Source organism: Novosphingobium sediminis (assembly GCF_007991615.1).
GTDB classification, from domain to species: Bacteria; Pseudomonadota; Alphaproteobacteria; order Sphingomonadales; family Sphingomonadaceae; genus Novosphingobium; species Novosphingobium sediminis.
The window spans coordinates 55955-97405 of sequence record NZ_BJYR01000022.1 but is presented as its reverse complement, the minus strand read 5'-3'; the positions used below and the strand labels follow the sequence as shown (position 1 = coordinate 97405).

The following is a 41451-nucleotide window of genomic DNA, read 5'->3' as shown; positions in this document are numbered from 1 at the left end:
AGTGTGGCAAAAGGCCGATCGCGAACGCTTCAACCTCAAACAATGCTCCTGCTAGCGCATCGTCGAAGCGGCAATGACCGGGCGCTAAGCGCCTGCCGCGAGAAACAGGGCGAGTGCAGAGGCTTCGGCGGCAGCGCCTACCTGGCCGGAGCCGCCGCTCCAGAGGCCATCGATGGGCTGGCTGCCATCTCCTCCACCAAGCGACCACACAGCATCGCTGTTATGGCTGAGCCAGAGTCGAAGCTCGGTGCGTTCCGGACTGTCGGGCATCGATTCGACCAGATGGCCGAGGTGGGTGACGAAAACTCCCTTGAACATCGGCCCATCAGCGCCGAGCTCGTCGGACGGTTCGGTTAGCAGCCCTTCCGGGGTGACCAGTTTGCGTATCGCAGCGAGTGCGGTGTTCAGTGCGGCGGTGCGGTATTGCGGGGCGCCGGTGATCGCCGTCAGGTCGCTGAGGCCGCCCATCAGAACGCCTTGGTTGTAGGTGTAGCGCGGCTTGCCGTTGTTGCGGCACTGGGCGTCCAGCCCGTCGTTGACCAGCCCATCGGGCCCGAACATGCCCGAAGCTGCGAACCAGTTCCAGGTGCGCAACGCCCAGTCGCGATAGGGCTCCTGGCCCGTGGCGAGATAAAGCCGGGTCGCCGCGGTGAGCAGCAATTCATTGGTAATCGCGTTCTTGTAGGTGTGCTTGGAATCCCACCAGATGCCGCCGGAACAATGGTCGTCCCAGTGATCGGTGACGAGGCGGCTGAAGTTCGTCGCTGCCCAGTTCAGCAGTTCGGGATCGTGATCCGTCTGCCATGCATCCACGCTTGCGATGACGGCCCAGAGGTCGTCGTCGTTGAGGTAGCGGCCTTCGCGGTTGCGCACGGCGGAGGCGATCTTGGCGGACCAGCGGAAGTCTGCCGTGCGGCGCTGGTAGTCGATCAGGACGTCCACGATGGGGAAACGCTGCCAGTTCTCGCTGGCGTTCCAGCCGCCGTCCTTGCCCCAGATGCGATCGAGCGTCTCGGCGACGATGGCAGCGCGGGTCTGCCACACCGGCGTTTGGGCGTGCGCTGTGGTCGCACTGAGTACGAGCAGCAGGGCGGCCAGCAGGCGCATCGGTCAGGCGGCTTCCCGGCGGCGGAGGAGCAAGGCGCCGCTCACCAGCAGCACCATCAGTCCGGTGAAGATTGCCGCGAGTTCGCGATTGTTCCACGCCATCGTGATGAGCGCGAGGCTAGCCATGACGAGCGCGAAGGCCGGCGCTAAGGGGTAGAGCGGCGCGTGGAACGGGCGGACGAGATCTGGCTCGGTAGCGCGCAGGCGAAACAGGGCGGCCATGGAGACGACGTACATGAGGAGCGCGCCGAAGGCCGATAGCGTCACCACGCTGGCCGTAAGCGACTGGCCTGCGATGCTCACGAACGCGTCGCTGTAGATCGCGGCGATGCCGACCACGCCGCCCGCCAGCGTCGCCACGTGCGGCGTCCTGAAGCGGGGGTGGAGCCGCGCGAACACGGCGGGGAGATACCCTGCGCGGCCCAGCGCGAAGATCTGGCGGGCATAGCCCATGATGATCCCGTGGAACGAGGCAACGAGGCCGAACAGGCCGAGCCACACCAGCATGTGCAGCCAGCCGCTCGACGCGCCCACCGCGCGCTTCATCGCCTGCGGCAGCGGATCGTTGAGGCTGGAAAGCTCGGCCCAGCTGCCCGAACCGCCGGCAAAGAACATAACCCCGAAGGCAAGCACCGTCAGTGTGAGAATGCCCGAGATATAGGCGCGCGGGATTGTGCGGCGGGGCTCCTTGGCTTCCTCGGCGGCCATGGCGACACCCTCGATGGCGAGGAAGAACCAGATCGCGAAGGGGAGCGCGGCGAAAATTCCGCCAATCGCGGCGGGGGTGAAATGGTCTTGGCCGGCCCAGCCCCCGGCGAGGAAGTTCGACCAGCGAAAGGCGGGGAGGACGACGGCCATGAACACGAGGAGCTCACCCACTGCGAGGAGCGTGACCACGACCTCGAAGCTCGCCGCAATGTGCACGCCGACGATGTTTAGCGCCATGAACACCGCGTAGGCCCCGAGAGCCGCGTGTTTAGGCTCAAGCGCCGGAAACTGAACATGGAGATAGGCGCCGATGGCGAGCGAGATCGCGGGGGGCGCAAACAGGAACTCCACCAGTGTGGCAAAGCCCGCGACCGCACCGCCCAGTGGGCCGAACGCGCGCAAGCCATAGGCGAAGGGGCCGCCTGCATGCGGGATCGCCGTGGTCAGCTCGGTGAACGAGAAGATGAAGGCGATATACATCGCCGCGACTGCCACGGTGGTGACGAGGAAGCCCAGCGTGCCCGCGCTGGCCCAGCCATAGCTCCAGCCGAAGTATTCGCCCGAGATGACGAGCCCCACGGCGATGGCCCAGAGGTGGAACGGACCGAGGCTTTGCTGCAGTTTTGGCTCATTCATGCGGGGCCGTGGTCCTCGAAGGGCAGGGCAGGGGTCTGGTCATCCTTCAGCGCCACGCCGGAAAGCTCCAGGCGCAGCGCCTCGCGCAGCAGCCAGCCGAGCGTGCGCGCGGCGTCATTGGGCGAGAGACCGCCCGCGCCGTGGATGTTCGAAATGCAGTTGCGTTCGGCATCGCTGCGGCCGGGGCGCGGGGCGAAGGTCATGTAGATGCCGAGGCTGTCATGCACGCTGAGGCCGGGGCGTTCGCCGATGATCATCACGGCAACGCGCGCGCCCAGCGCCTCGCCGATCGGATCGCCCAGCGCGACGCGGGCCTGCCGCGCGATCACGACCGGGCCGATGGCAAGATCTCCAAGCCGCGCCGCGCAAGCTTTGAGCAGCGTGGCCGCGCCGGCCTGCACGCCGGTGGCGGAAAGGCCGTCGGCGATCACGAAGGCGACATCGCAACGTTTGCCTTTTGCCGCAGCCAGCAGCGCAGCGGACTGTTCCGACAGGCGGCGGCCAAGATCGGGGCGGCGCAGATAGGTTGCCCGGTCCGGCGCATCGCTGGCAACATGCAGCACCGGCAGCGGCGCCAGTTCTGCCTCCAGCGCTGCGGTATCGAGCGCGGCGTGGACGGCATCGCGGGCGCGGGCATGGGCCAGCTGGAAATCGAGCACTTCACCCAGCGGCAGGGCATGCCCGACACGGCCAAGCGCGATCCGCGCCGGGGTCGTCCGCCGCAGCCGTGCCCACAGTTCAGCGTTTATGGGTTCGCCCGGCGCCACTTCGGTCAAGAAATGGTCTCCGCAAGCTGGCGCACGAAGGGTGAGGCGCCGTCCGCCAGCGCGCGCAGCGTGCCGTCTGGTGCGGCAATGCCGGCTTGCTCGAGCCACGCTTCGAACTCGGGCGCAGGGCGCAGGCCCATTATGCTGCGCAAGTACAGCGCGTCGTGGTTGGAGAGGCTCTGGTAGGACAGCATCACATCATCGCTGCCCGGCACGCAGATGAGGAAGCTGCAGCCCGCGACCGTGAGCAGCGTCATCAGGCTGTCCATGTCGTCCTGATCGGCTTCGGCGTGGTTGGTATAGCAGACGTCGCAGCCCATCGGCAGGCCGAGCAGCTTGCCGCAGAAGTGGTCTTCCAGCCCTGCGCGGATGATCTGCTTGCCATCGTAGAGGTATTCGGGGCCGATGAAGCCGACGACCGTGTTGGCGAGGAGCGGATCGAAGGCGCGTGCCACGGCATAGGCGCGCGCTTCCATCGTCTGCTGGTCGACGCCGTGGTGCGCATTGGCGGAGAGCGCTGAGCCTTGCCCGGTCTCGAAGTACATCGCGTTCTGCCCCACCGTTCCGCGCCCCAGCGCCTGCGCGGCGGCGTGGGCTTCGCGCAGCACAGCGAGATCGATGCCGAAGCCGGCGTTGGCCGCTTCGCTCCCCGCCACCGACTGGAACACGAGGTCGACCGGCGCGCCGCGCTCCATGATCGTCAGCGCGTTGGTGACATGGGTGAGGACGCAGGTCTGGGTGGGGATGGCATAGCGCTCACGCAATTCATCGAGCATGCGGATCAGCGTGGTGGCGGCGGGCACACTGTCGGTCGCCGGGTTCACCCCGATCACCGCGTCGCCGACACCGTGGAGCAGGCCGTCGAGCACCGCGGCGGCAATGCCGCGCGGATCGTCTGCCGGGTGATTGGGCTGGAGACGGGTGGAAAGGCGGCCGGTGAGGCCGATCGTGCTGCGAAAAGCCGTCACCACCCGGATCTTCTTCGCCACCGCGATCAGATCCTGGACTCGCATGAGCTTGGAGACGGCGGCGGCCATTTCCGGCGTCACGCCGCGTGCGATGGCGGCGAGCGCGGCTTCATCTGCTGCCTCGCTCAGCAGCCAATCGCGGAAACCGCCGACGGTAAGGTGGGCGATCGGGGCGAAGGCGGCGGCATCGTGGCTGTCGATGATGAGCCGGGTGACCTCGTCGCTTTCGTAGGGGACGATGGCCTCGTTCAGGAAGGCCTTGAGCGGCAGATCGGCGAGCACCCAGCGCGCTGCGACCCGCCGCGTGGCGCTGGCGGCGGCAAGTCCGGCAAGTTCATCGCCCGACCGCAGCGCACTGGCGGCGGCGAGCACGGCTTTCAGATCCTCAAAGCTGTGTCGTTCGCCGCCAAGATCGCAGGAAAACGGCAAGATCGGGAACCTCTCACAGCTGGAACCAATGCCGCGATGGTAGGCCCCGATCTTGCTGCAATGCAATGTCCGTTTGGGGACGTTACTCCGGAATCCTCCAGCGGATCACGTTGGCATAGCGTCCGACCACCAGATCGCCGTTCTCGTCACGCGCGGGACTGAACTGCGCCCGCTCGCTGACTTTGGCACAGGTCGCGGCATCGAGCGCGGCCGAACCGCTGGAGCGCGTGATCCGGCAGTCACGCACGCGCCCGTCCGGCCCGATCGTCACCTCGAAACCAGCCGCGCCCTGCTCGCCGCGCCGCAGCGCTGCTGTCGGGTAGTCGGCATCGGAGACCCATCGTCCCGGCATACCGAGCGGCGCTGCCGCGCGCGGGGTGAAGCGGGGGCTGGGCGATGCCGTGGGGGGCGGGGGCAGGAGACCGCCGTCAAGCCCGGAGCCGATGGGCGGAAGCGGGCCGGTCTCGATCTTGAAGCCGGGATCTCCAATCGGCGGCAGGGGCACCTGCGGGTCGGGCACCGGCAGCGTGTCGCGCGTGTGGGATTTCGGCGGGACCGGCTGTTCGGGATCAGGGCGCGGCGGCGGGGGCGGCATGTAGTCCCAGGTCGGCAACCAGGTTTTCGGCGGGGTCTTGATGATACCGCCGGCAAAGCCGGTGAGCAGCGCCACGGCCAGCACGCCGTGCACGGCGCCGACAGCGCCTAGCGCGACGATCCTTCGCCGATTGGTCTCGGGGGTAACATAGGCCATGCATGCTCTCCTCGGCTGTGCCGGACAGACCGGGTTGCGAAGACGAGCAGCGGGAACGAAACGAACAATCCCGATGCAAGCAACACGGGCCGTACGACGTTTAATGGTATAACGTTACCATGCCTCGAGGCTGCGTGCGAGAAGAATCTCAACCGTATTGGTGGAGTATTGCGTTTCGGAGTGCAACCGATCGGGAATCAGCCGCCGCTGTTCACGTAGTCCCACACTTTCGAGATCACCACCGAGCCTTCGCCCACGGACGAAGCAACGCGCTTGACCGAGCCCGAACGCACATCGCCGACCGCAAAGATGCCGGGATGCGAGGTGGCGTAGGGCGACGAAGCGCCGACGGTGGGGCCGGTCAGGACGAAGCCCTTGTCGTCGAGCGCGACGAGGCCCGAGAGCCATTCGGTGTTGGGCGCAGCGCCGACCATGATGAACAGGGCGCGGGTGGGAATATCCTGCGTCTCGCCTGTCTTTGCATTGCGCAGCGTCACCCCTTCGAGATGCGCGCCGCCGTGGAGCGCCACGACTTCGGAATTGTAGGCGATGGCAATGCTGGGGTCCGCTTCCAGTCGTTCGGAAAGATAGCTCGACATCGAAAGCGCCAGCGAAGGCCCGCGCACCACGACATGGGCGCAGCGGGCGGAGCGGCTGAGGTACATCGCCGCCTGGCCGGCGGAATTTCCGCCGCCGATGATGACCGCTTGCGTGCCCTTGCAATAGCGCGCCTCGATCTCGGTCGCGGCGTAATAGATGCCGGCGCCCTCGAATTCGGCGAGGCGGGGGATCGGCAGGCGGCGATACTGCACGCCCGTCGCCACGATCACGGTCTTGCCGCGAACGCGCTGGCCGTTGTCGAAAGTGGCGCAGAACATGCCGTCTTCCAGCTGCTCGAGCGCAGTAACTCGCCGCGGCAGGGCGAAGCGCGTGCCGAACTTCATCGCCTGCACTTCGCCGCGCCAGACAAGGTCGCCGCCCGAAATGCCGGTGGGGAAGCCCATGTAGTTCTCGATCCGGCTGGATGTGCCCGCCTGCCCGCCGATGGCGAGGTCTTCGATCACCAGCGCGCAAAGCCCTTCGGCCCCGGCATAGACGCCCGCCGCCACGCCAGCCGGTCCGCCGCCGACGATCAGCACGTCGAAGGCTTCATCGTATTGCAGTTCGCGGTTGATGCCGAGAAGGTGGGCGATCTTGTCCGGCGTCGGTTCGGTCACCACCATGTCGCGCCCAAAGATCACCGCCGGGACCGAAGCCTCGATCGAGCAGGCCTGCGCGGCGGCGAGCGCTTCGGCGCTTCCCAGCTTCAGCGAGCCATAGGGAATGCGGTTGCGGCTGGCGAACTGGGCGACACGGCGGACGGCGGCGTCCTGCTCTTCGCCGATCAGCTGGAGCGAACTGTCGCGCTCGTCGAGCTGGCGGCGGCGCCGCGCGGCGAAAACGGTGATGACGATGTCCGACAGTTCGGGGATCTGCGCCATGAGTTCGAGCATGGCCTCACGCGGGACTTCGATCACCCGCGTATCCTGCGCCGCGCGCATCGCCATCGAGACGGTGCCGCCACTGAGGAATGCGATCTCCCCCATGAACTGCGTGGGGCCGAGCGAGGAGGGCAGGTGGCGCTCTTCGGTCAGCGGATTGACGACCTCGATCTCCCCTTCCTCGACATATGTGAACTTGTCGGCGGGGTCTCCGGGCCGGGCCATGAACGTGCCGGCTGGATAGGTCTTTACGGTGCCGGCGGCGCGCAGCGCATCCACGTGGCTGTCATGAAGCGGCGTGCGCTGCATCGCGCGAGGATCGGCACCAATCGATTCCATGTGAGGTCGGTTCCTGCTCTGCGCCGGGTGGCGATGCCGCGCGGAGTCGCGCGGCCCGAGCATAACGTAACGCCCCGCCGCAGCGCTACAGCCGGTTGGCTGCAGGCTGCGACGGGGCGCAACTCCGTTCGGCGATCAGCGCTTGGACTTCACCTGCTTGTCGTAGAAGCTGATGATGTGGTCCGCGATGTAGGGCAGGTTGTCTTCGGTTGCGAAGTGACCGGCCTTCAGGCGGTGGAGTTCAGCCTTGGGCAAGTCCCGCAGGAAGGCTTCACCACCGGCGGGGGTGAAGAACACGTCCTGCTGGCCCCAGAAGATCAGCGTCTTCGGCTGGTTGTCGCGCAGGAACTTCTGCCACACCGGGTAGAGCTCTGGGTTGTGGCGGTAATCGTAGAACAGATCGAGCTGGATGCGCAGGTTGGTCGGCCCGGCAACGTTGGCAGCGTCGTACTCATAGCTGTCCGGCGAGACCAGTTCCGGGTGCCCTGCACCGTTGAGGTAGACGACGTTCTTGATCGCATCGAGCGTGTTGAACGCAACCAGTGGCGCTTCGGTCTTGGCACTGCGATCGAGCCACAGCGCCTTTCGGAAGCCGTCCCAAGCGGCCGAAAAGCCTTCTTCGTAGGCATTGCTGTTCTGCACGACGAGCCAGTCGAGCGCCTTCGGATTGCGGCCGACGATGCGGAAGCCGACCGGGCCGCCATAGTCCTGCACGAACAGGCCGTAGTGATCAAAGCCCTTGGCGGCGAGGAGCTTTTCCATCGTCACGCTGATGGCATCGAACGAGTACTGATAGGTGGCCGGATCCGGGCGTTCGCTATCGCCGAAGCCCTGATAATCGGGAGCGATGACGTGGAAGCGCTTCGACAGCGCGGGAAGCATGTTGCGGTACTGGTGCGAGGACGAGGGCCAGCCATGCAGCAACACGAGCTTGGGCAAGCTCGGATCACCCGCTTCGCGGTATGCAATGTTGAGGCCGTCGATCTTCATCGTGCCGAAGCGGACCTGATCCGGGCTGACCGAGGTGGTGATGATCTGCGCCGCGGCGGGCATCGGGGCGGTCTGCGCCAATGCAGGGAACGAAGCGATCACATTCACTGCGAGGACCGATGCCGAGACGGCGGCGGTTACGAGGCGTGACTTGAACGACATGGCTGGATTCCTTCGAGAAACTAACGGGCGCCCGCCCGGAGTGGGTACAAATAGGCGGGCGCCCGCCCGGGGATCAGGCGGCAAATGCGGCGTTGCGCGCGTTGACCACCGGGAAGTCGATCTCGGTCGCGAAGGCCGAGTTGACGTAGTTGGTCCAGGTGTTGAGGGCGACGTGCTGGACGATCTCGAGCAGCTGCGCGTCGGTGTAACCGGCAGTGCGCACAGCTTCGACATCATCGGCGCCGACATGGCCGCGGGCCTTCACGAGCTGGACGGCGAAGCGCACTGCGGCATCGGCCTTGGGATCGTTGGAGGCGCCGTTGCGGTTGGCGGTGATTTCGGCGTCATCAAGGTTTGCGACGTTCTTGCCGAGGTAGGTGTGCGCCGAGAGGCAGTAGTCGCAGCCGTTGACCTCTGCGACGGCGAGCGCGATCCGCTCACGGGTCTGGGCGGGCAGCTTGCCCTTGCCGAGTGCGCCGTTCATGGCGAGGTAGCCTTCGAGCGCGGCCGGGCTGTTTGCAACGAGGCGGTGCAGGTTCGGCACGGTGCCGATGGCCTTGTTCACGGCTTCGAGCAGCGGGCGCGAAGCTTCGGGGGCATCGGCGATCGTGGCGGCGGTGGGGATGCGTGACATGGGACTGACCTTTCCTTGGAGGCTGGCCGGGGGGCGGCCGCTGAGGAGGAAGTAGGCCCTTTCGCCGGATGGCAGTATCCGCTAGCTTGGCAATCCAGCCTTCCACAAAACGGAAACATCAAATGGACCGGTTCGAGGCCATGCGCACCTTGCTCGCGGCGGTGGACGGGGGCAGCCTGTCCGCCGCGTCGCGCGCTCTGAACACGCCGCTGCCCACGATCAGCCGCCGGGTTTCGGATCTTGAGGCCCACCTCGGGGCGCAGCTGCTGGTGCGCACCAGCCGCAAGCTGATCCTGACCGAGTCAGGCGAGGCTTTCGTCGCGGCGACGCGCCGGGTGCTCGACGATCTCGCGGATGCAGAACGGGCGGCAAGCGGCGAATACCGGGTGCCGCGCGGCGAACTCATGGTCACCGCGCCGATCATGTTCGGCAAGCTCCACGTCGCGCCGGTCGTGCATGCGTTCCTGAACGCCTATCCCGATGTCACGGTGCGGCTGGTCCTATCGGATTCGACGATCGATCTCGTCGAGGCACATGTCGATGTCGCGGTGCGTATCGGCCAGCTGCCCGATAGCGATCTGGTCGCCCGCAAGGTGGGGGATATCCGCTGGACCGTTTGCGCCAGCCCCGAATACCTTGCCCGGCGCGGTCCGATCACAGAGCCCGAGGAACTCGAGCGGCATGATTGCGTCGCCTTCGAGGGCCTTCATTCGACCCGGACCTGGCGGATCGGCAATGCCGCATTGGCGCGCAGTGTCGAGATCACGCCGCGCTTCTCGGTCAACACCGCCGATGCGATCATCGATGCCGCCGCCGCCGGGGTTGGTGTCGCACGGATCATGTCCTACCAGGCCGCGGCGGCGGTTGAGGACGGCAGGCTTGTTCCGCTTTTCACTGAACTGGGGTGCGAGCCGGTGCCCGTCCACCTCGTGCACCGCCGCCAACGCAGCCAGCCGCTCAAGCTCAAGGCTTTCCTCGATTTTGTCGCGCCGCGGCTACGCCAGACTCTCGAAAGTGTCGCCGGCTGCTTTTCCTGAAGACGAGAAGACCCGGCCACCTCGAGAACGAGGCGGCCGGGCCTCAACCGACGGCGGCGACCACGCCCTCGGCCAGCCACCGACCCAGCAGCGTTCCTGCCGTGGTGACCGCAGCTTCTTCACCAAGCGTATCGGCAAGCCGGGCGCAAATGGCGGCAAAGCCTTCGCCGGTAGCGGACCATGCCAGCATATCGCACTCATGCGCCTCGGCGCGGCGGAACACGGGTTCGAGCCCCTGCCGCCAGACCAGCAAGGCCGTGCCGGGCTCGGCCAGCTCGGCACCCGGCGGTGTTTCCTCGGTGGCGAGAGCCTGCCAGATCGCATCGGCATTGGTCCTGATCGGCAGCACCTGCAGCGAAGGCACGGCGTGAATCCTCGCAGTCTCCCAGTCGGCGACGGCGAGGGCTTCAGGCTGAAGGGCTTCGGCATCCGGGCCGACGAAAACCTCGCCGACAGTCCAGTCAATCAACGCGATTTCGCCGACTTCGGGATCATCGGGCCACATCGCCGCGACGAAATCGGTGAAATGTTCGCCATAGGCATCGAGCGTCCAGCTCGAAGGCGGGCGTGCATCGATGTAGCGCGCGGCAGCCGTCTCGAACGCCTCGTCGCCGAGCCAGAGGACAAGCCGCTGAAACGTTTCGGCGAGGCTGGAGACGAGCGCGGTGCGGTAGTTGTTCTGGTAGACCGCCGTGCCGGGGCCGCCGCCCAGCGCCGCCGCTGCGCGGTCATCGCCGGTTACCAGCCAATCGCGGAAGTCGCGTTGCAGGGCGAGCAGGCTCATGCCGCGATCCTCGCACCAGCCGCATCGGCGCTGATGCTGCGGGCGACATCGAGTTCGGCGCAGAGTTCGCCAAGCTCGGGGATGTTGTCATCGCGCTCGATCATCGTCGGCACGGCACCCGCCAGCGCGGTCGCGGCGCGGTAGACTGCCCAGACTTCATCGGGCACCGGCTGGTCGTGCGTATCGATCAGCAGGTGTTCGCCCCGGACATGGCCGGCAAGGTGGATCTGGCCGACAGCGTCCATCGGAATGCCGGCGAGATAGTCTGCGGCATCGAAGCCGTGGTTCAGCGCACTGACGTAGATATTGTTGACATCGAGCAGCAGGCCGCAGCCGGTGCGCCGGGTCATCTCGGCAAGGAATTCCCACTCGGTCATCGCGCCGGGAAAGGCGATGTAGCTCGAAGGGTTTTCGAACAACATGCGCCGGCCCAGCGTTTCCTGCGCGTGGTCGATGTTGCGGCAGACCACGTCCAGCGCTTCCTCAGTATAGGGCAGCGGCAGCAGGTCATGCGAATTGAAGCCGTCGATGCGGGTCCAGCACAAGTGGTCGGAGACCACCGCGGGCTCCATCCTGTCGACCAGACGGCGAAGTTCGGTGAGATAATCGTCCCTGAGACCATCGGCCGAGCCGATCGACATCGAAACGCCGTGCAGCGCGAGGCTGTAATTGCCGCGCGCCTTCATCAGCGTATCCAGCGGCTTGCCACCGGGGATCATGAAGTTTTCCGAGATCACCTCGATGAAATCGACGGGCGCGGTGCCATCGATATAGGACCGGTAGTGCGGCCTGCGCATGCCAAGGCCAAATCCGGCCAGTTTCTCAGACATCGCGCGCCTCGGTCATCAGGGGTCTCGGGAAAGGGGTTTGCCCGCAAAAGAAGTCCGGGGCCCCCGTGGCGCCGGGGAGGGGGGGCGGCGCCACTGGGCAGCTGGGCAAGCTACTGGAGTAGGGAGCCCCGGCCAGGTCAATGCAGCATCAGCCGTGAGGGTGCGCGGCTGGGCTGGAGGAGCCTTACTTCGGCTCGGTCAGGCTGCCGCCCTGCGCAGCGCAGGCGTCCTTGGTCAGCGCCTTGAAGCCCTGGCCCTTGCATTCGTTCTGGCCCTTGCAGCTGTGGCTGCCGGCGGCGCAATCCGAGGTGCCCTTGCAGCTGTTCACGCCGTAGCAGTGCACGACTTCGGCGGACTTCGCCTTGGCGATCGCCGGGGCGGGGGCAACGGCCATGGCGGCGGCAATGAGCGCAGCGTTGGCGGCGATGGCGAGGCCGGACTTGAGGCCAGAATTGAGGGTGGTCATGGGTCGTCTCCGTAGGGTTTCGCCGAATGGCATTGTCGGATTCGCCGCATCCACCGAGCGGGTTACAGGCTGCACACATTTTTTTGTGCAGCCGATAGATTCGCGTCAGGCGCGGTTGCGCATCAGCCACTCGCGAAACACCGCGAGGGCCTCGGGCATGTTCTTGCGGCCAAAGCCGATCCGGAAATGGTCCTGCGGCACGGGGCCAAGCTCTGAGCGATAGATGCTCGAGGGCAGCAGCAGCACGCCCGTCTCCTCCACCAGCCGCTCGGTGAAGCGCTCGACGCCATCCTCGCCCTTGTAGCGGATGAACGCCACGCAGCTGCCATCGGGTCGGCGCCAATCGAACAGGCCGGGGAAATCGGCAAAGAAGCTGTCAAGCAGATCGAGGTTCCAGTGCGCCAGTTCGCGGTTCTGCCCCACGATGGCTTCCCGTGCCTTCAGCGCGATTTCGGCGAGCAGCTCTGAAGGTGCGGAATTGCAGATCGAGAGGTAGTGCTTGTAGCGTTCGCACTCCTGCAGGAAGGCACGGTCCTGACAGGCGAGCCAGCCGATGCGCAGGCCCGGCAGACCATAGGACTTCGACATGACGTTGAGCGACACGCCGCGCTCGTAGACATCGGCCACTTGCGGCACGCGTGCGTCAGGGCGGTGCTCGATGAGGCGGTAGACCTCGTCGCTGAACAGCCAGATCCCCCGCTCGCGGCAAAGCTCGATCAGGCTGGCGAAGGTTTCCTGCGAGGGGATCGCGCCGGTGGGGTTGTTGGGGAAGTTGATCGAGATAAGCTTCGTATTGGGCCGCAGCGCCGCGCGCACGGCATCGAGATCGAGCGCCCACCCGGCGTTCTCGTCGAGCGCGACCCCCGTCACCGCGCAGATCGAGAGCGGGATCGTCTCGGCCGCCTGGTAGTTGGGAGTGATGACGATGCAGTGATCATCCGGCTGCAGCAGCACGCGCATCGCCACGTAGATGCCTTCCTCGGCGCCCGCAAAGCACAGCAGCTGGTCGGTGCCGACGCGCTCGTAGGTCTGCGCGATCTGCTGGAGGAGGGGTTCGGCGCCGAAGGTCTTGGTATAGCCGAGATGAAGATTGTCGAACCGTTCCCGGTCTTCCGCGGAAGCGTGGGAAAGCAGCTGCGAAACCGTCATGCTCTGCGCGTCGGATGCGGTGAGATGATACTTTGCGGCGAATTCCCACTTCGAGAAATACACCTCCAGCGCAAAATTCCGCACGGGCCAATTGTCCTTTCAAGGCGCTGATTTGTCTTGGCTCTCCTAGGATTTATGCTGCGCGGCGTCCAGCGCCGCGGAAATATTGCTGCGGGCGATGTAACCCTGCTGCGGTGCCTTGCGAACTGGTCAACGTGGCCGGCGCGAGCATTTCCGGACACACAGGACACGGCGGCGGCGCACTTCTTCTCCGCCCGCGTTTCTGGTTTCAGACCGGACCATTGCGGTCCGCTTCATTCAAAGGATCACATCATGAAGATTGCTGCTTCCGCTTTCGCCGCTTCGATCGCTCTCGGCCTTGCTGCCGGTGCCGCCCACGCTGCCGATACCAAGCCCGCCATGGAAAAGTGCTACGGCGTCGCCAAGGCCGGCAAGAACGAATGCGCTGCAGGCCCGGGCACCAGCTGCGCCGGCACCTCGAAGGTCGATTATCAGGGTAACGCCTGGATGCTGGTCAAGGCCGGGACCTGCACCTCGATCAAGACGCCCAAGGGCAACGGTTCCTTGACCGCCAAGGCGCACTGATCGGTCTGCGTGATGGCGCTGCCTGATGGCGGCGCCGAAGCGCGAGCCGGACCATTCGAGGTATCCCCGCATGACCGCTCTCGTATCCATATACAACCGGCTGGCAGAGCTGGCCGGGCGCCTGCTGCCTGAGACCTTGCTGCTGCTGGTGGCGCGGCTCGGCATTGCGGCGGTGTTCTTCCAGTCCGGCCGGACCAAGGTGGAAGGCTGGCTGACGATCACCGACAGCACCTACTACCTGTTCGAAACCGACTACAAACTGCCGCTCGTGCCACCGCATCTGGCCGCCCACATGGCGACCTATTCGGAGCACCTCTTCCCGATCCTGCTGGTTCTGGGCCTCGGCACGCGGTTTGCCGCGCTGGGCCTGCTCGGCATGACCACGGTGATCGAGGTCTTCGTCTATCCCGATGCCTGGCCGACGCATCTGAGTTGGGCGGCTATTCTCCTGCCGCTCATCGCCAAAGGCGGTGGAGCGTTCTCGCTCGATCGCCTGCTGCGCCGGGGCTGAACCCGCGCCGCCCGCTCCGCGCAGCGACCGGCCTGTGTTCCCTTAGGCTTGTTCCATAGGGCACACGGGCCGGTCTTGCGGGGCGAAACCAAAGATGCAACGGACCGGGAGCCGCCAGCCAGAAGTCGGGCGCGGCGATGCCCGGTCAGGTTTCCTTTCGGGCGTGACGGTGCAGTGAAGGAAGTGTCATGTCCCGCGATCCGGACGAATCGTCCATCGAACAGACAATCGAGGCACTGGTCGGGGATCTCCGGCCGGTCGTGCCGGTGCGTCTGTGGCGCGGGATGATCCTCGGCCTCGGGCTGACGGCACTGTCCGTGGGCGGGGTGTGGCTGACCTTCGGATTGCGTCCCGATGTTCTCACCATGCATCCCGCGCCCATCGTGATTGCGCGCGGAGCGGCCTTGCTGGCAGGTGGCCTTGCCCTGCTTGTCGCCGCGCTGCGGGCCGCGCTGCCAGGCCGCGCCGATCAAGGGGCGACCACGCTCGGCACGATGATCCTCGGTATCTTGCCGATTGGCCTGATGGGCCTGCTGCTCGATGGCATCGTGGCAAGGCAGCGGCCAAACTTTGCTGAAATCCAGCCGTTTCTCGGCATGCGCTGCCTCGGCGTTTCGCTGGCGGCTTCGCTGTTGATCGGTGGGGGCCTCGCGGCGTGGATGCGGCGGGCCGCGCCAACCGACCTTGCGCGTGCCGGCTGGCTTACCGGATGGGCGGTTGCGGCGCTCGGTACCTTTGCCTACAGCCTGTTTTGTCCGTCGCAGACCATGGCCTTCATGACCGCCGTCTATCCCACGGCGATGTTGCTGGCGGCGATCGTCATCCGCTTTGCGATACCGCCCTTGCTGCGCTGGTAAGTCTCAGCCCGCGCGCAGAGCGGCGAGCACCTCGGCCGGTTCCGCACGTTCGCGGAAATCGGCGTCCGCATAAGCGAACCGCACGCAGCCAGAGGAATCGAGCGCGAAGGTTGCCGGAACCGGGAGAAATCCGCTCGGCGAGCCATAAAGCTCATGCATGTCGACGCCGGCCTTCCCGTAGAAATCGAGCAGCGGGTCACCGGCAAAGAACGCAAGGCCGAGCGAGAGCGCCACGCCATGATCGACATCGCACAGCACCTCGGCAACTTCCGGGTGCGAAGATGCCGCAAGCAACGCGCCCAGCGCTCGCGCGCCGCCGCCGGTCTCTCCGGTGATCTCGACAAAGCGAACCCCGGCCTTCGCCAGCTCCGGCAGCATCTCGGCCCAGATAGAAACCTCGTGCACGCAATAGGGGCACCAGCGGCCACGGCTGAAGTTCACGATCACCGGGCCCAGATCGAGCAGGTCGCCGAGGCGGCGATAGCGGCCGTCTGCAGTCGGCAGGGAGAAATCGGGAAACATCTCTCCCACCTTCGGTGCTGCCGAACCGACACCAGCCTCGCGCAGCGCGATCACGATCTCGTCAAAGAACGGCCCAAGATCGGGGGAGCGCTGCCGGGTCTTCGCCAGCCTTTGCGCAAGCGGCGTCGGAGGAGAGGGGTTTCCGTCCATCATAGTGTCATACGAGTGGCCGCTGAGCAGGGGAAACGCCCTGCGGTGCATCGAGTCCATGCGCGGTTGCTATGATGCCCCATCAGGCGCCTCGCCCGTCGCGAGCGCCCAGTCCTGCGCGCGCGCAGCACGCAGGAATGCTTCTGCGGCTACCGAGCGGCGGCGCCCGGCGACCGAGGCCAGCACGAACCGCGTCTCCACCGAACCGAACGGCAGCAGCGTGGCCGAAAGCGGCGGCGCGGCAAGGCTGCGCGGGGTCCACCCGCAGCCCAGCCCGGCCTGCACCATCTGCCGCAATTGCGCCGCGCCTTGCGCCTGATGCCGCACCTCGATGGCCGCGCCGTTCTGCGTCGCGATCCGGGCGAGTGCAGCGCAACCATCGCCGGCAAGGTCGATCCAGGCCTCTTCTTCCAGCGCGGCGGGCGATCCGGGCGGTGCGGCGGCAAAGCGATGATCGCCGCGGGTGACGACGCACCAGGCATCGGCGAACAAGGGCCAGCAATCGAGCCGTTCGGGCGCTTCTTCCGGCATTTCGACGATAATCAGGTCGAGCGATCCCGCCATCGCCAGTTCGATAAGCTCACGCGAGGAGCCGTTCGCCAGCGCCAGTTCCAGCCCAGCAAGGCTCTTGCCGAGTTCCGCGAGCACGCGTTCGAGCGTGGCATGTTCGACCGTGCGCGCCACGCCCAGTGCCAGCGGCGCGATTTCCGCGCGGCCCATCCCGCGCGCCATCTGCTTGGCGGTCTGCGCAGCCTCGAAGCTGCGTTCCAGATGCGGCAGCATCGCCTTGCCAAGCTCGGTCAGGTGGGTGCGAGCCCGTTCACGCCGGAACAGCGGGGCGCCGAATTCGTCCTCGAGTTTCTGGATCGCCTTGGTCAGCGAGGGCTGCGACACGTTGCACTCGATTGCAGCCCGCGTAAAATTCAGCAGGCGTGCCGCGGCCAGGAAGTACCGGACCTGATGCATTTCCATGGCTGAGCTGCCCTGTGCCTGCAATCGCCGCACCAGTCCGGAGCTATCAGCGCTGAAAGGCAGCGCCAGAGCCGGGAGATGACCGATTGACCCCGCAACAATGGGCGTCAACCGGATTTGCCGCAAGCAGTGCGTAGAACATATGATTTATCCATGAACTGCATCAAACGGGACCGAAATTGATCCGAATGGTGCTTTACCTGCATTGACCGATCGGGCAGGACAGCGGCGTGACCGATATCACCGGCTGGATGCGCACGTTCATCACCGTGGCGGATGCGGCAAGTTTCAGCCGCGCCGCAGCGCGTCTCGAATTGCCGCAATCGACCGTCTCGCGCCAGGTCAGCGCGCTGGAGCGCCACCTCGGCGCCGCCCTGCTCAAGCGCACCACGCGCTCGATTGCGCTCACGAGCGAAGGCCAAGCCTACTACGAAGCAGCGCTGCGCGCGCTCGCGGCAATCGACGAGGCCGCAGCGTCAGTGGGCCTCCACGGCGCGCTTGGCGGGCAGGTGCGATTGACCGCACCGCTCACGCTTGCGCAGTCGCGCGTGATCCCGATGCTGGCGGATTTCCAGCGCCTGCAGCCGCGCATCGAAATCGATCTCAGGCTGTCCGATCACGCGCTCAATCTCGTGTCGGACAATCTCGATTTCGCGATCCGCGTCGGCGCGATCGGAGACAGCCGCGCGATTGCGCGCCGTATCGGCGTTGCCCGCCGCGTGATGGTGGCATCGCCCGCCTATCTCGACGAGTATGGCGTGCCCCATCAGCCGTCGGATCTTCAGGCCCACAATTGCCTCAGCTATGCGCTGCTGGCGACCGGCAACAAATGGGTGCTCGGCAACGATACGCAGGTCGAAGTCAGCGGGACGTTCCGTGCCGATAGCCCCGATGCCCTGCGCGTTGCCGCGCTGGCGGGCATCGGTATCGCGGTCAATGCGCGCTGGCTGTTCGAGGATGATCTTGCCGCTGGCCGCCTCGTCGAAGTGCTGCCCGATCATCCCCCGGCGGATATGCCGATCCACCTCGTCATGCCGGCCGGGCGCTATATCGCCGCGCGCGTGCGGGCGCTGGCCGATCACCTCATTGCCGCCTTCGCTGCAGACCCATTGCTCCGTACGCCCTGAAGCCGTGTAACGAACCGTCTGGCTCCCGCGAACCGCCGTCCAAGCAGTGTGGGAGCTATGCGATGGTTGGTGAAGCAGGCGGCGACGCCGCAATCGGGGGCAGGCGTCCCCATGTCGTGATCGTCGGCGGCGGTTTTGGCGGGCTGGCTGCGGCGAAAGCCCTTGCCGGTGCGCCGGTCGACGTGACGCTGATCGACAAGCGCAATCACCACCTGTTCCAGCCGCTGCTCTATCAGGTGGCGACCGCCGGCCTGTCACCGGCCGACATTGCCGGTTCGATCCGGGCCATCCTCGCGCAGCAGAAGAACGTGCGCGTACTGCTCGATCGGGTCTACGGCGTCGATCAGGCAAGCCGCCACGTCATCCTCGGCGATGGCGAGCCGTTGGCCTACGACTGGCTGATCCTCGCGACTGGCGCCACGCACAGCTATTTCGGGCGGGAGGACTGGGCGCCGTTTGCGCCCGGGGTCAAGACCATCGACGATGCGACCGCCATCCGCCGCCGCGTGCTGCTGGCGCTCGAGCGCGCGGAAACCGAAACCGACGAGGCGCGGCGCAAGGCGCTGCTCACTTTCGTGGTGATCGGCGGCGGCCCCACCGGGGTCGAGATGGCCGGTGCCATCGCCGAACTGGCGCGCCAATCGGTGAGCATGGATTTCCGCCACATCACCCCGCACTGTTCGCGCATCCTGCTTTTGCAGCGCGGTGACCGGCTGCTGCAATCCTTCCCGCCCGCCCTCTCGGAAAAGGCGCGCAAGGGGATCATGGAACTGGGTGTCGAGGTGCGCTTCGAAGCGGACGTCACGGCCATCGATGCCGAGGGCGTTGTCGTCGACGGCGAACGGATCTGCGCCGGTACCACGATCTGGGCAGCGGGCGTCATGGCGAGCCGGGCCGCCCAGTGGCTGGGCTGCAAGGCCGATCGGGCTGGCCGCGTGCCGGTCGGCGCGGACTTGCATCCGGACGGCGATCCCCACGTGTTCGTGATCGGCGATACGGCGGCCTGCACCGATGCGGCGGGGCGCGCGCTACCCGGCGTGGCGCCGGTCGCCAAGCAGCAGGGGCAACATGCGGCACCGCACGAAGTTACACTCAACCAATCCGCTCGAGCGGCTCAACAAGGAGGTCAAGCGCCGCGCCGACGTCGTCGGAATCTTCCCGAACGAAGACAGCATCATCCGCCTCGTCGGGGCTGTGCTGATGGAGCAGAACGACGAGTGGCAGCTCCAGCACCGATACATGCAGATCGAAGGCATGGCCGAACTCAACCAACCCATGATCGAGGAGGAAAATCAGCCCCTACACATCACCGCCAAAGCCGCCTGACGATGGCCCACGGCCACAGCCGAAATTACACCACCTTGACGGACGCGACCCTAGAACTGGCCCCTGCATTGCACCGAAAGCGCATCGAGATGTCAGAGTTTAACCATATATAACAATACTTTGACCGCACTCATTCCCGCCATGCATTGATAATATAACCGGCTGGTGCGTGGCCCGATTGCCGCCGCTCGGGCACTGTTGGTGCATTTAGAGGCAAAGGAGGAAAGCATGGCAAGCCAACTGGAGACCGTCCGGCACGCCGCAACCGGTTCGCGCAGGGGCACCGGCTACGATTGGGAAGCCGCCATGGACGCCAGCCTTGCCGGTGATGCCGCCGCCTATCGCCGCCTGCTGGAAGAGGCGGGCCGCTGGCTCCGCCGCTACTTCGCCCGCCGCCTTTCCCCCGAAATGGTCGATGATGCCGTGCAGGAAGCGCTCACCGCGCTGCACCTGAAGCGCGCCACGTTCGAACCGGGCCGTCCGTTCCTGCCCTGGCTTGCCGCGATTGCGCGCTTCAAGGGCGTCGACTGCCTGCGCAGCGCTGGGCGCAATCGCACCGAAGAGCTCGACGAGGGGTTGCACGGCGTTGCGAGCCACGAAAGCGCCTCGCTGAGCGGCATCGTGATGGCGCGGCTGTTCGATCGGCTGCGCCGTCCGCAGGCTGACGCCATCCGGCTGGTCAAGCTGCAGGGCTTCTCCGTTCGCGAAGCCGCCGCGATGACCGGGCAGTCGGAAGCGCTCATCAAGGTCAACATCCATCGCGGCCTATCCGCGCTGAAGACCTTCTTTGGCGAAGGCGATCTGGCGGTCGATTGATCGCAAAAAAGAAGGGACGGATTGCTCCGCCCCTTCCTCGGCCGAGGGCTCTGTGGCTCCGGTCGTCAACTTGTTCGGTACGCGATTACAGCAGCTTCCAGGTGATCGGCACGGTCACCGAAGTCGCACCGCCCGGCGGGGGCGGCACCGAGCCGGTCCGGCTCGGCAGGGCCAGCGCCTCGCGGTCGAGCGAAGTGGAGCCCGAAGGCGTAACCAGTTCGGCGCGCTCCACCGCACCCGAAGCAGCGACATAGATCTTCACCTTGGCGGTGCCTTCCTCGCCGCGGGCCTGCGCGGCCTTGGGGTAGGTCTGCTTGGAGGCGATGGTGCGGGTGACCTGACGGATCCAATCAACCGACTGGGCGTGGGCGGGGCCGGCAACGCATGCGGCAGCGAAGAGCCCGAGGGCCAGGGTCTTGGCAGTCTTCATCATGGTGGGTCCTTTTGTTTGGCGTCATGAATGGCTGGCCCGCCGTCTGAATGGACGGACCGTGGTGTCGTTTTGGGGTTGCTCCATCTGGCGGCAGGGCCGTTAGAATCGCGCCAAGACGCGGTACGAGCGGTACCGGAGGAGCGATTCACGCCATTTCGGACCTCGCGGGACGGAGAGCCTTGCCTCGCCGCGCGCCTTGAAGGTTAATGGTAGCCCATGATGAACCGCCGATTCGTCCTCGCCGCGCTTCCGCTCGCTTCGCTGCTCGTTGCCGCCGCGCCGAAAAAGCGGGCGCCCGCCGTCCGGGCGACTCCAACGCTGCCCCCGCCCCCACCGCCGCTCGCTGCTGTGGAGCGTGTGCTGCTGACGACCGAACTCGGCACGATCGAACTCGCGCTCGATGGTGCCCATGCGCCGATCAGCACCGCCAATTTCCTGCACTATGTCGATACGAAGCGGTTCGACGGGATCAGCTTCTACCGCGCGATGCATCTGGCCTGGGGAGACCAGCCCAACGGCCTGCTGCAAGGCGGCCTGCGCGATCCGCGCCGCCTGTTCCCGCCCATCGCGCACGAACCGACGAGCCAGACCGGGCTGAGCCACGTGGCGGGCGCAATCTCCATGGCCCGCAATGCGCCGGGCACGGCCACGGCGGATTTCTCGATCATGCTTTCGGATCTCACCAGTCTCGACGCGAACCCCGCCTCGGCCGATCCGGATGGGCAGGCCGGTTATGCCGTGTTCGGCAAGGTGGCGGCGGGCATGGATGTGGTGCGCAAGATCTGGGAAGCGCCGATCTCGCAGACATTGGGCGAAGGCTCGATGCGCGGGCAGATGCTGGAAGCGCCAGTAAAGATCCTCACCGCGCGCCGGCTCCCGCCGCTTTCTCCAGCCTGATCAGTCCGGGCAACCCACAGGCTCGCTCGCCCCGCGCTTGAACAGGATCATCCGCAGGTTGAACGAGTCCCCGCCTGCCGTCTGGTTCGGCCCGGCGATAAGTTCCACCGCATCACCGGCGGCGAGGCTGGCGCTGAGCGGCGGCAGTTGCAGCTGCCCGGTGAGCACCCCGCGCCAGAGCACCTTGCCCGCCGCAGTCACGGTCAGGTCCACCCCGTCGCCCGCTGCCGCCTTGGCAAAGCAGCCGCCGATGTCGATTGCCTGCGCCCCCGGCGCGACATAACGCCAGACCGCGCGGATCGGGGCCGCCGCGGTGCCGCCCGGCGCGGCGGAGGTGGTGTTGATCCGCAGCGGGCGATACCAGCGGTCGCCGAAATAGCTGGTGAACTGGTCGTCGAACAGCGGCAGCCGGTAGCTCGTATCGGCCTTGAGCCGCGCGGCATAGCGCCACTGCGGCGTGCCCCAGCCCATCAGCGTATCGGCGATCCACGTCGATGCGCCAAAGCGGATCGCGGTGGTGCCGGTGATGACCAGCGGGCTCTCGCTGATGCCGAATGTCGGCGCGGGTGCACCCCTTGCATCGCGCACTTCGCCGCCCTGCACCGTGAGCGCGCGGGGTGCGCCCCACACAACGGTGGTGTCCGCCCCGAAGCGATAGGCGAACAGCAGCGGATCCCCGAGATCGAGCCGTTGCGGCCGCCCGCGCGCGAGCAATTGCTGCATCAGGCGGTATGCCCCCGCCTGCGCCTTGGCCGAAGTGCCGGCATAGAGCCCCATGTTGGGGAACCAACGCTGGTCGATCAGCGCATACCAACTGGCCTGCGCCGCGCCGCTCGCGGCAAGCATGGTCGCCTGCTTGACGAGTTCGCCCGCCGCGAGCGGCTGGTTGCGGCTGTCTACGCTGAACTCACTGACCCAGATCGGTACGCGCTTGCCCGCGGCATCCATTGCGGCATTCAGCTGCGCCATTTCCACGTCGAGCCCTTCGGCGCGGAGGCGATAGGGGTGCACCGCGATCCCGTCGACGGTGGGGAGCATTCCGGCGGCGAACAGAGTCTTGAGGAAGCCGGTGCCGATCATGTTGGTCGATCCGCCAAGGATCGCGGCACGCCCGCCGATCCGCGCGCGAACGGCCTTCAGCGTTGCGACATAGGCGGCGGCGCGGTCCGTCCCGGCTGCATATGCCAGCGTGCCGGAACCGTTGATCTCGTTGCCCACTTCGATCGCGGCGAGGCAGGGGCCGAAGCGATCCGCCAGCGCCGCGAGGTAGGCGGCAAAGGCAGCATTGCCCGCCGGGCTCGAAACCCACCCGCCGCCGTCATAGAGCGGATTGGTCGGCACGGCGGTCAGCAGCAGGCGCTGCCCGCCTGCACAGGCCGCCGCCAGCGCCTGCGCGGCGGGGGTGTTCAGGCTGTAGCTGCCGCGCACCTTCTCGGTATCGGCCCAGGGCAGCGAATCGCGCAGCATCGGCGCACCGACCTGCTGCGCCTGCGCCAGCGTTGAAGCGGTCCAGCCCTGGCTGAAATGGGTCTGCACGCCCAGCACCATCGGCGGCAGCTTGGCCTGCTCGGCTGCCCCAGCGGCCTGCGCGGTTCCGATGGGCGAGGTGACTTCCGCCGTGTGCTGTAAGTGCGCAGGCCCGCAGGCGGCCAGCATGGCAACCAGCACCGCAATGCGCAGCGCCGGGCGCACCTCGCTTGCAGCATCGCGAATGGGATCGATCAAGGCACGGCGGACCATGGCACGCTCTCCAGCAAGGGGACGCGGCAAGGATGTGCCGAACGCGCCTTAATGCGTTCCCAGCGGATTCACTTAAGCGGCCATTTTTGTGTGTTGCGCCAGTCTCGCCGAACGCCTCAGGGTTTGCCCTTAGGGAAGGACAGCGCGGACGGCCATTTCGATCACGTCGCCGATCCGGGTGAGATCGGCATCGTCGATGCAATAGGGTGGCATCACGTAGATCGTGTTGCCCAGCGGGCGCAGCAGCACATCCGCCTCGCGGAACAGGGTGAGCAGGCGCGGGGCGAGCGAGGACATGTAGCCGCCGTCCGGCACCTCCAGATCCAGCGCGGCGATTGTCCCGCAGCGGCGTGTGGCGCCAACACCGGGCAGCTTGGCGAGCCGATCGAGCAGCGCCTGCTGCCGCGTGCCTAGGTCCGCCAGCCGGTCCAGCACCGGCTCCTCCTGCCAGATCGCGATGTTCGCCGCCGCTGCTGCGCAGGCGATGGGATTCGCGGTGTAGCTCGAGGAGTGGAAGAACATCTTCGCGCGGTCGGTCGACCAGTGCGCCATGAAGATTTCCTCGCGCGCCATCGTCACCGCGAGCGGCATCGAACCGCCGGTAAGGCCCTTCGCAATGCACAGGATATCGGGCACCACCCCGGCCTGTTCGCAGGCGAGCAGGGTGCCGGTGCGGCCCCAGCCGGTCATCACTTCATCAGTGATCAGCAGCACTTCATGGCGGCGGCAGATCTCGGCCATCGCGCTGAGGAGCGCGGGCGGGTACATCAGCATGCCCCCCGCGCCGAGCACCAGCGGTTCGACGATGAACGCCGCCGGTGCCTCGCGGCAGGCCGCTTCCAGCGCCTCCAGCGTGTTTGCGCCGTCGCCCACCGGGAAGGGAATTGTCCCCACATCGAACAGCAGCGGCTCGTAAGGCGCATTGAACACGCCGCGCTCGCCCACCGACATCGCGCCGATGGTATCGCCATGATAGCTGTGCTCCAGCACCAGAATGCGCCCGCGCGGCTGTCCGGTGTGCGCCCAGTACCCCAGCGCCATCTTCAGCGCGACTTCGACCGAGGTCGAGCCGCTGTCCGAGAAGAACACCCGCGTCAGTTCCTCGGGCATCATCGCGGTCAGCCCGGCAGCGACGCGTTCGGCGGGCGCATGGGTCCACCCCGCGAATATCAGCTGGTCGAGCGCACCGGCCTGCGCGCGGATCGCTTCGACGATGCGCGGGTGGCAATGGCCGTGCGTCGTCACCCACCACGACGAAATCGCATCGATCACCCGCCGCCCGTCAGCGGTGTAGAGCGCGGCACCCTGCGCATGGGTCACCAGCGGCACCGGATCGCCCAGCCCGTGCTGGGTAAACGGGTGCCAGACGGCGGAACCGCTCATGTGAAGTCTTCGAGGTTGAAACCCTGCGCGAAGGCGGTGGCCAGCGCCTGCGAGGTGAGCGAGGGCAGCTGCGGCAGACGGCCGAGACGGCGGACCTGGCCCATCTCGCAGATGGTCGCCTCGTTGTCCTCGTTCGCCTCGCCGACGAAGGCGACGCCGTGGATCGGCACGCGCCGTGCGCGCAGCGCCTCGATGGTCAGCAGGCTGTGGTTGATCGTGCCGAGCGCGGTGCGCGCGACGATGATCGTCAGCAGGCCCCATTGGGCGAAGACATCGGCATAGGTCACTTCGCGCGTCAGCGGTACGAGCGCGCCGCCTGCGCCTTCGACCACCAGCGGGCGCACCTCTGGCAGGGTCAGCAAGTCAGGATCGATCGTCACGAGGTCGAGTTCCGCCGCGCGGTGCGGGGAAAGCGGCTCGGTCAGGCGATAGGCTTCGGGGACGATCCGCTCAGCAGGCAGCGCGGCGAGCGCCGCAACGCTGTCCTTGTCCGCGCCGTCCGCAAGGCCGGACTGCACCGGTTTCCAGTAATGGGCGCCCAGCGCGCCCGTCAGCGCCGCTGAAAACACCGTCTTGCCAATGCCGGTATCGGTTCCGGTCACAACAAACGCACTCATGCCAGCGCCTTTGCCAAGGCCCCGGCCAGTGCGTCAATATCCTCCAGCATGACGTTTCGTGTCAGTGAAATCCGCAGGCGGCTGGTGCCGGGGGCAACGGTGGGCGGGCGGATGCCGCGCACGTCGAAGCCCGCCTCCTGCAGATGCGCGGCAACGGCCATCGTGCGCGCTTCATCGCCAAGGATCAGCGGCATGATCTGCGTGCCGGTCACTTCCGCACCGAGCGGCGCCAGCAGCGCCTCGGCATGGGCGGCCAGAGCCATCAGCCCGGTGCGGCGCTCGGGCTCGTCGGCCAGCATGCGCAAGGCCTCGCGCACGGCAGCAGCCATGAGGGGCGAGGGAGCGGTCGAGAAGATGAAGGGGCGCCCCCGGTTGACGAGGAAGTCGCGGACAACGGCGGGGCCGCAGATCAGCGCACCTTCGCAGCCCAGTGCCTTGCCGCAGGTGCGCAGCACGACCGTATCCGCGCGCCCGTCGAGCGCGGCGGCGAGGCCGCGGCCATCGGGTCCGAACACGCCGGTGGCATGCGCCTCGTCGATCAGCATCACGGCCTCGTGCTGCTCGGCCAGCGCGGCGAGGTCCGCCAGCGGCGCGCGATCGCCGTCCATCGAATAGAGGCTTTCGAAGGCAAGCCATACGCGCCCCTTGCCGCCCGCCTTGCGCCATCCGGCAATCGCGTCAGCGAAGCTGGCCACATCGTTGTGGGCTGCACCGGCCTTGTCTGCTCGGGTCAACGCCAGCCCTTCGTGCATCGAGGCGTGGATCAGCGCATCGTGGACCACAAGGTCGCCGCGCTGGGGCAGGGTCGCCAGCAGCGCCACGTTGGCGGCATAGCCCGAGGAGAGGAATAGCGCGCTTTCCGAGCCGAAGAACCGCGCGGCATCGGCTTCCAGCGCTTCGTGTTCGGGATCGTTGCCGCGCAGCAGCCGCGATCCACCCGAACCCATCGGCACGCCGCGGGCGATGGCCTGCTCCACCGCGCGGGCGAGCCGGGGTGCTCGCGCCATGCCGAGATAGTCGTTCGATGAGAAGTCCCGGCCCTGCCGCAGGATCAGCTGCCGCCGCCGGTCGCGCGCGGATAGACCCTCCAGATCAGCGCGGTGCGCTTGCCACATGGTCATCGGCTGGCCAGCGTCAGCAGCCGCTGCCGCCTCGCTTGTCCGCGCGCATCGGTTCTTCCGCTTCCATCGGCTTCAGGCCGAGCCGGGCGAACAGCGCCGCATCGGCATCGTCGCCTGCATTGGCGGCGGTGAGCAGCCGGTCGCCGGTGAAGATCGAGTTCGCGCCCGCCATGAAGCACAGCGCCTGCGTGGCCTCCGACATCGATTCGCGCCCTGCCGAGAGCCGCACCATCGAACGCGGCATGGTGATCCGCGCCGCCGCCACGGTCCGCACGAACTCGATGTCGTCGATCTTGGCGAGCGGGGTATCGGCCAGCATGTTGCCCAGCACGGTGCCCTTGATCGGCACCAGCGCGTTTACCGGCACGCTCTCCGGATGGCGCTCCAGCGTCGCCAGCGCATGGATGAAGCCCACGCGGTCGCTGCGCGTTTCGCCCATGCCGACGATCCCGCCCGAGCAGACGTTGATCCCTGCCTCGCGGACCCGCGAGAGCGTGTCGATGCGCTCTTCAAAAGTGCGCGTGGTGATGATCTCGCCGTAGCGTTCGGGCGATGTGTCGATGTTGTGGTTGTAGTAATCGAGCCCAGCCTCGGCGAGCTGCGCTGCCTGCTGCTCGCTCAGCATGCCCAGCGTCATGCAGGTTTCCATGCCCATTTCGCGCACGCCCTTCACCATCGCGATGATCGCGGGCATGTCGCGGTCCTTGGGATTGCGCCAGGCAGCGCCCATGCAGAAGCGCTTGGAACCGGCATCGCGGGCCTGCGCGGCCGATTGCAGCACGGACTGCACTTCCATCAGCTTGGTCGCCTCGACCCCGCTGTCCGCCTTCACCGATTGCGAGCAGTAGCCGCAATCTTCCGGGCAGCCGCCGGTCTTGATCGAAAGCAGCGTGCAGAGCTGCACTTCATCCGGCCGGTGATGGCGGCGGTGAACTTCGGCGGCGCGGAACAGCAGTTCGGTAAACGGCAGGTCGAACAGCGCGGCGATCTCTGCCCGCGACCAATCGTTGCGCACCCCTTCGAGGGCCTGCGCGATAGGGGCGGCGGTGCCGGCAGCCTCGCGGGCAGGGATGGTCGCGGCATCGGTCATGAAACACTCCGTCGGGTAGGTCGGGGAAAGGAATCAGGCACTTGCCACTAGCCGAGTTGTGCCGCCCTGCCTTCCCCGAAAATGCAGCCGGATATTTCACAACTGGAAACTGGGCAGTGCTCAGGTGGGCCGGCTGAAGCGCTCTTTGGAATTTTTTCACACCCCCAATGCTAACAGGAGCGCGGTTTGGCGGGGCGCGACCGGCGCCCGGCATCGGTCGGCAAACGCGGACGAAGCAGCGTTCGTGCGGCCAAGCGCATAAGGCAGGTTGTTCAGGTATGAAGGCGTTCGGCAAAATCGGTGTGATCGGGCTTGGCTATGTCGGCCTGCCGCTCGCTGTCTCGTTCGCCCGCAAGCATGATGTGATCGGCTTCGACGTGAGCGAGCACCGCGTCGGCACCTTGCGCGCGGGGCACGACTATACCAACGAGATTTCGCCCGAGGAACTCAAGGCCTCCACTCTCGCCATCACGTCGTCGATCGAAGACCTGCGGGATTGCAACATCCTGATCGTCACCCTGCCGACCCCGGTGGACGAAAGCCGCCGCCCCGATTTCTCCAATATCACCGCTTCCTGCGCGGCAATCGGCCGGATCATTTCGCCGGGCACGATCATCGTGTTCGAAAGCACCGTCTATCCCGGCGCGACCGAGGAAGTCTGCGCACCGGTGATCGAGGCGGCCTCGGGTCTCAAGAGCGGGGAGGGCTTCAAGCTCGGCTACAGCCCCGAGCGCATCAATCCGGGCGACAAGGCCCATCCGATCGAAGCCATCGTCAAAGTGGTCGCCGGGCAGGATGCCGAAACGCTCGATACGCTGGCGGAGCTCTACGGCTCGATCATCCACGCCGGCATCCACCGCGCCTCCTCGATCAAGGTCGCGGAAGCCGCGAAGGTCATCGAGAACACCCAGCGCGACATCAACATCGCTTTGATGAACGAGATTTCGAAGATCTGCGATCTCGTCGGCATCCGCACCAAGGAAGTGCTGGCGGCGGCGGGTACCAAGTGGAACTTCCTCAAGTTCTACCCCGGCCTCGTCGGCGGGCACTGCATCGGCGTCGATCCCTACTACCTCACCGCCAAGGCGGAGCAGATGGGCTATCACCCCGAAGTGATCCTTTCCGGGCGCCGCATCAACGATAGCATGGGCAGCTACATCGCCCAGCGCGCGGTGAAGATGCTGGCGGCATCCGGCCATCCGCTGAAGGATGCGCGCATCGGCATCCTCGGGCTCACCTTTAAGGAAAACGTGCCTGACATCCGCAATTCCAAGGTGGAGGATATCTACCGCGAGCTCTGCGAATTCGGCATCCAGCCGCTGGTCCACGATCCGCTCGCCCATCCGGATGCCACGCGCCACGAATTCGGGATCGAGCTTTCGCCGCTAGAGGCCTTCGCGGGGCTCGACCTGCTGATCTACGCGGTCTCGCACGATCACTATGCACAGATGGGCGTCGATGCGATTCAGGATATGGTCATGCCCGGCGGCGTCCTGATCGACGTGAAGTCGGCGCTGGCGCCCCAGGCCCTGCGCGAAGACATCCGCTACTGGAGCCTCTAAGCGGCTTCGAGAACACGCGCGGCACCCAGCGCCGGAGAATGACATGGCAATCCTCGTAACCGGCAACGCCGGCTTCATCGGCTTCCACACCGCCAAGACCCTGCTCGAACGCGGGGACGACGTCGTGGGGCTCGATGTCGTCAACGATTACTACGATCCGGCGATCAAGGAGGCGCGCCTCGCCATCCTGGAAGAGACCGCGCGCCGCACCAACGCGTCCTACACGTTCGTGCGCGGCAATCTGGCTGATCGCGCAGTGGTCGAGCAGACCTTCGCCGCGAACGATATCCGCCGCGTCATCAACCTCGCCGCGCAGGCCGGGGTGCGTTACTCGATCGAGAACCCGCACGCCTATGTCGAGAGCAACATCATCGGCTTCACCAATATCCTCGAAGCCTGCCGCCACGGCGGGGTCGAGCATCTGGTCTACGCCTCGACCAGCAGCGTCTACGGCGCCAATCAGGCGATGCCGTTCAGCGAGCATGTCGGCGTCGATCACCCGCTGCAATTCTACGCCGCCACCAAGAAGGCGAACGAGCTGATGGCGCACAGCTACAGCCATCTCTACCGCTTGCCGACCACGGGCCTGCGCTTCTTCACCGTCTACGGACCGTGGGGCCGGCCTGATATGGCGCTGTTCCTGTTTGCCAAGAACATCATCGCGGGCGAGCCGATCAATGTGTTCAACTATGGCAACCACACGCGCGATTTCACGTTCGTGAGCGATATCGTCGAAGGCGTGATCCGCGCCTGCGACCATCCGGCGCAGCCGAACCCGGCGTGGGATGCCCGCAAGCCCGATCCGGCGACGAGCAACGCGCCCTACCGGATCTACAACATCGGCAACAACAGCCCGGTGAAGCTGACCGAATATATCGAGGCGCTGGAAGAAGCGCTCGGCAAGAAGGCCATCCGCAATCTCCTCCCGCTGCAGCCGGGCGACGTGCCGGACACTTTCGCCGATGTCTCGGACCTCGAGCGGGAGCTGGGCTACAAGCCTGCGACCACGGTGAAGGAAGGCGTGGCTGCCTTCGTGAAGTGGTATCTCGGCTATATGGGGGCCTCCGCCGCCTGACGCGGGCGGCAAAGTGTGATAGGCGCTCTCTCTCAGAGGAGATCGCCAGCCGATGCAACTGCGCCATTTGCGCTACTTCGTCACGCTCGCGCGGGAGCAGCATTTTGCCAAGGCGGCGGCGGCCTGCGGAATCTCGCAGCCTACGCTTTCCGCTGGGCTCAACGCGCTGGAAGCCGAGTTCGGTCGGCGGCTGGTGGAACGCGACCGCCGCTTCATCGGCCTGACCCAGCATGGCGAGGCGATGCTCCCATGGGCCGAACAGATCCTCGGCGCGGTGAGCGGCATGGCCAGCGCGGTGGCGGCCACCGCCGCGCCGCTCAAGGGTGAGTTCGGCCTCGCCGCGATCCCCGCCGCGCTGCCGCTGGTCGGCCTCCTTGGAGAGGCGCTGCTCGCGCAGAACCCCGGCATCACGCTGTCCGTCCGCTCGGCCACATCGCGCGCGATCGAGCATGGGCTCCACGCCTTCGAGGTCGATGCTGGCCTCACCTATCTCGATCACGAACCGCCAGCGAACGTGCTGTCGGTGCCGCTCTATGCCGAGCGCTACGTTTTCCTTGCGGCGCGCGGGGGCGGGTTTGACGGGCATGAAGCGGTGACGTGGGAAGAGGCCTGCGCGCAGGACTTGTGCCTGCTCCACCAGGGCATGCAGTATCGCCGGATCCTTGATGACCGCCTCGCCGCGCGGGGCCTCGCCGCCACGCCGTGCGCCACGGCTGACAGCCATTTTGCACTCTTCGCGTTGGTCCATTCGGGCGCCTTCGCGACAATTGTGCCCGATGGCTACGCCCGGCTCATGGCAGGCGTGGAATGGGCGCGCTTCCTCCCGTTCGACGAGCCTGAGGATGCGCGCAAGGTAGGGCTGGTGGTGGTCAACCGCGATCCCCTCGGCCCGATGGCCCGCGCGGCACTGGCAGCGGCGCGCGTGCTTGAAGCAGCGGGTTTGCAGCCATGGCCTTGATAGACTTTATCTATCAATCATACCATAATTCGATTTGACCTTCCTGCGGCAATTCCCAAGGCATTTCATCATGACAGACCAAGACGAGCTCGATGGCATCCTTGCCGCCCACGCCGGGCGCGAAGGTGCGCTGCTGCCGATCCTGCACGATGTGCAAGCCGCGTTCGGCCATGTTTCGGAAAGCGCCATCCGCCACATCGCGCAGGCGCTGAACCTCACGCGGGCGGAAGTGCACGGCGTCGTCAGTTTCTATCACGATTTCCACGAAGAGCCGGAAACCCGCCCGGTCCTCAAGCTCTGCCGCGCCGAATCGTGCCAGGCGCGCGGCGTCGAAGCGCTCGCCGCCGCGCTGCCGGACAACCCGCGCGTGAAGGTGGAGACGGTCTACTGCCTCGGCCTGTGCAGCGTCGGCCCCGCCGCGATGATCGGCCATGAAGTCCACGCCCGGCTCGACGCCGCCCGGCTTGGCGCGCTGGTGGAGAGCCTCGCATGACTGTGGTCCGCATCTCGGATGACGCCGCCGCGCTGGCCTGCGGCGCCAATGCCGTCGCCGCCGCGTTTGCCAAGGCCGGTTGCACCATCGAGCGCGTGTCCAGCTGGGGCATGCACTGGCTGGAGCCGCTGGCCGAGATCGACGGGCCCAATGGCAGGATGGGCTTTGGCCCGCTGACCCCGGATGATGTGGCCAGTGTCCTCGCAGGCACCAGCGGCAAGGCCATCGGCACGATTGCCGAGCACCCCTTCATCGCCCGCCAGCAGCGCTTCACCTTCGCCCGCGCCGGCAAGACGCGGCCCTTGAGCCTTGAAGACTACGCCGCAACCGGCGGCTGGGCTGGCCTGAAGCGCGCCCGCGAACTCGGCCCCGAAGCGACCATTGCCGAAGTCACCCAGTCCGGTCTGCGCGGCCGCGGCGGTGCGGGCTTCCCGGCGGGCATCAAGTGGACCACCGTCGCCAAGGCAGCCGGCCCGGTGAAGTACATCGTCTGCAATGCCGACGAGGGCGACAGCGCCACCTTCGCCGACCGCATGGTGATGGAAGGCGATCCCTTCATGCTGATCGAGGGCATGGCCATCGCCGGCCACGCGGTCGGCGCATGCAAGGGCTATATCTACGTCCGCAGCGAATATCCGCATGCCATCGCCAAGCTGAATGCCGCGATTGCGCTCGCCGTCCCGCACATCGCCCCGTTCGAGGTTGAAGTCCGCGTCGGCGCAGGCGCCTATGTCTGCGGCGAGGAAACCTCGCTGCTCAACAGCCTTGAAGGCAAGCGCGGCGAAGTCCGCGCCAAGCCGCCGCTCCCCGCGCTGGAAGGCCTGTTCGGCAAGCCCACCGTGGTGAACAACGTCCTGACCCTCGCCGCCGTGCCGTGGATCATGGCGAACGGCGGCGCGGCCTATGCGGAAGTCGGTTTCGGCCGTTCGCGCGGCACCATGCCGATCCAGCTCGCGGGCAACGTCAAGCACGGCGGCCTGTTCGAAGTCGGCTTCGGCGTCACGCTCGGCGAACTGGTGAACGAGATCGGCGGCGGCACCGCCTCGGGCCGCCCGGTCCGCGCGGTGCAGGTCGGCGGCCCGCTCGGGGCCTACCATCCCCCCGCCGATTTCCACCTGCCGTTCGATTACGAAGCCTTCGCCGCCGCCGATGGCCTGATCGGCCACGCCGGGCTGACGGTGTTCGACGAGACGGCCGACATGAGCGCGCAGGCCCGCTTCGCAATGAGCTTCTGCGCCGCCGAAAGCTGCGGCAAGTGCACCCCCTGCCGCATCGGCTCCACGCGCGGCGTCGAACTGATCGACCGCATCCGCGCCCGCACCGGGCGGCAGGCCGACAAGGTCGAAACGCTCCCCCAGATGCACAACGCCCGCAAGGCCCCGCGCACGTTGGGCGATGAAATCGAACTGCTTGAAGACCTCTGCGAGACGATGAAGTTCGGCTCGCTCTGCGCGCTGGGCGGCTTTACGCCCTACCCGGTCCTCTCCGCGCTCAAGCACTGGCCGGAAGATTTCGGCATGCCCGCGCCGTCGCAGGAAGCGGCTGAGTGACGAACCTGACCTTCCCTCAAAACACCCGTCATGCTGAACTTGTTTCAGCATCCATCCCTCGGTTTGCTCGGAGGCCCGCTGTTTACTTGCCAAGACGGCCCCTTGGTTCCTCACCGCAAAACTCGGCGATTGCGGCGCGATGGACCCTGAAACAAGTTCAGGGTGACGAAGAGCGTGGGATGTGGGCACTATCATGATCCTCGGCGCGGTCCTTGCTGGCGGCCAGTCCTCGCGCTTCGGCAGCGACAAGGCGCTGGCCGCGCTGGGCGGGCAAACCTTGCTTGCCCGCGCGGTAGCCTCGCTCGAAGCGCAGTGCGACGCCGTTATTGTCGTCGGTCGCGGCGAGGTTGCCGATCGCCCGCGCGCCGGAATGGGGCCCCTCGGCGGGATCAGCGCTGCGCTCCACTACGCCGATGTGCATGGCTATAGCGAAGTCCTCACCTGCGGCGTCGATTGCGGCGGCCTTGCGCCCGATACCTTGGCCGAGCTCGCCCCCGCGCCCGCCTATGTCGCGGACCAGCCCGTCATCGGCCTCTGGCCCGCCAGCGCCGCGCCTGCGCTCGATGCCTTCCTCGCCGCCGATGCCAAGCATTCGATGCGCGCCTTTGCCGAAATGATCGGCGCAAGGCCCGTGAATCTCTCGGCCAAGACCGCTAATATCAACACGCGCGAAGATCTCGTCGCCGCGCAGGAGCACCACGATGGACGTTGAACGCGAAACCTATCGCCCGCAGCCCGATTTCGGCACGCCTGAAGTCCGCGGCGCGGCGACCGTCACGCTCAATATCGATGGCCGCGAAGTCTCCGTCGCGCCCGGCACCACCGTGATGCGCGCCGCCGCGCTCTCGGGCGGCTCGATCCCCAAGCTCTGCGCGACCGACAGCGTCAAGCAGTTCGGCTCCTGCCGCCTCTGCCTCGTGGAGATCGACGGGATGCGCGGCACTCCGGCCAGCTGCACCACGCTCGTGGCGGATGGCATGAAGGTCCACACCCAGACCAAGAAGCTCGAAAAGCTGCGGCGCGGTGTGATGGAGCTCTACATTTCCGACCACCCGCTCGATTGCCTCACCTGCAGCGCCAACAACGATTGCGAACTGCAGGATCAGGCCGCCGCCGTGGGCCTGCGCGATGTGCGCTATGGCTATGAGGGGGAGAACCACCTCGCCCAGACGATGGACATCTCGAACCCCTACTTCGACTTCGATCCGTCGAAGTGCATCGTCTGCTCGCGCTGCGTGCGCGCCTGCGATGAAGTTCAGGGCACCCTCGCGCTCACCATCGAAAGCCGCGGCTTCGGCAGCAAGGTGAGCGCGGGGCTGGCGTCCGACAGCTTCCTCTCCTCCGAATGCGTCTCCTGCGGCGCCTGCGTGCAGGCCTGCCCCACCGCGACACTGCAGGAAAAGGCGGTCAAGGAAATCGGCAAGCCCGAGCGCGCCGTGGTCACCACCTGCGCCTATTGCGGCGTCGGCTGCACCTTCCGCGCCGAAACGCGCGGCGAGGAAGTGGTGCGGATGGTGCCGTGGAAGGACGGCAAGGCCAATCGCGGCCACTCCTGCGTCAAGGGCCGCTTCGCGTGGGGCTATGCCCAGCATCAGGAACGCATTCTTTCGCCGATGATCCGCTCGTCGATCGACGAGCCGTGGCGCGAGGTCACCTGGGACGAAGCCATCGCCCACACCGCAAGTGAGCTTAAGCGCATTTCCGCCAAGTACGGCCGCAACGCGCTGGGCGGCATCACCTCCAGCCGCTGCACCAACGAGGAAACCTTCCTCGTCCAGAAGCTCGTCCGCGCCGGCTTCGGCACCAACAACGTCGATACTTGCGCGCGTGTCTGCCACTCGCCAACGGGCTACGGCCTCAAGACCACGTTCGGCACTTCGGCGGGCACGCAGGATTTCGATTCGGTCGAGGACAGCGACGTCATCCTCGTGATCGGCGCGAACCCCACCGACGGCCACCCTGTTTTCGCCAGCCGGATGAAGCGCCGCCTCCGGCAGGGTGCGAAGCTGATCGTGATCGATCCGCGCCGCACTGATCTCGTCCGCAGCCCGCATATCAGCGCCGATTTCCACCTGCCGCTGCGCCCGGGCACCAACGTCGCGGTGCTGACCGCGCTCGCCCACGTGATCGTTACCGAAGGCCTCGCCGATGAGGCCTTCGTGCGCGAACGCTGCGACTGGGAAGAGTACCGCCACTGGGCGGATTTCGTCAGCCTTGAGCGCAACAGCCCGGAATTCCTCGAACCCGTCACCGGTGTTCCGGCAGCAGACCTGCGCGGCGCGGCGCGCCTGTTCGCCACCGGCGGCAACGGTGCGATCTACTACGGCCTCGGCGTCACCGAGCACAGCCAGGGCTCGTCCACCGTCATGGCCATCGCCAACCTCGCCATGGCGACGGGCAACATTGGCCGCCGCGGCGTCGGCGTGAACCCGCTGCGCGGTCAGAACAACGTGCAGGGCGCCTGCGACATGGGCAGCTTCCCTCACGAGCTCTCGGGCTACCGCCACGTTTCGGACGCAGGCGCGCGCGCGCTGTTCGAGGCGGAATGGGGCGTGCCGATCGATCCCGAACCGGGCCTGCGCATCCCCAACATGCTCGATGCCGCAACCGACGGCCTGTTCAAGGCGATCTACATCCAGGGCGAGGACATCCTCCAGTCCGACCCTGATACCAAGCACGTGGCGGCAGGCCTCGCCGCGATGGAATGCGTGATCGTGCAGGATCTGTTCCTCAACGAGACCGCCAACTACGCGCACGTGTTCCTGCCGGGCTCCACGTTCCTCGAGAAGAACGGCACCTTCACCAATGCCGAACGCCGCATCCAGCCGGTGCGCAAGGTGATGGAGCCCAAGAATGGCTACGAGGACTGGCAGATCACCCAGCTCCTCGCGCAGGCGATGGGCCTCGATTGGGCCTACACCCACCCGCGCGAGATCATGGACGAGATCGCCCGCCTCACGCCGACCTTCGCCGGCGTCAGCTTCGCGCGGCTCGATGCCGAAGGCTCGCTGCAGTGGCCGGTGAATGACGCCGCGCCCGATGGCAGCCCGATCATGCACATCGATGGCTTCGTGCGCGGCAAGGGCAAGTTCGTGGTGACGGACTATGTGCCGACTGACGAACGCACCGGCCCGCGCTTCCCACTACTGCTCACCACAGGCCGCATCCTCAGCCAGTACAACGTCGGCGCGCAGACCCGCCGCACCGCCAATGTCGTGTGGCACGAGGAAGACCTCCTCGAAATCCACCCGACCGACGCCGAGAACCGGGGCATCAAGTCGGGCGATTGGGTGCGCCTTGCCAGCCGCTCTGGCGAAACGACCCTGCGCGCCACGGTCACCGACCGCGTCGCCCCGGGCGTTGTCTACACCACGTTCCACCACCCCGCGACGCAGGCCAACGTCGTCACCACCGACTATTCGGACTGGGCCACCAATTGCCCCGAATACAAGGTGACCGCGGTGCAGATCACCCCTTCGAACGGCCCGACCGACTGGCAGGAGGAATACGAGGCGCAGGCCTCTCGCTCGCGCCGCATCAAGGGCCACGAAGGGGCGATGGAGCCGGCGGAATGAGCGCGCATACCACCGAGAAGCTGGTCTACATGGCCAACCAGATCGCGCGGAACGTCACGCACGAGCCCGATCCCGTGGCGATGATCGCCGATCACATCCATGCCTTCTGGTCGGTGCGGATGAAGGCCGATGTGTTCGCCGTGATGGACGGCCCCGAAGGCGCGGCGCTTGATCCGGTGGCCCGCGCGGCGCTGGAACGGCTCGCCGCGCATGCCAACTAACGCAGCCGTCTCGCACACCTTCGCCGAGCATTTCGCCGATGGCCGTGCGCCCACGCCAAGGGAACGCCTGCTGGCGATCGAGGCGCCTGTCGCCATCGAGATCAACGGTCTCGGCTATGCGGTGATGATGGCCACCCCTGCAGACCTTGCCGACTACGCGCTGGGCTATTGCCTGTCTGAACAGCTGATTGCCTCGCCCGCGCAGTTCATTTCTGCAGAGGCGAGCGAAGTCCCCGCAGGCGGCTGGATGCTGCGGATCCAGCTCACCGCCGATGATGCCGCCCCGCTGATGGAGCGCGCCCGCCTGCGCCTCTCCGAAGGCAGCTGCGGCCTCTGCGGGATCGAGAGCCTCGAGCAGGTGCTGCGCCCGTTGCCACCTGTCACCGCGCGGCTCGATGTCGACGATGCCGCGATCTTCCGCGCCGTTGCCGCGCTGCCCGATCTCCAGCCGCTTGGCCGCGCCACCCGCGCCGTGCACGCCGCTGCGTTTTGCGATCCCGATGGCACGGTGCGGCTGGTGCGCGAAGATGTCGGCCGCCACAACGCATTCGACAAGCTGCTCGGCGCGATGGCCCAGGCTGGACTCGCGGCGGGGGAGGGCTTCATCGTGCTGACCGCGCGGTGCAGCTTCGAACTGGTGCAAAAGGCGGTGATCGCCGGCTGCCCGCTCCTCGTCACGATTTCCGCCGCTTCCACATTGGCGGCGCAGCAGGCGGCAGCGCACGGTTTGCGGCTCGTTTCGCTGGCGCGGGAAGACAGCTTTCTCGCCGATTGAGTTCATCGCCGAGGGGATTCCGAAGCGGCTCCGCTTCCCCTAAGGTAGGCGGTGATGAAAACCGGTCCGGCGAGCACCCGCTTCAGCGATCGCCCCGCGCTGAGCCGCAGGACGCGCCTCTGGCTGCTGCTTGTCGTTGCCGTGCTCCACGTCGGCCTTGGTTTCGCGATTTTCACCGGTCTTGCCAGCGGCGCGATCACGATAATCCAGAATGCGGCAACAGCGGCCTATTCCGTACCGCTCGATCCGCCACCCCCGCCGCCGCCGCCCGCGAATCCCGTGCCGACACCCGAACCTGCCGGAGATGAAGGCGCCGCCGCGAGGCGCGCCAAGCCCAAGCCGATTGCCGCACCGCCGGCCCGCATCCCGAACAAGGCAATGACCGCCGCCCCGGCCGCTTCGACCGGGGATGCCACCAGATCGGGTGCAACCAGCGCGGGTGCCGGAACCGGCGGCGGCGCGAACGGCACAGGCACCGGCAGTGGGGGCAATGGCGATGGCGCGGGGTCCGGAGCCAGCCGCGCGGTCAAGATTGCCGGCGATATCACCGCCACGCGCGACTATTCCGCGCGCACTCGCAACCTTCGGCTGGGCAAGAGCGTTATCGTCGTACTCACGGTCGGCACCGATGGCCGTGTCCATGGCTGCCGGATCCACCAAGCCAGTCCGGACCCCGAAGCCGATGCCATCACCTGCCGTCTTGCCACCGATCGCTTCCGCTTCCGCCCTGCGACGGACCGTGCCGGTAATCCGATTACATCCGAATTCGGGTGGCAACAGCGCTGGTTCGCCCCATGACGGATACTTAACAGGATGGCAGTGACTTGCGCATAGTTTATGGCCATAAGCCCGCGCGCCAGCGATTGACCCTGGGGTTGAGCCGCGAAACAGGAACCCGATGGACGCTATCATTCCCGTTGTTCTGTGCGGCGGCAGCGGCACCCGCCTCTGGCCGCGCTCGCGCAAGGCATGCCCCAAACCGTTTCTGCCGCTCGTCGGCGATACCACGCTGTTTCAGGCGACGGTGCTGCGGTGCCCTGCACAGGCCGGGTTCGGCGCGCCCATCGTCGTCACCGGCGCGGCCCATCTGGACCATGTCGAGGCGCAGCTGCCCGATCCCGCGCACAGCCGCGTCATCGTGGAGCCTGAGGGCAAGAACACCGCGGCGGCCATTGCCCTTGCCGCCCTGCGCCTGCCCGAAGACGCGGTGATGCTCGTCTGCCCGAGCGACCACCACATCGGCGATGTCGCCGCGTTCCAGGCCGCCGCGCATGAGGCGGCGGCGCTGGCGCGCCAAGGCTGGTTGGTCTCGTTCGGCATCGCCGCCACCGCGCCCGAAACCGGGTTCGGCTATTTGCGCCGCGGCGAAGCGATCCCCGGATCGAGCGGGTTTGCCGTCGCGCAGTTCGTCGAAAAGCCGGATCTCCAGCGAGCCATGAGCTTCCTGGCCGATGGCGGCTATGCCTGGAACGGCGGCATCTTCGCGTTCCGGGCCGGTACGTTTCTGGCCGAGCTCGCTGAGCATCGCCCAGCGCTGGCCGAAGCCGTGCGCGCCGCTGTTGCGGGCGGGCGGGAAGAGGGCACGCGGTTCCATCCCAATGCTGCCGCCTTTGCCCTGATCGCCGGGGAATCGGTGGATTATGCGGTGATGGAAAACACTGCCCGCGCCGCGATGGTGCCCGCCGCGATGGCGTGGTCCGATATCGGCAACTGGCAGGCCTTGCGCGACGCGCTGGAGCACGACACGGATGGCAACAGCGTGCGCGGCCCGGCAGAACTCGTCGATTGCACCAATGTCCTCGTCGATAGCGATGGTCCGCGCGTGTCGGTGATCGGCGTGCAAAATCTGATCGTCGTGGTCGACAAGGGCGAAGTGCTCGTCTGCACGGCGGATGGCGCCCAGAAGGTCGGCAAGTTGACCGGCGCGGTAAACCAGTGACCGTGCTGGCCGAGCGGACGGTAGAGAAGCCGTGGGGGCGCAGCCAGCTGCCCGCCCCCTTCATGGCGCCCTATGGCAAGCGCATCGGCGAAATCTGGTTCGAACCCGTCGACGCGGTCTATTCGCTGCTCGTCAAATATATCTTCACCAGCGATAGGCTCTCGATTCAGGTCCACCCCGATGATGAGCAGGCCAAGGCGCTCGGCGAATACGATACCGGCAAGGAAGAGTGCTGGCTGGTGATCGATGCGCAGCCCGGCGCGACGCTCGGCATCGGTTTTCGCGAGGAAATCGGCCCCGAGGCGATGCGCGCCGCCGCGCTCGATGGCAGCATCGAGGATCTGCTCGTGTGGCATCCGGTCAAGACCGGCGATTTCTTCTACATTCCGGCGGGCACCGTCCACGCGATCGGCGCCGGGGTGAGCCTGATCGAGATCCAGCAGAACTCCGACATCACCTACCGCCTCTACGACTATGGCCGCCCGCGCACGCTGCATCTCGACAAGGGCGTCGCGGTGGCGAATGGGGCGCCCTATCCCGCCGCACTCCACCGTCATCTGGAGCCGACTGGAACGGTGGAGCTGGCACGCGGGCGCTATTTCACCGCCCACCGCCTCGAAGGCGTGCCCGATGCGGCCATGCTCGCCGAATATGCCGGCCCTACGCTGATCCTGCCGCGTCGCGGAGAACTTGAACTTGATGGGCATGTGCTGCGCCCGGGCGACTGCGCCGCTGCTCCATCGGCTGCCGCCGTGACCTTCAGCAGCGAAAGCCAGGCCATCCTCGTCCGCCCTGCAGGATGATGCATCCCGAACACCCGGTCATGCTGGCACAGACTATCCAGCTTGCGCTGGCGCCGGTCTTCGTGCTGGTCGCCATCGGCAACATCATGAACATCCTGACCAACCGTCTCGCGCGGATGGTCGATCGTTCGCGCCATCTGCAAACGCTCCATGCCGGCACCAAGGGCAGCGAACACGACGGGGTGGTGGCGGAAATGCGCATCATCGACCGCCGCATTGCCCATATCGGCCGCGCCTTGCTTCTGCTCGTGCTCAGCGGGCTGGCCATCGGCAGCACGGTTGCGGCGCTGTTCCTCGGCGAACTGGGCGGGGCCGATCTGGGCATTGTCACCGCGGCGACCTTCGTGCTCGCCATCGCGCTGCTGATGGTTGCGCTGGTGCTGCTGCTGCTCGAAACGCGGCTGGCGGCAAAGACCCTGCGCCTGCCGCCCGAATTGCTCGAACTTGAGCGTGGCGAGCTCTAGCGCGACCTTTAGCGGAGCAAGTGCCCCGTCCGGTCGCGCTTGGTATCAAGGTAGCGCGCGTTGTGCGGGTTGGCAGGCAACTGGTGCGCCACGCGCTCGGTCACTGTCACGCCGACAGCCTCAAGCGCCGCAACCTTGGCCGGATTGTTGGTGAGCAGCCGCACCGCCCCCACGCCGAGCAGATCGAGCATCCGCGCCGCCACCGGAAAATCGCGCGCCTCGCTCGGCAGGCCGAGCCGTTCGTTGGCATCGACCGTATCGAAGCCCTGATCCTGCAATTCATAGGCGCGCAGCTTGTTGATGAGGCCGATCCCGCGCCCTTCCTGCCGCAGATAGAGCAGCAGGCCCCAGCCGCCCGCGTTGGCTTCCTCGGCCATCCGCGCTAGCGCCGCATCCAATTGCGGTCCGCAATCGCACTTGAGGCTGCCGAGCACGTCGCCCGTCAGGCATTCGCTGTGCAGCCGCACCAGCGGCACATGGTCTCCGCTCTGCGTCCCGATCACCAGCGCGACATGCTCGCGCAGATCGTCGCGCGCGCGGAAGGCAATGATCTCGGCATGCTCGCAGGCATCGACCGGCAGCCGCGCCCGTGCCTGAACCGTCAGTTCCAACGGGTCCTTGAACGCGGCA

The 41451-nt window shown here is 66.6% G+C and carries 41 protein-coding genes and 2 pseudogenes (1 of these 43 running past the window's edge); 22 read left to right on the top strand and 21 right to left on the bottom strand.

Annotation, left to right across the window (positions count from 1 at the left end):
- Positions 1 to 84: 84 nt before the first annotated feature.
- The 8 genes from NSE01_RS16930 to NSE01_RS16895 all read right to left on the bottom strand — a co-directional run bounded on the left by NSE01_RS16930 (position 85) and on the right by NSE01_RS16895 (position 8972).
- The gene (locus NSE01_RS16930; protein ID WP_147160821.1) at positions 85 to 1107 is read right to left on the bottom strand and encodes a glycoside hydrolase family 76 protein; all 1023 of its coding nucleotides are present in this window, start codon (positions 1105 to 1107) and stop codon (positions 85 to 87) included.
- A gap of 3 nt (positions 1108 to 1110) precedes the next feature.
- Positions 1111 to 2451 carry an ethanolamine permease gene (gene eat / locus NSE01_RS16925; RefSeq protein WP_147160820.1) on the bottom strand — a complete coding sequence of 447 codons (1341 nt, stop codon included), beginning with the start codon at positions 2449 to 2451 and terminating at the stop codon, positions 1111 to 1113.
- Positions 2448 to 3218, bottom strand: a complete 771-nt coding sequence (eutC, locus tag NSE01_RS16920; RefSeq protein WP_246135260.1) for an ethanolamine ammonia-lyase subunit EutC — start codon at positions 3216 to 3218, stop codon at positions 2448 to 2450. Before eutC ends, eat begins: the two co-directional genes overlap by 4 nt.
- A gap of 5 nt (positions 3219 to 3223) precedes the next feature.
- On the bottom strand, positions 3224 to 4615 hold the full coding sequence (locus NSE01_RS16915; protein WP_147160819.1) for an ethanolamine ammonia-lyase subunit EutB: 1392 nt from the start codon (positions 4613 to 4615) through the stop codon (positions 3224 to 3226).
- An 82-nt stretch (positions 4616 to 4697) separates the two neighbouring features.
- A complete protein-coding gene (locus NSE01_RS16910) occupies positions 4698 to 5366 on the bottom strand; it encodes an energy transducer TonB (protein WP_147160818.1) in 669 nt (222 codons plus the stop codon).
- Positions 5367 to 5563: 197 nt separating this feature from the next.
- Positions 5564 to 7186, bottom strand: a complete 1623-nt coding sequence (locus NSE01_RS16905; RefSeq protein WP_147160817.1) for an FAD-dependent oxidoreductase — start codon at positions 7184 to 7186, stop codon at positions 5564 to 5566.
- 135 nt (positions 7187 to 7321) lie between these two features.
- Entirely contained in the window at positions 7322 to 8338 is a 1017-nt protein-coding gene (locus NSE01_RS16900; RefSeq protein ID WP_218033293.1) for an alpha/beta fold hydrolase, read from the bottom strand.
- A gap of 73 nt (positions 8339 to 8411) precedes the next feature.
- Positions 8412 to 8972, bottom strand: coding sequence for a carboxymuconolactone decarboxylase family protein (locus tag NSE01_RS16895; protein WP_147160816.1), 561 nt, complete (start codon positions 8970 to 8972; stop codon positions 8412 to 8414).
- A gap of 122 nt (positions 8973 to 9094) precedes the next feature.
- On the opposite strand from NSE01_RS16895, the gene NSE01_RS16890 reads away from it, so the two are divergent.
- Positions 9095 to 10009, top strand: coding sequence for a LysR family transcriptional regulator (locus NSE01_RS16890; protein WP_147160815.1), 915 nt, complete (start codon positions 9095 to 9097; stop codon positions 10007 to 10009).
- A gap of 43 nt (positions 10010 to 10052) precedes the next feature.
- Here NSE01_RS16890 and NSE01_RS16885 read toward each other — a convergent pair whose 3' ends face one another.
- The 4 genes from NSE01_RS16885 to NSE01_RS16870 form a co-directional block, all read right to left on the bottom strand.
- The gene (locus NSE01_RS16885; protein WP_147160814.1) at positions 10053 to 10793 is read right to left on the bottom strand and encodes an HvfC/BufC N-terminal domain-containing protein; all 741 of its coding nucleotides are present in this window, start codon (positions 10791 to 10793) and stop codon (positions 10053 to 10055) included.
- A complete protein-coding gene (bufB, locus tag NSE01_RS16880; protein ID WP_147160813.1) occupies positions 10790 to 11623 on the bottom strand; it encodes an MNIO family bufferin maturase in 834 nt (277 codons plus the stop codon). The genes NSE01_RS16885 and bufB overlap by 4 nt, the downstream gene beginning before the upstream one ends.
- A 184-nt stretch (positions 11624 to 11807) precedes the next feature.
- A complete protein-coding gene (gene bufA2 / locus NSE01_RS16875) occupies positions 11808 to 12089 on the bottom strand; it encodes a BufA2 family periplasmic bufferin-type metallophore (protein ID WP_147160812.1) in 282 nt (93 codons plus the stop codon).
- A gap of 105 nt (positions 12090 to 12194) precedes the next feature.
- Positions 12195 to 13322 (bottom strand): aminotransferase class I/II-fold pyridoxal phosphate-dependent enzyme, encoded by a 1128-nt coding sequence (locus NSE01_RS16870; protein ID WP_218033292.1) that lies wholly within the window; start codon positions 13320 to 13322, stop codon positions 12195 to 12197.
- A gap of 249 nt (positions 13323 to 13571) precedes the next feature.
- Here NSE01_RS16870 and NSE01_RS16865 point away from each other — a divergent pair, with 249 nt between their 5' ends.
- From NSE01_RS16865 to NSE01_RS16855, 3 genes are all read left to right on the top strand, one after another.
- Positions 13572 to 13844 (top strand): BufA1 family periplasmic bufferin-type metallophore, encoded by a 273-nt coding sequence (locus NSE01_RS16865; RefSeq protein WP_147160811.1) that lies wholly within the window; start codon positions 13572 to 13574, stop codon positions 13842 to 13844.
- A 70-nt stretch (positions 13845 to 13914) separates the two neighbouring features.
- Positions 13915 to 14355: a DoxX family protein gene (locus NSE01_RS16860; protein ID WP_147160810.1), complete on the top strand. Its 441-nt coding sequence runs from the start codon at positions 13915 to 13917 to the stop codon at positions 14353 to 14355.
- Between the two features lie 188 nt (positions 14356 to 14543).
- On the top strand, positions 14544 to 15212 hold the full coding sequence (locus NSE01_RS16855) for an NrsF family protein (RefSeq protein ID WP_147160809.1): 669 nt from the start codon (positions 14544 to 14546) through the stop codon (positions 15210 to 15212).
- A 3-nt stretch (positions 15213 to 15215) separates the two neighbouring features.
- Here NSE01_RS16855 and NSE01_RS16850 read toward each other — a convergent pair whose 3' ends face one another.
- Together NSE01_RS16850 and NSE01_RS16845 are read right to left on the bottom strand one after the other, a co-directional pair.
- On the bottom strand, positions 15216 to 15884 hold the full coding sequence (locus NSE01_RS16850) for a redoxin domain-containing protein (RefSeq protein WP_170233880.1): 669 nt from the start codon (positions 15882 to 15884) through the stop codon (positions 15216 to 15218).
- 69 nt (positions 15885 to 15953) lie between these two features.
- Positions 15954 to 16856 (bottom strand): LysR family transcriptional regulator, encoded by a 903-nt coding sequence (locus NSE01_RS16845; RefSeq protein WP_147160807.1) that lies wholly within the window; start codon positions 16854 to 16856, stop codon positions 15954 to 15956.
- A gap of 230 nt (positions 16857 to 17086) precedes the next feature.
- Between NSE01_RS16845 and NSE01_RS16840 the strand changes: the two genes are divergently transcribed.
- The 4 genes and pseudogenes from NSE01_RS16840 to NSE01_RS16825 all read left to right on the top strand — a co-directional run bounded on the left by NSE01_RS16840 (position 17087) and on the right by NSE01_RS16825 (position 20125).
- Entirely contained in the window at positions 17087 to 17983 is an 897-nt protein-coding gene (locus NSE01_RS16840) for a LysR family transcriptional regulator (RefSeq protein ID WP_147160806.1), read from the top strand.
- Between the two features lie 62 nt (positions 17984 to 18045).
- Positions 18046 to 19035, top strand: a pseudogene (locus tag NSE01_RS16835) (NAD(P)/FAD-dependent oxidoreductase); the annotation flags it as partial.
- 19 nt (positions 19036 to 19054) lie between these two features.
- A pseudogene (locus NSE01_RS16830) lies at positions 19055 to 19309 on the top strand (transposase); the annotation flags it as partial.
- A 228-nt stretch (positions 19310 to 19537) separates the two neighbouring features.
- Positions 19538 to 20125, top strand: a complete 588-nt coding sequence (locus NSE01_RS16825) for a sigma-70 family RNA polymerase sigma factor (protein ID WP_307725996.1) — start codon at positions 19538 to 19540, stop codon at positions 20123 to 20125.
- 85 nt (positions 20126 to 20210) lie between these two features.
- Here NSE01_RS16825 and NSE01_RS16820 read toward each other — a convergent pair whose 3' ends face one another.
- A complete protein-coding gene (locus NSE01_RS16820) occupies positions 20211 to 20555 on the bottom strand; it encodes an energy transducer TonB (RefSeq protein WP_147160805.1) in 345 nt (114 codons plus the stop codon).
- A 222-nt stretch (positions 20556 to 20777) separates the two neighbouring features.
- Here NSE01_RS16820 and NSE01_RS16815 point away from each other — a divergent pair, with 222 nt between their 5' ends.
- A complete protein-coding gene (locus tag NSE01_RS16815) occupies positions 20778 to 21455 on the top strand; it encodes a peptidylprolyl isomerase (protein WP_371863226.1) in 678 nt (225 codons plus the stop codon).
- On the opposite strand, the gene NSE01_RS16810 is transcribed toward NSE01_RS16815, so the two are convergent.
- The 5 genes from NSE01_RS16810 to bioB all read right to left on the bottom strand — a co-directional run bounded on the left by NSE01_RS16810 (position 21456) and on the right by bioB (position 27406).
- A complete protein-coding gene (locus tag NSE01_RS16810; RefSeq protein WP_147160803.1) occupies positions 21456 to 23195 on the bottom strand; it encodes a glycoside hydrolase family protein in 1740 nt (579 codons plus the stop codon). It lies immediately after the preceding gene.
- Positions 23196 to 23324: 129 nt separating this feature from the next.
- The gene (locus NSE01_RS16805; RefSeq protein ID WP_147160802.1) at positions 23325 to 24578 is read right to left on the bottom strand and encodes an adenosylmethionine--8-amino-7-oxononanoate transaminase; all 1254 of its coding nucleotides are present in this window, start codon (positions 24576 to 24578) and stop codon (positions 23325 to 23327) included.
- Complete coding sequence (bioD, locus tag NSE01_RS16800; RefSeq protein WP_147160801.1) at positions 24575 to 25195, bottom strand: dethiobiotin synthase; 621 nt, start codon at positions 25193 to 25195, stop codon at positions 24575 to 24577. The genes NSE01_RS16805 and bioD overlap by 4 nt, the downstream gene beginning before the upstream one ends.
- Positions 25192 to 26316 (bottom strand): 8-amino-7-oxononanoate synthase, encoded by a 1125-nt coding sequence (locus NSE01_RS16795; protein ID WP_147160800.1) that lies wholly within the window; start codon positions 26314 to 26316, stop codon positions 25192 to 25194. Before NSE01_RS16795 ends, bioD begins: the two co-directional genes overlap by 4 nt.
- Before the next feature lie 13 nt (positions 26317 to 26329).
- Complete coding sequence (gene bioB, locus NSE01_RS16790; protein WP_147160799.1) at positions 26330 to 27406, bottom strand: biotin synthase BioB; 1077 nt, start codon at positions 27404 to 27406, stop codon at positions 26330 to 26332.
- A gap of 278 nt (positions 27407 to 27684) precedes the next feature.
- Here bioB and NSE01_RS16785 point away from each other — a divergent pair, with 278 nt between their 5' ends.
- From NSE01_RS16785 to NSE01_RS16725, 13 genes are all read left to right on the top strand, one after another.
- Positions 27685 to 28968, top strand: a complete 1284-nt coding sequence (locus NSE01_RS16785) for a nucleotide sugar dehydrogenase (protein ID WP_147160798.1) — start codon at positions 27685 to 27687, stop codon at positions 28966 to 28968.
- Positions 28969 to 29011: 43 nt separating this feature from the next.
- Complete coding sequence (locus tag NSE01_RS16780) at positions 29012 to 30043, top strand: NAD-dependent epimerase (protein WP_147160797.1); 1032 nt, start codon at positions 29012 to 29014, stop codon at positions 30041 to 30043.
- Between the two features lie 52 nt (positions 30044 to 30095).
- Positions 30096 to 31001, top strand: coding sequence for a LysR family transcriptional regulator (locus tag NSE01_RS16775; protein ID WP_147160796.1), 906 nt, complete (start codon positions 30096 to 30098; stop codon positions 30999 to 31001).
- 70 nt (positions 31002 to 31071) lie between these two features.
- Positions 31072 to 31494 carry an NAD(P)H-dependent oxidoreductase subunit E gene (locus NSE01_RS16770; RefSeq protein WP_147160795.1) on the top strand — a complete coding sequence of 141 codons (423 nt, stop codon included), beginning with the start codon at positions 31072 to 31074 and terminating at the stop codon, positions 31492 to 31494.
- Entirely contained in the window at positions 31491 to 33044 is a 1554-nt protein-coding gene (locus NSE01_RS16765; protein ID WP_147160794.1) for an NADH-ubiquinone oxidoreductase-F iron-sulfur binding region domain-containing protein, read from the top strand. The genes NSE01_RS16770 and NSE01_RS16765 overlap by 4 nt, the downstream gene beginning before the upstream one ends.
- Positions 33045 to 33225: 181 nt before the next feature.
- Entirely contained in the window at positions 33226 to 33756 is a 531-nt protein-coding gene (gene mobA / locus NSE01_RS16760) for a molybdenum cofactor guanylyltransferase (RefSeq protein ID WP_307725995.1), read from the top strand.
- A complete protein-coding gene (gene fdhF / locus NSE01_RS16755) occupies positions 33746 to 36619 on the top strand; it encodes a formate dehydrogenase subunit alpha (RefSeq protein ID WP_147160793.1) in 2874 nt (957 codons plus the stop codon). Before mobA ends, fdhF begins: the two co-directional genes overlap by 11 nt.
- On the top strand, positions 36616 to 36840 hold the full coding sequence (locus NSE01_RS16750) for a formate dehydrogenase subunit delta (protein WP_147160792.1): 225 nt from the start codon (positions 36616 to 36618) through the stop codon (positions 36838 to 36840). The genes fdhF and NSE01_RS16750 overlap by 4 nt, the downstream gene beginning before the upstream one ends.
- The gene (gene fdhD / locus NSE01_RS16745; RefSeq protein WP_147160791.1) at positions 36830 to 37615 is read left to right on the top strand and encodes a formate dehydrogenase accessory sulfurtransferase FdhD; all 786 of its coding nucleotides are present in this window, start codon (positions 36830 to 36832) and stop codon (positions 37613 to 37615) included. The genes NSE01_RS16750 and fdhD overlap by 11 nt, the downstream gene beginning before the upstream one ends.
- A 54-nt stretch (positions 37616 to 37669) precedes the next feature.
- Positions 37670 to 38413: an energy transducer TonB gene (locus tag NSE01_RS16740; protein ID WP_147160790.1), complete on the top strand. Its 744-nt coding sequence runs from the start codon at positions 37670 to 37672 to the stop codon at positions 38411 to 38413.
- 100 nt (positions 38414 to 38513) lie between these two features.
- Complete coding sequence (locus tag NSE01_RS16735; RefSeq protein WP_147160789.1) at positions 38514 to 39554, top strand: mannose-1-phosphate guanylyltransferase; 1041 nt, start codon at positions 38514 to 38516, stop codon at positions 39552 to 39554.
- The gene (locus NSE01_RS16730; RefSeq protein ID WP_147160788.1) at positions 39551 to 40357 is read left to right on the top strand and encodes a class I mannose-6-phosphate isomerase; all 807 of its coding nucleotides are present in this window, start codon (positions 39551 to 39553) and stop codon (positions 40355 to 40357) included. The genes NSE01_RS16735 and NSE01_RS16730 overlap by 4 nt, the downstream gene beginning before the upstream one ends.
- A gap of 20 nt (positions 40358 to 40377) precedes the next feature.
- Positions 40378 to 40821, top strand: a complete 444-nt coding sequence (locus NSE01_RS16725) for a DUF2721 domain-containing protein (protein ID WP_147160787.1) — start codon at positions 40378 to 40380, stop codon at positions 40819 to 40821.
- An 8-nt stretch (positions 40822 to 40829) separates the two neighbouring features.
- On the opposite strand, the gene ribA is transcribed toward NSE01_RS16725, so the two are convergent.
- Positions 40830 to 41451 carry the 3' portion of a GTP cyclohydrolase II gene (gene ribA, locus NSE01_RS16720; RefSeq protein ID WP_147160786.1) on the bottom strand. It continues 446 nt past the right edge of the window, so only the last 622 of its 1068 coding nucleotides appear in the window; its start codon lies beyond the right edge, outside the window — the gene reads right to left on this strand; the stop codon is at positions 40830 to 40832.

Bases quoted from the DNA above. Each gene is read 5' to 3' on its own strand.
- bioD (WP_147160801.1), bottom strand. From the start codon at position 25,195: ATGAGTGCGTTTGTTGTGACCGGAACCGATACCGGCATTGGCAAGACG.
- NSE01_RS16895 (WP_147160816.1), bottom strand. From the start codon at position 8,972: ATGTCACGCATCCCCACCGCCGCCACGATCGCCGATGCCCCCGAAGCT.
- NSE01_RS16910 (WP_147160818.1), bottom strand. From the start codon at position 5,366: ATGGCCTATGTTACCCCCGAGACCAATCGGCGAAGGATCGTCGCGCTA.
- NSE01_RS16780 (WP_147160797.1), top strand. From the start codon at position 29,012: ATGGCAATCCTCGTAACCGGCAACGCCGGCTTCATCGGCTTCCACACC.
- NSE01_RS16890 (WP_147160815.1), top strand. From the start codon at position 9,095: ATGGACCGGTTCGAGGCCATGCGCACCTTGCTCGCGGCGGTGGACGGG.
- NSE01_RS16885 (WP_147160814.1), bottom strand. From the start codon at position 10,793: ATGAGCCTGCTCGCCCTGCAACGCGACTTCCGCGATTGGCTGGTAACC.
- NSE01_RS16810 (WP_147160803.1), bottom strand. From the start codon at position 23,195: ATGGTCCGCCGTGCCTTGATCGATCCCATTCGCGATGCTGCAAGCGAG.
- NSE01_RS16770 (WP_147160795.1), top strand. From the start codon at position 31,072: ATGACAGACCAAGACGAGCTCGATGGCATCCTTGCCGCCCACGCCGGG.
- NSE01_RS16765 (WP_147160794.1), top strand. From the start codon at position 31,491: ATGACTGTGGTCCGCATCTCGGATGACGCCGCCGCGCTGGCCTGCGGC.
- NSE01_RS16740 (WP_147160790.1), top strand. From the start codon at position 37,670: ATGAAAACCGGTCCGGCGAGCACCCGCTTCAGCGATCGCCCCGCGCTG.
- NSE01_RS16795 (WP_147160800.1), bottom strand. From the start codon at position 26,316: ATGACCATGTGGCAAGCGCACCGCGCTGATCTGGAGGGTCTATCCGCG.
- NSE01_RS16750 (WP_147160792.1), top strand. From the start codon at position 36,616: ATGAGCGCGCATACCACCGAGAAGCTGGTCTACATGGCCAACCAGATC.
- bufA2 (WP_147160812.1), bottom strand. From the start codon at position 12,089: ATGACCACCCTCAATTCTGGCCTCAAGTCCGGCCTCGCCATCGCCGCC.
- NSE01_RS16775 (WP_147160796.1), top strand. From the start codon at position 30,096: ATGCAACTGCGCCATTTGCGCTACTTCGTCACGCTCGCGCGGGAGCAG.
- eat (WP_147160820.1), bottom strand. From the start codon at position 2,451: ATGAATGAGCCAAAACTGCAGCAAAGCCTCGGTCCGTTCCACCTCTGG.
- NSE01_RS16735 (WP_147160789.1), top strand. From the start codon at position 38,514: ATGGACGCTATCATTCCCGTTGTTCTGTGCGGCGGCAGCGGCACCCGC.
- NSE01_RS16855 (WP_147160809.1), top strand. From the start codon at position 14,544: ATGTCCCGCGATCCGGACGAATCGTCCATCGAACAGACAATCGAGGCA.
- NSE01_RS16825 (WP_307725996.1), top strand. From the start codon at position 19,538: ATGGCAAGCCAACTGGAGACCGTCCGGCACGCCGCAACCGGTTCGCGC.
- NSE01_RS16865 (WP_147160811.1), top strand. From the start codon at position 13,572: ATGAAGATTGCTGCTTCCGCTTTCGCCGCTTCGATCGCTCTCGGCCTT.
- NSE01_RS16860 (WP_147160810.1), top strand. From the start codon at position 13,915: ATGACCGCTCTCGTATCCATATACAACCGGCTGGCAGAGCTGGCCGGG.
- bioB (WP_147160799.1), bottom strand. From the start codon at position 27,406: ATGACCGATGCCGCGACCATCCCTGCCCGCGAGGCTGCCGGCACCGCC.
- NSE01_RS16805 (WP_147160802.1), bottom strand. From the start codon at position 24,578: ATGAGCGGTTCCGCCGTCTGGCACCCGTTTACCCAGCACGGGCTGGGC.
- NSE01_RS16850 (WP_170233880.1), bottom strand. From the start codon at position 15,884: ATGGACGGAAACCCCTCTCCTCCGACGCCGCTTGCGCAAAGGCTGGCG.
- NSE01_RS16820 (WP_147160805.1), bottom strand. From the start codon at position 20,555: ATGAAGACTGCCAAGACCCTGGCCCTCGGGCTCTTCGCTGCCGCATGC.
- NSE01_RS16725 (WP_147160787.1), top strand. From the start codon at position 40,378: ATGCTGGCACAGACTATCCAGCTTGCGCTGGCGCCGGTCTTCGTGCTG.
- NSE01_RS16900 (WP_218033293.1), bottom strand. From the start codon at position 8,338: ATGTCGTTCAAGTCACGCCTCGTAACCGCCGCCGTCTCGGCATCGGTC.
- NSE01_RS16905 (WP_147160817.1), bottom strand. From the start codon at position 7,186: ATGGAATCGATTGGTGCCGATCCTCGCGCGATGCAGCGCACGCCGCTT.
- NSE01_RS16845 (WP_147160807.1), bottom strand. From the start codon at position 16,856: ATGGAAATGCATCAGGTCCGGTACTTCCTGGCCGCGGCACGCCTGCTG.
- fdhF (WP_147160793.1), top strand. From the start codon at position 33,746: ATGGACGTTGAACGCGAAACCTATCGCCCGCAGCCCGATTTCGGCACG.
- NSE01_RS16930 (WP_147160821.1), bottom strand. From the start codon at position 1,107: ATGCGCCTGCTGGCCGCCCTGCTGCTCGTACTCAGTGCGACCACAGCG.
- fdhD (WP_147160791.1), top strand. From the start codon at position 36,830: ATGCCAACTAACGCAGCCGTCTCGCACACCTTCGCCGAGCATTTCGCC.
- NSE01_RS16785 (WP_147160798.1), top strand. From the start codon at position 27,685: ATGAAGGCGTTCGGCAAAATCGGTGTGATCGGGCTTGGCTATGTCGGC.
- NSE01_RS16815 (WP_371863226.1), top strand. From the start codon at position 20,778: ATGAACCGCCGATTCGTCCTCGCCGCGCTTCCGCTCGCTTCGCTGCTC.
- bufB (WP_147160813.1), bottom strand. From the start codon at position 11,623: ATGTCTGAGAAACTGGCCGGATTTGGCCTTGGCATGCGCAGGCCGCAC.